The sequence below is a fragment of the Caldisericum sp. genome (genome assembly GCF_049967455.1).
In the GTDB taxonomy this organism is placed as follows: Bacteria; Caldisericota; Caldisericia; order Caldisericales; family Caldisericaceae; genus Caldisericum; species Caldisericum exile_A.
This window is the reverse complement of record NZ_JBMFSR010000002.1, coordinates 56,724-114,041: the sequence shown is the minus strand read 5'-3', so window position 1 is coordinate 114,041 and position 57,318 is coordinate 56,724. Positions and strand designations below refer to the sequence as shown.

The following is a 57,318-nucleotide window of genomic DNA, read 5'->3' as shown; positions in this document are numbered from 1 at the left end:
CACCTTTGGCACAGGTATTGTTCCAGATTCTGAGCTTGAAAGAGTCCTCCTTAAACTTGTGGATCTTTCTCCTCTCGGAATTATAAAACATCTTGATCTCAGACGTCCCATATACCAGAAAACTGCTTCCTACGGGCATTTTGGTCGTGAAGAGCCAGAATTTACCTGGGAGAGAACAGATTTAGTAGATGCAATAAAAACTGAATTGAAGATATAATGAGTAAGTTTGCGGGGGTTGCAATAGAAGATGCGTACTTTCCATTTGATGTGCTCTTCTATGAAGCCCCCGATTTTTTAGATATTGAAGTAGGATCTCGAGTTCTTGTTCCTCTTGGAAAGAATAATAGGCCTAAACTTGCTTATGTTTTAAAAATTGTCGATAAAATTCCTGAAAATTTGTCTAAGGATCAAATAAAAAGTGTAATTTCTGTTGTAGAAAAAAATCTTTTTTCAAAGGAAATTGCAAAACTTTTGTATTTTGTTTCTGAGTCTTTTCTTATCTCAATACATTCACTCATAAACAAAGTTTACGGGACATATGCAGAAGGCGAATTGATTCCAATTGTTAGTGTAGTTGATACAGAATCATTTGCCGATTTTAAAAATTCCTTAAAATCAGAAGATCAAAAGAATATCGCAAATATAATATTTGAGAATTTTCCTATTTCTTTATATAGTTTAAGGAATAAATCTAAAACAAAAATTGAATATTTAAAGCGATTTTTGAGGGAAATTGAGATTAAAAAACTGATCAACATTCAATATAAGCCGCCGTATCCGTCTAATAAGTTGCTTTCAATCAATAATGAGAAACTTTTTGAAGAAATGGTACACAAAAAAGGAATAGCTAAATCTATTAAGGAAGTTCTTATTAGAATAAAGAAAAATAGAGCCTTGCCATATAGAGACGCAATATACAAAATAAGAAACGGATTAGAAATTATAGAAATGCTTTTAAAAGAAGGCGTTATTAAAGAAATTGAGGAAGAAATACCGGAATTAGCAGTAAAAGATGAAAATAAAAGGTTAATTGTAAACGGAGGGAGTTTAAAGGAGAGGGTATTATACATATCAAATATTTTTAAAAGTGCATTGAAAGAAAAAGGAACTGTACTTGTGGTTGCTAACGAAATTGCGCTTATTAAAACACTAAGTGAACTTTATGAAAGCTTTTTCCCAGGAATTGTATTTGGGAACATAGGTAAGGAAAAAAGCGAAATTAGAAGGCAGTTAAAATTAGGCAAACGCATAATTATATCTACTCCATTTTCACTGTTTGTGGACATTCCGAATCTGCAATTTATTATTGTAGAAGATGCATCCTCTAAATATCATTTACCGCATGAATATCTTCCTTTTGATACAAGAATTGTTGCATACAAGAAAAGTGAATATGAAAATGTATCACTTATTTTTTCCACTTATTCGTTGGACGATGTAATTTATTATTTTCAAAAAGAAAAGGGTTTTGAACTTTCTAATATAAAAGATTTAAAAAACCAAAATAAAAGGATCATTGATATGAGAAGAGAGCCAAAATCCGACGCTCTATCTCCAATCTCTTCTTACCTTGAAAGCAAAATTAGGAAGGCATTAGATTCAAATAAAAATGTCGCAATTGTTCTAAACAGAAAACCGTATTCAACTTTTATTGTATGTGGTGAGTGTGGGTATGTTCATAGATGTCCTGTTTGCGGGAGTACTTTATATTTTGATAAAGAAGTGAATTTGCTTATTTGTCCTATTTGTGGGCATACAGAACAGCCAATAGAAAAATGTCCTCGCTGTGGAAGTTTGTCGATTCTTTATTTAGGTTATGGTATCCAGAAATTATCTAACTCTCTTAAAAATGTTTTCAGAAATACAAATCTTGTTATTATTGAAGGTGGAAGTGAAATAATTTATGATTCAAAGAATTTTGAAAAGACCATTTTTCTTGGAACTGAGGCAATCTTTTCTCATTTGAACTTTAAAAATGTAGGTCTTTTAGCTTTTGTAAGTGCGGATACATTTCTTAATGGAAGCGAAATTTATACTACTTTTGAGGCATTCAAGTACCTAAGGCAAGGAGCATTTGAAATCTATCCCAATGACATTTTCGTTGAGACCTATGAGAAGGAGAATTATATAATTGAAAACTTTAAAAAGGATAACGAATTCAACTTTCTGATGGTTGAGTTATCGTTTAGAAAAGAGTTAGGTTATCCTCCTTTTGTTTTTCTTTACGAATTTAAATTGAGCACAAAAAATATTCAACCGATATTTATGAATGACTTGAGTGATGCAAAAATTTATGGTCCGGTTGAAAAATTTAGTGAGGGTTCTAAAGTATATGAACTAAGTATAAGGACGCAAACTTATCCCCAAGATCTTTACAAGCTTTTTACAGATGCCTTTCGTAAAAAAATTATTGGGGCAAGAGTTTTTCCTGCCCCAAGTATTGTAAATGTAAACCCTAAAGATTAACTACTTTGAGCCAAGCACAACCTGAAGGTCCATCATTTTACCATTTCTCGAAACTGTTATTGTTACCCTGTCGTTTGGCGAGTAATTTCTTATTGTTGAAATTAGGTCATCTGCTGTTTTAATTGCTTTTCCGTTTACTGCCGTAATTACATCATATTTTCTAATTCCTCCCATATATGCAGGACTGCCAACTACTACATCGACAACAAACGCTCCCTCAGTATAAGCGATATTATATGAGTTTGCAATTTCTTGTGTCATTGTTGTAACTTGTATGCCAAGATACGGCCATCTTACTTTCCCCGTCTTTAATATACTATCTATAACTTTCTTTGCTGTATTTGAAGATACTGCAAATCCAAGACCTTGTGCATTCTGATAGATCATCGTATTGATTCCTATAACTTCTCCTTTGAGGTTCACTAAGGGTCCACCGCTATTACCTGGATTAATGGCAGCGTCAGTTTGGATTACTCCATACATTGTGTTGTTGCCCGTATCTATGTTTCTTTCTACAGCAGAAATAACTCCAAAAGTTACAGTATGGTCAAGACCATAAGGATTCCCTATTGCTACTACAAACTCACCAACTTTAACTTTTGATGAATCACCTAACGGAGCTGTCGGAAGGTTTGTTGCATTAATTTTTACAAGGGCAAGATCTGAAATTGGATCTGCTCCTAAAACTTCACCTTTATAAGTTTTGCCATTACTTAATGTTACTTCGATTTTTGTAGCATCTGCAATAACATGATTATTTGTTAATATTAAACCATCTTCTCTTATTATTACACCAGAGCCCAATCCTTCCTGTGGAATAACCTGTAGGAAAAATGGAGATATGACTTGGGTTGTAGAGACAATCCTCACAACAGCAGGTGAAACTTTGTTAGCAACTTCTTCTACTTGGTTTTGTATATCAATGAGATTGGTGGGTACTTGAACTTGTGTTTGATTTGTACCAATTTGAGTTTGTGGTGTTTGGCTCAGGATCCAAGGGAAAATGGTTGGGTTTTTAAACACGATAAACGTTCCAAAGATGCCACCCAAAATACTTCCGATAATAATACCTACAACAAGATAGACTATCCAACCTTTTCTTTCGTGATGCTCAAATTCTTCCATAATTCACCTCCAACAAATTAATTTTAAGCATAAATTGTGAAAAAAGTATGAAGGTTTTTTACTCCTCTAACATTTTCTCTTTGATTTCTTTCACTGCCTTGTCAATTTTTATCCTTAAATATCCGAGATTTACTTTTCTACTTGAAACAACTGCAAGGAATCCATTTCCAAGCGATGAAAAAATGATAAAGTCTGTATCTGTTTCAATAAGTACATGTTTTACTTTTCCTGAACCAAGGACCTTTGCTGTGGTTACACTGTTTCTAAAACTTGTTGCACACATACCAGCAACTGCATCTGGATCAAGATCTTGTGGTAGGTTTGCTTCCACTATTAATCCATCAGTACTTACAACTGCAACGCCTCTTACTCCTTCAACCTTTGAAAGTTCACTTAGAATCGTGTCCATTCGACCCTCCTTTTCCCTGCATTATCTCTATGCAATGAGGTATCGCTTCTTTTATTACTGTTAGCGAATCTATTGCACCTTTTGGATTTCCCGGGAGATTAATAATTAATGTATCATTTCTAATCCCTGAGATACCTCTTGAAAGAATAGCAGTTTTTACTGTCTTAAAGCTTTCCATTCTAATTGCTTCAGAAAAACCTGGTAATTCTTTTTGTATAACATCTCTTGTTGCCTCTGGTGTGACATCTCTTTTTGATGGGCCTGTTCCTCCACTTGTAAGAATTAAATCAACTTTTAGAATATCTGCGTAGAAGATCATTTTTTCTTTTAGAAGTTCTCTTTCATCTGGGACAATAGATGCATCTATCAAAACCCAGTTAGACTCTTCAATGAATTTCTTTAACATCGGAATTGTTTCATCTTTGTTTACGCCGGAGCTTCTTGTATCACTTGCAATGATTACTGCAACTTTTAGTTTAACGTTCTCCATATATTAATGATATCAAAAAATTCCAATAATCAAATATAATTTTATATGAAATACTTCAACGAAATAATAACAGTTTTTGAATGCGACTCAACCATGGATCTTGCTAAGAAATTAAAAAATTTCTTTAATCCACCTTTTGTTTTGCAATCAAATATACAACGTTTTGGACGAGGACAATACGGAAGAAGTTGGAATTCTAATTTTGGTGGTTTGTATTTTACCGAGGTATTGTCTTTGGAACAGATTCTTGGTTTTTCTACGTTCCTTTCAATTCCTATAATAAGAGTTCTTAAGCGATATGTAAATAGTGTTAAGGTAAAGTGGCCAAATGATATAGTTGTAGGAAGAAAGAAACTTGGCGGGATTCTCATTGAGAAAAGTGATTATGTTTATGCAGGGATTGGAATAAATGTTTCTAATAAAGTTTCGGAAGAATTTAAAAAGATTTCTGCACGTTTGTCAGACTTTAGTGAAGTTAACGAATTACACTTGTTTTATGAAATTTTGGATGAAGAAGAAAATTTGATTAATGAATTTTTAAGAAACGGCTTTAAAAATTTTGTTAACGAATATAACGAAAATCTTATCTTTTTAAATGATGAGATTGAATTAGAGTCTAATAATATTTATAGAGGAATTGTTGAAGGTGTGGGGATTTATGGTGAACTAATTTTAAAAACAAGGGACAAGGTTGAGAGAATATTTAGTGGAACTGTTCTTAACTTCTATAAGTAATTTTTAAAAAATTTGTTAGAAATTTAACATTTCTTATTGATTTTCATTTAAAATTTGTTATAATTTCAATTTATTTTTTCAAAAATATATGAAGGTAGATATGTCTATTGAAGACAAATTAAAACAACTTGAGGAAAAGAAGAGTAAAACTAAAAATTTGGATCCTCAAGCTGCTGAAAAGCAACATCAAAAAGGTAAGCTGACTGCACGTGAGCGAATTGATTTGCTTATCAATCTTGGCACTTTTGAGGAATTTGACCCATTTGTAAAAACTCGTTCAACCTATTTCGGCCTAGACAAAAAAATTATTCCTGCAGATGGTGTTGTAACAGGAATTGGATTGATAGATGGGAGAAGAGTTGCACTTTATTCTCAGGATTTCACCTCTCTTGGTGGATCTCTTGGGGAGATGCATGCGCTTAAGATCGTTAAAATGCAAGAACTTGCGATGAAACTTGGTATTCCTTTTGTTGCAATGAACGACTCTGGTGGAGCAAGAATACAAGAAGGTGTCGATTCTTTAAGAGGTTATGGTGAGATCTTTTTAAGAAATGTTAGGGCATCCGGTGTAATACCCCAAATCTCTTTGCAGTTAGGACCAACTGCAGGTGGTGCAGTATATTCTCCTGCCTTGATGGATTTTATCATAATGACCGAGCAAGCAACGATGTACATAACAGGTCCTAACGTAGTTGAGGCAGTAACTGGCGAAAAAGTAACTCATGAACAGTTGGGTGGTGGCGTTGTTCATAATGAGAAGAGTGGTGTTGCTCATTTTCTTGCAAAAAATGATGAGGATGCAATAAATATTGCTAAAACTCTTCTTTCATATCTCCCTGATAATTATCTCCAAGATCCACCTAAGATTGCAACACCTGATTCACCAAACCGTGAAACTCCATTGCTTCTTGAAATTGTGCCAGATGAACCAAATTTATCATTTGATGTAAAAGAAGTAATAAACGAGGTTGTTGATGAAAATACTTTTTTTGAAGTTCACGAAGATTTTGCCCGGAATGCAGTCGTTGGATTCGCAAGAATTAATGGAAGAACTGTGGGAATTGTTGCAAATCAACCAGCATATCTTGCGGGAGTTCTTGATATAAATTCATCCGATAAAATTGCACGATTTGTTCGATTTTGTGATGCTTTTAATATCCCACTTGTTACATTTGTCGATACCCCTGGTTATATGCCAGGGACAGCACAAGAACACGGTGGGGTTATAAGACATGGTGCAAAAATTCTGTATGCGTATTCGGAAGCAACAGTTCCAAAGATAACGATCGTCATGAGAAAGGCTTATGGTGGTGCATATATTGCAATGTGCTCAAGACATCTTGGGGCAGATGCTGTATTTGCATTTCCCCAAGCAGAAATTGCAGTAATGGGTGCAGAAGGAGCCGCAAATATTATTTTTGCAAAGGAAATTGAAACAGCAGAAAATAAAGAAGAGATCAGAAAGAAGAAAATTGAGGAATATAGAGAGCAATTTTCAAATCCATATCTTGCAGCAGAACGTGGTTATATAGATGATGTAATCAATCCAAAAGATACGAGAAAAATCATTTCCTATATGCTTGACTTCTTGAGGAGTAAACACGAAGACTCAGTTCCTAAGAAGCATGGAAACATTCCTCTGTAGGAGGGCTTATGAATTCACAAATAATAGAAGGATTCATGATTGGATTATATGGAATGACTATTACGATGTTTATTTTATTTTTATTGGCTTTAGTTATATATCTTTTTAAGTTTCTGAAACTAAGTGCAAAAGAAGATATTAAAAGTTCTCAGGAGGAAGTAAAAGGTGTTTTCGGAGAAACCTACAGGGAGTTAACATCTAAAAAGATGGTTGCTTTGAGTATTGCTCTTGCAAAATATTTTAACGAAAAAGGAGAAGCATCTGAAGTAAGAGTTTTAAGGACAACGCCTAATTATATTAAATCAATAAAGGAGAAGAGGTGGAAAAATGGGTAAGGTTTACAAGATAAGAATAGACTCTGAAGTTTATGAAGTTGAAATAGAAGAAGTTATTAAAGAGAATGTACAAAAGGTTTATAAGGAATATAAAGGAGTGGATAAGACACATCCAAAGGAAGCCATTAAGGAAACAAATTCAAAAGAGCCTGAAGATATAAAAGAAGAAACGAATCATGAGGTAGTGGAAAATAATGCAGAGTATGTTTTAGCACCACTTCCAGGAAAAATCTTAAAAGTGATGGTTAAGCAAGGAGATACCATTAAAAAAGGCGATGTACTTCTTACAATCGAAGCAATGAAGATGGAGAATGAAATTTTTGCAGGTTTTGATGGGAGAGTAGCGGGAGTTTATGTAAAACCTGGGGATAGTGTAAACACAAATAAGAGACTTTTAAAGATAGTGAGGTAGATATGGGTGGACTTTTAAACATATTATCTCTTTCGGGTTTTGCTGCATTAACAATAAAAGAAATAATAATGATTGTTATTGCAATTATACTAATCTACCTTGCAATTTTTAAGGACGCAGAGCCACTTTTAATGCTTCCGATTGGCTTTGGAGTACTTCTTGCTAATCTGCCGCTTTCGGGCATTGCTGATCCTCCAAATGGTTTCTTCTATATTATCTATAAATCACTTGTTGAGACTGAACTTCTTCCAATAATTATTTTTATGGGCATTGGTGCAATGACAGATTTTGGTCCGCTTATTGCAAATCCGTGGACAATGCTTATGGGGGCAGGTGCACAATTTGGTATTTTTATTGCATTACTTTTTTCGCTTCTTCTTGGGTTTAATATAAAAGAAGCTGCATCAATTGGTATTATAGGTGGTGCTGATGGACCTACTGCAATTTATACTACAGTAAAACTTGCACCCCATTTGTTAGGTCCAATTGCTGTAGCTGCTTATACATATATGTCTATGGTTCCGATCATTCAACCACCGATAATGAGACTTCTTACTACTAAGAAAGAGAGAAGTGTCGTAATGGAACAACTTCGTCCTGTTTCAAGATTGGAAAAAATAATTTTCCCCATAGTTGTAACAATTCTTGTAGGTCTTTTGTTTCCACCAATTGTTCCTCTTATCGGTGCGTTGATGCTTGGAAACATTTTTAGGGAATCTGGTGTTGTTGAAAGGCTTACGCATACAGCTGCGAATGAATTGATTAATATTGCAACTATTTTTCTTGCAACCACAGTTGGTTCTACAATGAAAGGAGATACATTCCTAACCTTAAAAACAGTTGAAATTATAGTTCTCGGAGTAGTAGCATTTGGTGGAGGGACAGTTGGAGGACTCCTTATAGGAAAATTATTTTACATTTTTACAGGCGGAAAGGTCAATCCTCTTATTGGTTCTGCTGGTGTGTCTGCTGTGCCTATGTCTGCAAGGGTTTCTCAAAAAGTTGGCCAAGAGGAAAACCCTGGAAACTTTTTACTTATGCATGCAATGGGGCCCAATGTATCAGGTGTTATTGGCACTGCAGTAGTTGCGGGAATTCTCATAACTCTTCTTACGCACTAAAAACTTGAATTGTAGATTTATAAAGCGGAGGAATTACCTCCGCTGATTTTTTTATTTGCAAGTCTAAACTTTAAATTCACGCTGTTTGCATAGCTTATACTTTCGTTGCCTATTTTATTTCTTACTTTATCAATGGCAGTTAATAACTTTTCATTTTTTTCTTCATTGTGGTTAAAAAGTGTGTAAGGTATATGATTCAAATGTGTTGCTGAAACTCCAAGAAGACGAACCTTTTGTCCACTGTAAATTTCGAAAAACAATTTTAATACTTCCTGATAAATTTGAGAATCAAGGTTTGTTTTTTCGATGTTTTTACTATGAGAAAATGTTGAAAAATCCTCATATCTTATTGTAAGAGTGATTCTCTTGGCAAGTAAACTTTTTAATCTTAGCCTATAGCAAATGTTGGAAGATAATCTTCTTAAAACTCCTTTTATAACTTCGATGTCGTCTGTGTCAAAATCTAGAGTTGTTGAATTACCTATAGATTTTTCTTCCTCTTTTTCGAACTCTGCTACAACTTCAGAATTATCTATGCCATGTGCTGCATTATAGATAAAAACACCATAAGTGTGGAAAACTTTAATAAGTTCGTTGATTCCGATTTTCTGTAGCTGTTCTATGGTTTCTACATTGAATTTCTTCTTTAAAACTTCTTCTATTTTTTTACCTACACCAGGTATTTTTGATACTTGAAGTTTTCTAAGAAAAGTATCAGCCTCCTCTTTTGTAATAACAAGTAGGCCATTTGGTTTTGCTTCTTTTGATGCAATTTTTGCAATGAGCTTGTTATAACTTATGCCTATGGTTGATGGAAGCGAAAATTTATCGAAAATTTCCTTTTTGATCTCTAATCCAATAACTCTTGCTTCCTCATAATCTTTTACCTTATATGTAAGATCTAAGAACGCTTCGTCAATTGAGAATCTTTCAACAGTTGGTGCATATCTTATAAGGATTTCGTAAATTTCATCGGAAATTTTTTCATATAAGTTCATATCTCCTTTTACTAAAATAAGATTAGGAAATAATTTTAGTGCTTCTTTAACGGGCATTCCCGATTTAATGCCATAGGTACGTGCTTCATATGAAGCTGTTGCAATAACCGATCTTCCATCAGGGTGATTTGTTATTCCTATTGGTTTCCCTTTAAGCCATGGTCTTCTTGCTTGCTCAATTGATGCGAAAAACGCATCCATGTCTATGTGTGCAATAATTTTCTCCATACATTAAATTATACGAAAAAATTTTCGTATGTCAATTTTGTATCGTTCGTTGCCAAATGAAACAAATTTTTATGAAAATTATTTTATTTTAAAGGAGTGTGTGTTATAATTAAATAAGAAAAATTTTTTTACATAAGGAGGAAACAATGAGCGGATTAGATACTGCAAGTGCAATTTTGAGTTGGCTTTTCTGGATTTTTATCATTATCTCTATTCTTTCTCCTGCGTTTCAACAGAAAAACCTCGAATTGCAAAGACTGGATCTAATAAGGAGATTTGAGCAGAAGAGAAAATCGAGAGTCATTCTTCTTATCCACAGACAAGAAACAATGAGCCTACTTGGAATACCTATAAGCAGATATATAAGTATTGAGGATTCTGAAGCAATTTTGAGAGCAATAAGGCTTACACCACCAGAAATGCCTATTGATATCATTCTTCATACACCTGGTGGGCTTGTGCTTGCTACGGAACAGATTGCTCAAGCTCTTGTCAGGCACAAAGGAAAGGTAACTGTTTTTATCCCTCACTATGCTATGAGTGGTGGTACCATGCTTGCTCTTGCTTCGGATGAGATTGTAATGGACGAAAATGCAGTACTTGGACCAGTTGATCCACAGATCGGTAACTATCCTGCAGCATCAATTATAAAAGTGTTAGAAGAGAAAAATAAAGACAGAATTGATGATGAAACTCTTATTCTTGCTGATGTTTCAAAAAAGGCTATGGTTCAAGTAAAAGAATTTGTGAAAAAATTATTACTTGCAAATGGAAGATCGGAGGATGACGCAGAGAGAATTTCAACAATGCTTACAGAGGGACGTTGGACTCATGATTACCCAATAACATTTGAAGAAGCAAAGGATATTGGATTAAATGTATCCTCTGAAATGCCTCGCGAAATTTACGAATTAATGGATCTATATCCACAAAATCCTTCTATGAGACCATCGGTTCAGTATGTTCCGCTTCCGTATAAAGCACCTGAAAGATCAGTTCCTCAAAAACCTCAAAAATGAGAGACAGAAATATAAATACTATTGAGAGTATTATAAGAGTTGCGCTTGGGGTCTTTATATTCTTTGTTGGGTATGAAATAACGGATTTTGTAGGAAAATATGAGAGTGGGGGTTTTCCCCACTCAAATTTTTATGGCTTTGTATTTAAGTTTCATAATCCTTTGCAGGTACTACTTTTCTTTGTTGGGTTTGTTCTTTTCCTTACAGGGATTACGGGATTTTGCCCTTTCAAGAAATTGTTTTTGAAAAGATAATTCTTATCCCAAAAATTGAAATTGAGCAATATATATGAGACTTTTTAAAGCCTAATTTTGCAAATGCTTTTTGTGAAGAAATATTTTTCTCTTCAATTTCTACGTGTGCAGTATTGTATCCGAGTTCCCTATATTTTTCAATAACATATTTTACTTCGGCATATATAGAAGAGAGTCCCCTAAATTTTTCAAAAGTGAAACAATCGTAAAAGTAAAGTTCTTTCTCCTTCAACTTAAAAAGCGAAAACCTAAAAGGTCTGTCAGCGAAAAAGCAAAAAGATACAAATTCATCATCTATAAATGTTGCAACCATCTTATGTTGCAATGCAAACCTTAATTTTACTGAAATGATTTTATCTTCTCCGAAATGTAAAGAAAGTTTATTTAATATGGTGTCCTTTGCGTCTTCAAAATTTGTGAAAATTGTGTGTTTAAATTTTACTTTCGTTTCAAAAGGTTTTACCTCATTTATATTTAAGGTGTAATGGTAAATCTTTTTAATCTCAAGCACAATTCATTATAATGTAAAAGTGGATGAAATTTTAGAGTTTTTTAGAGATGTAATTGATGAGACATTAGCGGATTTACCGAAAGAACTTAAAGAAAATATACAAAACTTAGAGTTTATTATTTTGGATTATCCCACACAAACTTTTCTTGAAGAGCATAAATTTACTACTCAAACACTTCTTGGGCTTTATGTAGGCGTTCCCTTAAATAAAAGAGGCGCAAATTACAGTTTGGTTTTGCCTGATAGGATTTATATATTTATGCAACCTATAATTTATTTTGCAAATTTAGAGAAAATTCCACTTGAAGAAAAGATAAGAAAGGTTGTACTCCATGAAATTGGTCATTATTTTGGAATGGGCGAAGATGATCTAAGAAATCTTGGTATTTATTAAATATTCTTTTATAATTTGTTTGGCATGAATTGAAAGGTGGTGGGTGATGGAAATAAGAGATCATCCTATCCTTAAATTTAAAAGGATAGGAAGCGTTAAATTTTCATTTGAAGGAAATACAATAGAAGCTTATCAAGATGAAACAATTGCAATGGCTCTTTATCGAAACGGTATCTATGTTTTTTCAGAGAGCCCAAAGTTACACCGTCCTCGGGGTATGTTTTGTGCTATTGGAAAATGTTCTTCATGTCTTATGGAAGTAAATGGTATCCCTAATGTACGAACATGTATAACACTTGCACAAGATGGCATGTTTGTAAGAAGGCAAAATGGTTTTGGAGAATTACCAAAAGATAATAGTCATTTTAAGAATGCTGAAACGCTTTATCCGACTGTCCTCATTGTAGGCTCGGGTCCTGCAGGACTTAATGCTGCGATTACACTTAAAAAAAGGGGCATTGATGTTCTTCTTTTAGAGCAAAATCCTAATTTAGGTGGACAACTTATAAAACAGACTCATAAATTCTTTGGGTCCGAGAAAGAAGGTGCAGGAGTTCGAGGAATAAAAATTGCTGAAGAACTCATTTCAGAATTAAAGAATCTGGAAGTAAGATATTACACTAATTCGACAGTTTTTGCATATTACAAAGAAGAAAACCTATTGCTTGCCTTTAAGGAAAATCAGCTTTTAAAGATATATCCAAGATTTGTAATTTTCGCAACAGGTGCTTCCGAAAAGATGATTCCATTTGAGGGAAACGATCTCCCAAATGTAATGGGCGCAGGGGCAGCACAGACACTTATGAACGTTTATGGGATTAAGATTGGTGAAAATATACTTGTTGTGGGTGCTGGTAATGTGGGCTTGATTGTTTCATATCAGTTATTACAAGCAGGAATGAAAGTGAAAGCAATAATTGAAGCAACTTCTAAAATTGGAGGGTACTTTGTACATGCGGCAAAGGTAAGAAGATTTGGTGTGCCAATTTATACGCAAACAACCATAAAGAAAGCAATTGGGAATGGAAGAGTTGAGAAAGTTGTCCTTGCGAAATTGAACGATAGATTTGAAGAAACAGGAGAAGAATTTGAAATGGACGTTGATGCCGTTCTTCTTGCGGTAGGTCTTCAACCTTCATACCAACTTTTGGCACAAGCAGGTTGTGAGCTGAAATACATCTCCTCTCTTGGAGGGTATGTCCCAATAAGAAATAGCGAAATGGAAACATCAAGACAAAATGTGTATATTGCAGGAGATGTTGCAGGCATCGAAGAAGCCTCAACTGCAATGCTTGAGGGAAAAGTTGCATCGCTTTCAATTCTTAAAAAATTGGGTTTTAGTGTGGAAGAGGAATTAAGTGAGACACAAAAGGATCTTAATCGTCTCAGGAGTAGTCCTTTTTCTTTAAAGGTTATTGAGGGCATTAAGGAGGTAACAAGTGAGTGATTATCTTAAAACAGGTTTTCTTACTAAGGAAGATATCATCGATAATTTTCCAACAGTTGATAAGATATCAAAGCATGCAGTTGCAATAAGCGAATGCGTACAGGAAATACCTTGTAATCCGTGCGTTTCCTCTTGCCCTACAGGAGCAATTTCTATGAATGATATTAAAGATCCACCAAAGATAAATTATGATCTTTGTATTGGGTGTGGAAAATGCGTGATGGTGTGTCCAGGACTTGCTCTTTTTCTTGTTAGAAAAACTGATACTTTGTATGAGGTTTCAATACCCTATGAAATGCTTCCAATTCCTAAAGTAGGCGATGAAGTTTATTTGTTAAATAGGCTTGGAGAAAAAGTGGGAACCGGTAAGGTGACTAAGGTATTAAAGGCCGAAAAAGAAACTCAATCTTCTGTTATTACTGTCTCTTTCTACGAAGAGAAACTAATTTATGAAGTAAGGAATATAGAGGTTATCCATGAATAAGAAAGATATAATCATTTGTAGATGTGAAGATGTGACCTATGAAGATATTCTTGAAGCATACAATGAAGGTTTTAAAGATATAGAATCTCTAAGAAGGCATCTAAAAATTGGGACTGGTCCGTGCCAGGGAAAGACATGCATTCCTCTTCTCCAACGAATTCTTTTTGAACTGAATAAGGAATTTCCAGAAAATATATCGATTCGTCCGCCTGAAACACCAATCCCATTTGGAATTTTTTCAAAGGAGAGCAAAAATGAAAAACTATGATGTTTTAATAGTTGGCGGTGGAATAACGGGCCTTTCTACGGCCTATTATCTTGTGAGAAATGGCGTTAAGAATATTGCAATTGTTGAAAAAAGTTATGTTGGTTCCGGCTCAACAGGTCGATGCGGCACAGGTATTAGGCAACAATTTACAACAAGAGAGCATATTGTTTTGATGCGCGAAGCAGTAAAAATTTGGCAATATTGGGAAGAAAGTTTGCCATTACCAATTCATTTTAGACAGGGAGGATACCTTTGGCTTCTTAGAAGTGAAGAAGCACTTAATGAATATAAAAGTCATGTAAAACTTCAAAATCTTTTTGGAGTGCCAAGTAAAATTATTTCAAAAGAAGAAATTAAAGAAATTGTACCAGATTTAAGTCTTGAAGGTATTGTCGGTGCCTCTTGGTGTCCTACTGATGGCTCCGCATATCCACAGGATGTTCTTGATTCTTTAAGATTATTTTTAAAGGGCAATAGTGTGGAAGTTTTTGATTATGAAGAAGTTAAAGACTTTGAGCTTCAAGGTGGAAAAATAAAGACTGTTATTACAAGCAAAGATAAATACGGAGTTTCTGCAGTTTTATTTGCAACCGGAAATGAAACTAAAAGATTGGCAAGTAAGTTAGGATTCGAAATTCCTATTGAAAATTATAAACATCAAATTGTTGTTTCTGAACCTTTAAAAATATTTCTTTCGCCTATGGTTGTAGATAGTTCTCTTTATTTTACACAAACTTATAGAGGTCGTATTATAGGAGGAACTGATACTAATGAGCCACCACAGAATAATCTTGAAGCTACATATGAATTTCTTGAGAAATTTTCAAATGAACTATTAAGATTAATGCCAAGGCTTGCTTCGGTAAGACTTATGAGGCAGTGGGCTGGTTACTATGTTGTATCTCCTGATAAACATCCGATTATTGGACCAACTCCTATACCAAATCTTTATATAGGAACAGGTTATTCAGGACATGGCTTTATGCTTGGTCCTATTGTTGGCAAATTGCTTGCACACTACATAACTCATGGTATGTTTTTTCTTGAAGAAGCTAACAATCTTACCCTTTCTAGATTTAAAGAAGGTAAACTTATTGTTGAAAAAGCTGTTATAGGATAAAATTTTTTAAAGATTATTTCAAAAATCTTGTATAAATTCAAATTTTTTGTATAATTTGATACCAAAATATTTGAACAATGGATGAAGAAATATTAGAAAGTTATAAAATTGTTGTTAGAGCTCTTAAAGAATTTTTTGGAAAGAATGTTGAAATAGTATTACATTCTCTAATAGATAATAAACCCAAGATTATTGCAATTGAAAATGGTGAAATAACTGGAAGAAAGGTTGGAGATTCTCTCACAGAGGCTGGTAAATATGTGATAGAAAAACTGAAAAACGGGATTGATTACTATGGTCCCTACGAAAGTCTATCTTACACAAGAAAAAAATTACGATCTATTACAATTGGTATTAGAAATAAAAAGGGAGATCTTATAGGGCTTCTTTGTCTTAATATGGATCTTTCCAATCTTGAAACAATGCATAAGTTTATATCATATTTTTTAACTTTTGCGGATTCCCCTAAAGAGGTTCTTAACAAAATTACATCTTTTGAGTATGATGAAGCAATTGAAAAGACATTTGATGAGGTTTATTCCATACTTTCCTCAAAGGTCTCTTCAAAAAGGGTTGATAATTTTTCGATTGTATCTGAATTATACAATAGAAGTTTTTTTAAATTAAAGAATTCTGTGAATTTTGTTGCAAAAAAATTAAATATCTCAATCTACACCGTTTATGCATATATTAGGAAATTAGAGAAGGAGAGGGGTGTGTAATGAATCTTCAAGAGTATCAATCAAGAGAGTTTTTTAAGGAATTTGGTATCCCCGTTGTTGAAGGTGCAGTTGCAAGCAATCGAGAAGAGGCGCTGGAAATTGCAAAGAAAATTGGTTTGCCTGTTGTTTTAAAGGCACAAGTTCTTGTTGGAGGTCGCGGTAAAGCAGGTGGTGTAAAAGTTGCAAAGACTGAAGAAGAAGTTTTAAAACTTGCAGACGAAATTCTCACAATGGAAATAAAAGGTCTAAAGGTAAAAAAATTGCTTGTTGCAAAGGCAGTAAATATATTGAGAGAGTTTTATGTTGGATTCACGGTGGACAGAGTAAGTAAGAGGAACGTTTTGATTGTCTCAAATGCTGGTGGTGTAGATATTGAAGAAGTCGCAAAAAATACACCTGAGAAAATCTTTAAAATTTATATTGATCCCATTATGGGACTTTTTTCTTACGAGGCAAAGAAGGCATCTCAGAGACTTACTGAGGATATGAATATTGCGCCGAAAATAGCAGATATCATTGAGAAATTGTATAAGGTTTATATTTCTCTTGATGGAAACTTAGCCGAAATTAACCCACTTGCGGTAGTTGAAGGAAATAATGTTTTAGCTCTCGATTCAAAAATTGTAATTGATGATAATGCGCTCTTTAGACATCCTGAACTTGAGGCTTTAAGAGAACCAACTGAAGAAGAAAAACTTGAACTTGAAGCTAAATCAAAAGGCTTTACATATATAAAGCTAAACGGAAATATTGGTTGCCTTGTTAATGGAGCGGGTTTGGCTATGGCTACAATGGATCTTATAAAACTTTTTGGGGGAGATCCTGCGAATTTCCTTGATATAGGGGGTTCTTCATCTCCGGAAAAGGTTGCAAGTGCAATTGAAATGATTACAAGAGACAAAAATGTTAAAGCAATCCTTATAAATATTTTTGGTGGTATTACTCGCTGTGATGATGTTGCAAATGGTCTTCTTAAAGCACTTGAAATGACAAAAGTTGATGTTCCAATAGTTGTAAGACTTACAGGTACTAATGAAGATAAGGCAAGAGAAATTCTTAAAGATACACCTCTTATTTATACCGATTCAATGGTTGATGGTGTCACAAAAGTCGTCGAACTTGCAAATGCGAGGTGAGGTATGAGTATATTGGTTGACGAACATACAAGGGTAATAGTACAAGGTATTACTGGACGTGACGGTTCGTTTCATGCAAAGGCAATGCTTGATTATGGTACTAAGGTTGTTGCTGGTGTAACACCCTTTAAAGGTGGAACTGATGTTTATGGCATTCCTGTTTTCAATACAGTTGAAGAAGCAGTTAGAGAGACAAATGCGGATGCAACTGTTATTTTTGTGCCAGCAAAATTTGCAGAGGATGCAATATACGAAGCGGCAAATGCGGGAATTAAACTGATAGTTACAATTACAGAGGGAATCCCTGTTCAAAGCATGGTAAAGGCTGTCGAGTTTATTAAATCAAAAGATGCAAAACTCATCGGCCCTAATTGTCCTGGAGTAATTTCTGTGGGTAAGGCAAAACTTGGTATAATGCCTGGAAATATATTTAAGAAAGGGAAGGTTGGGGTTGTTTCAAGGTCAGGTACGCTTACATATGAAATTGTAAAGCATATTTCGGATATTGGTTTAGGCGAGACAACGGCGGTTGGTATTGGTGGAGATCCAATTATTGGAATGAAATTTATAGATATTTTGAAAGAATTTCAAAGTGATCCTGAAACTGAGGCGGTTGTCCTTGTTGGTGAAATTGGCGGGACTGACGAAGAAGATGCAGCGGACTACATTGAAAAAGAATTTAATAAACCTGTCGTTTCATTTATTGCTGGCAGAGCTTCACCAAAAGGAAAGAGGATGGGTCATGCAGGAGCAATAGTGACTCCTAACACAAGAACTGCAGAAGAGAAAGTGGCATACCTTGAAAGTAAGGGTATAAGGGTCGGAAAAACACCAGTTGAAGTTGCCGCAATTTTAAAGGAGATACTCGAAAATGGCAAAAAATAGAGTAATTATCAATAAAGATTTCTGTAAAGGTTGTGGTATTTGCGTCTCAGTTTGCCCTGCAAAAATTCTTCGAATTGGTGAAGATTTTAAAGTGGAGGTTGTCAATGAAGAAAGGTGTATGGGATGTGGAATGTGTGAAGTCTTTTGTCCTGATTTTGCAATTGTAATAAAAAAGGAAGTGAAAGCGTGAAAGAACTTGTTATTTCAGGAAACGAAGCAATTGCTTATGGTGCAATTTATGCGGGCTGTCGCTTTTTTGCAGGCTATCCAATTACACCGTCAACGGACCTTGCAGAAAGAATGTCATATTTGCTTCCTCTAAATGGTGGCGTTTTTATACAAATGGAAGATGAACTTGGAAGTATAAGTGCAATAATTGGTGCGTCGTTAACGGGCAAGAAATCTATGACTGCAACCTCAGGTCCAGGTTTTTCGCTTATGCAAGAAGGACTTGGTTTTGCGATTTATTCGGAGATACCCATTGTAGTTGCAGACATTGAGAGAGTTGGACCTTCAACAGGGATACCTACCTATCCATCGCAAGGAGATGTAATGCAGGCAAAATGGGGTACCCATGGCTCTCATCCAATTATAGCGCTGTATCCAAGCTCTGTTGAGGAGTCTTATTTTTTGACAGTTGAAGCATTTAACTTGTCTGAAAAATATAGAACTCCTGTTGTTTTCCTTTCTGATGAAGTGATAGGGCATATGAGAGAAAAAGTTGCGTTAGAAGAAAACTTGCCAGTTTTTGAAAGAATAAAGCCGACAGTTCCCAAAGAAGACTATTTACCGTTTGACTCGAAGTATGATGTTCCTCCTTTTGCAAATTTTGGTGAAGGTTTTCATTTTCACATTACTGGTTTGACTCATGATGAAACAGGTTTTCCAACTTCTGATCCGCGAAAAGCTGAGGCTTTAATTGAAAGATTACATCGAAAAATTTACAAAAATATTAGTGATATATTAAAATTTGAAACCTTTTATGTAGATGATTCGGAGTATCTAATTGTGGCTTATGGAGCAACTGCAAGATCTGCAAAAGAGGCAATTGTTGAACTTCGTAAAAAGGGTATTAAAGTAGGTTTATTTAGGCCGATAACACTATGGCCTTCGCCAGAAAAACCTCTTAAGGAAATTGCCGAAGGGAAGAAAGTTTTTGTTTTTGAGATGAATCTCGGACAGTATGTAATGGAAGTTGAGAGAATCTTAAAAAGAGAGGTGGTTTTCTTTGGGAAAGAAAATGGCGAATTAATTACTCCAGAGGAGATGGAATCATGTATACAGAAATCTCTTTAACAAATTTACGTGAAAATAAATTGCCTCATATTTGGTGTGCAGGCTGTGGTAATGGTATTGTGCTTGGAGCCATATTGCGCGCAATAGAACGCTCGAAAATTGATAAGGATAAAATCGTATTTGTTTCAGGTATCGGATGCGCAGGCCGTTCTTCTGGATATGTAAATTTCAATACTCTACATACCCTACATGGCAGACCTCTTGCATTTGCAACCGGTATAAAACTTGCAAACCCAGATCTTCATGTAATAGTTGCAACAGGAGACGGAGATCTTGCAGCAATTGGTGGGAACCATTTTATTCATGCAGCCAAAAGAAATATTGATATGACTGTTATTGTATTTAATAATTTTACTTACGGAATGACAGGGGGGCAAGTTTCACCAACAACTCCTGATAATGCATATACAACTACCACCCCTTTTGGAGAGATTGAAGAACCAATGGATATTTCTTATCTTGCTGTAGCGTCTGGTGCAACGTATGTGGCTCGGGAGACAATTGCAAGCCCTTTTATTCTTGAAAAATACATTCTAAATGGACTTCTTCATAAGGGTTTTTCTCTTATTGAAGCAGTATCTTCTTGTGTGACTGAATTTGGAAGAAGAAATAATCTTGAAGATCCTGCAAGTTATATTAAATGGTTAAGAGAAAAATCTATTTCATATAGTAAAACCAATAGAATATCCGTGAAAGGCGGCATAGTTGTTGGTGAATTTGTGAATTTAGAAGGAGAAGAGTTTACAGATAAATATTATAAATTAATTCAAAAGGTGAGCCATGAGAAAAGAGATTAGAATTGCAGGTTCTGGAGGACAGGGGATAATCTCTGCAAGTATTATCCTTGCGGAAGCAAGTGGTATTTATGATGGCAAAAATGTTGTTCAATCACAAGTTTATGGAGCCGCAGCTCGTGGCGAGATGTCAAAAGCAGATGTAATTGTATCAGATGAAGAAATATACTATCCTGAAGTAAGATCACCCGATGTTTTAATAGCTCTAACCCAAGATGCATATGATGAATTCGCTAAGTCTTTGAAAGAAGATTCTTTAGTGATATCTGATGAATTTTATGTTCGTTATTTGAATAGAGGAATAAAAAATTTTCCTTTTCCTATAACGAAGGTATCTATTGAAGTAACTAAAAAAAGAATTTCTGCTAATATTGTCTCACTAGGCATACTTTCAGGATTAACTGGTATTGTAAGTTTGGAAGCTTTGAAAAAAGCTATTATTGGAAGATTTAAAGAAAAAAGCGATCTAAATTTAAAGGCTCTAGAGGAAGGATATGAATTGGGGATAAAGGAGGCTATGCATGGCAAAACAATCTAAGCTTTCTCAAAGAATTGGTTTTTTTGTCGGTATTTTAGTTTTTGTACTTGTTTTATTGATGAAAACTCCAACTGGTATGGAAGTTGGAGCAAAAATTACAATTGGACTTCTTTTGTGGATGGCAATTTGGTGGGCAACTGAAGCAGTCCCACTTCCTATTACATCACTTCTTCCACTTTTGATATTTCCTTTGTTTAAAGTGATAAGCGCAAAAGATATTGCAAAAAGCTACATGTCTCAGGAAATCATGCTTTTTGTTGGTGGCTTTTTTATTTCCGAAGCACTTGAAGAATCAGGCTTACACGAGAGACTTTCTCTTTTCCTTATTAACAAAATTGGAACTTCTCCTAAGAGAATTATTCTTGCTTTTATGATTGCTGTTGGCTTTATTTCTATGTGGATTTCAAATACAACAGCAACAGTTATGGCTTTGCCAATAGCATTATCAATAATAGAATTTTATAAGGAATTGATAAAGAAAGAAGGTTTAAATGTCGACACCACTCCAGGCGAATTTAAGTTTGCAACAGCGCTTATGCTTGGAGTTGCCTTTGCTGCAAGCATTGGTGGAATGGGAACCCCGATTGGTACTCCGCCAAATATCATATTTTTGAGTATGGCAAAACAAATGTTTCCTAATGCACCAACTTTGAGTTTTCTTGAGTTTAGCAAGTTTGGTATTTTGTTTATCATATTTTTCTTACCTTTTACTTGGTTTATGCTAACTTCAGTTTTCTTTAAGCCAGGTTTTGCTGGACTAAAAGAAAGTAGGGAAATATTTGCAAATGAACTAAAGAAACTCGGAAAAATGTTGATTAAAGAAAAGGTTGTTTTAACAGTCTTTTTAATTACAGTATTCCTTTGGATATTTAGGACTGATATTGACTTTGGAAACTTTACAATTAAAGGTTGGTCAAATATTCTTGGCATCTCAAAATATGTCCATGATTCTACAGTTGCAATCCTTGCAGCTTTGCTTTTGTATATTATACCTGTAGATTTTAAAAAAGGTGAAACTGTTTTAAATGCTGAATCGGTCAAAAAACTTCCTTGGGACATAATTCTTATATTTGGTGGTGGTCTTGCTATAGCAGATGCAATGGTTTCAACAAAAGTAGCAGATTATGTAGGCTCAAAGCTTACCTTTCTCAGTGGAGTTAACCTCTTATGGGTAATTGCTCTTATCGGTGGCACAGGATTCCTTATCGCACAATTCACCTCTCACACCTCTGCAACATCTATCTTTATGCCAATTGCAGGTGCGGTAGCAGTGGCTGCAAAGATACATCCTTATCTTGTAATGCTTCCAACAACTTTTGCAATATCTCTTGCTTTTTCATTGCCTGCTTCAACTCCTCCCAATGTAGTTGTAATGACAGGTGATTATGTTAAGGTTAAAGATATGTTAAAGGCAGGTTTTATAATTGGTTTCCTTGGCCTGATAATTCTTGTTTTTTACATGTATTTTGTAGGTATCCCACTTTTAAATATCGCAAACATGCCTTATTAGTTAGAATTTGCTATTTCAGGGCCTTGATTAAATCAAGGCCTTTTTTATTTTTATTGACTTTTATTTTTTTATTGATAAAATTTGAGGATAGGAGGCATTTATGGGAATGTTTGATGATATTAAAAGAGAGTTTGAAAAAAGAATTGAAGAGGTAAAAAATATTAATGAGCTCAAAGAGATAGAAGTTTTTTTTCTTGGTAAAAAAGGAAAAGTTCAGGAACTTTTTAAACAAATCAAAAATATTCCTGAATCTGATAGAAAAGAATTTGGCGAGAACGTAAATAGGCTAAAGGAGTATATCGAAAAAAATATTGAGGAGAAAGAACAGTTTATTTTAAATATCCAAAGAGAAGAAAAATTAAAGAAAGAAGCAATTGACATAACAGCACCAGGTTTAATTCTTGAAAGAGGTCATGAGCATATTCTGAATAAAGTAATTGAGGAAGTAAAATCTATTTTTATTTCTATGGGCTTTGATGTTTTTTCAGGACCAGATATTGAAACTGATTACTACAATTTTGAAGCACTTAATATTCCTGAGCATCATCCTGCAAGGGATATGCAGGATACATTTTACCTTGCAGAAAAAATACTTTTAAGAACTCAAACTTCGCCCATGCAAGTTAGAACAATGGAAAAGCAAAAACCACCTATAAGAATGATAGCTATTGGAAGATGTTACAGAAGAGATGCACTTGATAGTTCGCATTCCCCACAGTTTCACCAGATCGAAGGGCTTGTTGTTGACAAAAATATCTCTTTTGCAAATCTTAAAGCAACTTTGTCTGAGTTTTCAAAAAGAATGTTTGGTGAGTCAACAAAAGTTAGATTTACTCCTTCATACTTTCCTTTTGTTGAACCAGGAGCAGAAACTTCAATTACTTGCGTTATCTGTGGTGGAAAGGGATGTCCCGTTTGCAAATACACTGGATATCTTGAAATGGGTGGCTCAGGGATGGTCCATCCAAATGTACTAAAAAATGTTGGTATAGATCCAGAGGAATACCAAGGGTTTGCATTTGGTTGGGGTATTGAAAGAATTGCAATGGTGAAATATGGAATACCCGATATTAGGTATTTTTTGCAAAACGATATGAGATTTTTGAAACAGTTTTAAGGAGGGAACATGATCGTCTCTTATAAACTTTTAAAGGAACTTGTTGACTTTCCATATACACCCAGGGAACTTTCAGAAAAGCTGACACATATTGGAATTGAAGTTGAGAAAATCGAAACTGTAGAAAAAAGATTCGAAAATGTTGTTTCGGCAAAGGTTTTGGAAATCTATCCTATTGAGGGAACAAGACTTTTCAAAGCAAAAGTAGATATTGGAGATTCCATTTTTGATGTTATAACCGCCGCAACTAATGTAAAAACGAACGACATAGTACCATATGCAAAAGTAAACTCAAAAATAAGTGACGGAAGAGTAATTAAAGAAAGGGAATTTGAAGGACACATTTCTCAAGGAATGCTTCTTTCATATAGCGAGCTTGGAATTGACTCAGATTCATTAAGCAATGAAGAAAAGAATGGAATTTTTATTTTGCCATATGATACGCCGATTGGAGTTAATTTTGAGAAACTTTTTCCCATTGAGGATACATACCTTGAACTTTCATTACTTCCCGATAGAGCAGATGCATTTTATGTCTTAGGAGTTGCGCGATGGATTGAAATTCTTCTTGCAAGAGACGAAGGCCGTAGAGCAGATTTTGATAAGTTCACATTCGAAGTATTTAATGACGAAAATTTACCTCAAACACCCTTTCCGGTCGAAATTCTTCATAAAGAGCACTGTAGCTTTTATTCAGGAAGGTTAATTAAGAATGTTACTATTAAAAAATCAAGTTATAAATTAAGAAAAAAATTATTCAGTTTAAGAATTCGTCCTATTAATAACATTGTTGATATTACAAACTATGTAGCAAGAATGTACGGGCAACCACTGCATGCTTTTGATTTTGATAAATTAAAAGGGAAAATTGTTGTACGTCTTGCAAGAGATGGTGAAAAAATCAAAACTCTCGATGAAGTTGAGAGGAATCTTACTTCTAAAAATCTTCTTATAACCGATGAAACAGGTCCTATTGCAATTGCAGGAGTAATGGGTGGTCTTGATACCGCTGTGAGTGAGAGTACAAAAAATATTTTTCTTGAAAGCGCATACTTTACTCCATCTACAATTTCGAGAAGTTCAAGGAGCCTTGGCTTAATAACCGATGCTTCTTCTATTTTTGAAAAAGGTGTTGATCCTCAGTTTACACCAACTGCATCTCTTGTTGCTACAAAAATGATTCTTGACGAAGGTGGTGGAAGCGCTTTTAAAGATAGAGTTGCTGATTTTAGAAAGCCTAAAGAAAGCGTTAGATTGCGTGTTAATAAAGCTTCCAATCTTTTAGGTGAAGAAATAACACCCCTTGAAATTAGAAAGTACTTCGATATGGAAGGATTTAAATATTCAGAAAGTGAGGGAGTGTTTTCAGTAATTCCTCCATCATTTAGACAGGATATCTCTATCGAGGAAGATCTTATTGAGGAAATTGTCCGAATGAGAGGATATAACGAATTTGCGGAGAAGCCAATTATAGCACCACTTAGAAGCGGCACATTTGAGCCAATACTCAAATTTAATTCTGAATTAAGAGAAATTCTTTTACGCCTTGGGCTGAATGAAATTTTAACTTCTACTCTTACAAACAAGGAAGCGCTATCAAAATTTGGTTTGTATGAGAGGGATTATATTATAGAACTTTTAAATCCGCTTACAGAAGATATGTCAGTTCTAAGACCAACTCTATTTGTTGGAAGTTACGAAGTTGCAGAAAGAAATTTGAATGTTAACATTGAAAATCTTGCACTTTTTGAAATTGGCAAGGTATTCTTAAAGAATGGCGCTGAATTTACTGAAGAGTATAGGGCATCAATTTTCCTTAGGGGAAATAGGATCTTTAAAAACCCATACGGAAGATCGCTCCCATACGATTATTTCTATTTAAAAGGCCTTATTGAAAGTATATTTAATGAATTCGGAATTGATGTTCAGTTTGAAAAATTTGAGTTACCTTATATGCATCCCTATCAGACGAGTAAGGTAATCGTAAATGATGTTTTCTTTGGTTATCTTGGAAAGATCAATCCAGACATACTGGATGATGCCTACTTTGCAGAATTAAAGATTAACGAACTTTTAAAAGCATCAATTTTAGATAAAAAGTTTAGCCAATTTTCAATTTATCCACCGGTAAAAAGAGATATTGCAATAATCGTAGATAAAGATGTTCAGGAAAGTTTAGTTCGAAGGGCGATAAAAAACTCAAATATTAAAGAGCTGAAATCAATTACTTTGTTTGATATTTATGAAGGAAAACCACTTCCCGAAGGAAAGAAAAATCTTGCTTATTCTCTGGAATTTGTATCATATGAACGAACTCTTCAAGGTTCAGAAGTGGATGAATTTATGAAGAGTATAGAGGAAAGAATAATAAATGAAGTTGGCGGTGTAGTGAGAAAGAATGAATAATTATAAAATTGCAAAGGAACTCCTTGAGATAAAAACCTTGCTTGAAATTTCAGGAAATACGAAAGGTGCGTATGCATTTGAACATTCTGCCTTATCAATTCTTGCCCTTGAAAGCTCTTTAACAAAATATGCAAATTTAAATTTTCTTCCTGAAAGCGTAAAAGAGGAAGTTCTTAATTTAGAAAGCCTTGGTTATTCTCCGCTAAAAGAAACTCTTGAGGCTAAGACGCCGAAAGTTTTAAAACAGATTGCAAGTATTCCTGGTATTCGTGTAAATGATGTCCTTAAAATATATAATTTCCTTAATATAGATTCGCTTTCTGACCTTGAAAAGGCAATAAAAAACGGGAAAGTTAAAAAAATCTTTTCTGATAAATTTGAAGAACATTTAAGAAGAGCTATTTTTTACTATGAAAGTAGCACAAAAGAGTTGAGTCTTTTCTACGCATCTTCATATGCGAATTCAATTGTTTTAGCCTGTGATGGTTTAGGAAATATAGGAATTGTAGGAAGTGTTAGACGTGGAAAAGAAGTAGTAAATAATATTGATTTTGTGTACGATTTCGACGAAGAAACGCTCATTGAAACAATTAATTTGAATTTTGACATTCTAAATTTTGAAAAAAGGGGTAATCTTATTAAGTTTAAAGATGTTGATGGAGTAATTCTTAAATTTTTTAAAATTCCAAAAGACTATTTTTATGCTGGACTTCAGTACTATACGGGCTCTAAGCAGCATAACAAAGAAATTCAAGAAATAGCAAAGACAAAAGGTTTTGATATTTCAAAGAGTGGATATATTCTTATAAAGGCAAATTCTGAGGAAGACTTTTATGAAAAGTTATCTCTTCAATATGTACCACCTGAATTAAGAGAAGGAGAAGAGGAGATTGAACTTTCAATAACACATTCTCTTCCAAAACTAATAACCTTATCCGACATTAAGGGAGATTTGCACGTTCATTCTTCGTTTTCTGATGGTTTATCTACAATTTCAGAACTGCACGAAGAGGCAGGACTTTTAGACTATGAGTACCTTGCTATTACGGATCACTCAAAAGGATTGAAAATTGCAAATGGAGTATCCCAAAAACTCTATCTAAAGGAAAGTGAACTCATAGATCGAATAAATAATGAAAAATATAGCCCATATCTTTTGAAGGGGATTGAAGCAGAGATTAACTTTGATGGATCAGTTGATGTAGATGAAATTATTCTTAATAAGCTTGATTTGGCTTTAGGCGGTCTTCACCAATTTTCTAACACCCGTTTTGAAAATACAGAAAGAGTTAAGAAAGCTATAAAAAGTGGTATAATTAATATCATGGCACATCCTACAAATAGAATAATTTTTGTAAGGAAAAGCATTGATGTTAACATAGAGGAAATATTTAATACCGCATCACAATTTGGAGTAAGTTTAGAAGTTAATGTGTTTCCTAATAGAATGGATTTAAGTACGGGACTTATTAAAGAGGCGAGACGTGCACATGTTAAGTTTTTTTCAATTGGAACTGATGCACATAACAGAGGACATTTGTATTTTATGAAATATGGCATTAAAATTTTAAGAAGGGCATGGGTAAAAAGAGAAGAAGTTTTAAATACATACCGTTTGGAGGAAATTAGAGATCTATTATGCGTGAAGACACATTAAAGTCTCTTGAATACGATAAAATTATAAATAGACTTGAATCACTTGCTTTCACAAAGGGAGGTAAAGAACTTTCAAGAAACCTTTTACCTTATGATTCCTTTGAAGAATCAAATTCTGCTTTGAAGGAAACAACTGATGCAAAAAAGTTTTTAGAGGAGGAAGGTGACTTACCCTTTGTCGAATTTGTTGATGTCGAGCCTCTTTTTGATAAGATAAAAGTACTCTCCCTTTTGACTCCTGAGGAAATTTTAAGAGTTTCAGATGTTCTCTCTACAATTTCTGAAATAAAGGAAATTGGTGAATCATACAGGGATGCCCACCCTGAAGTTTTCAAATATACAATAAGACTTTACAACTTCGAAGATATAGTTAAGGCAATAAGGAAAGTTGTCGGTAATGATGGGAAAATTGTAGACGATGCATCACCTCTTCTTAGCATAATTCGAAGAGAAATTAAAACAACTTACTTACGAATTCAATCGATTTTGCAAGAAATTCTTTACTCAAGAGAGAATGAAGATGCGATCCAAGATAAAATTATCACAAAAAGAAACGACAGGTATGTAATTCCCATAAGACTAAATTCAAAACCAGCTTTTAATTACGTTGTACAGGGTGAATCTGGCAGTAGGCTTACACTTTTTGTTGAGCCTATGGCTGTAGTTGAGTTAAATAATAAGCTCGTGGATCTGTTTTCAAAAGAAAGAAGGGAAGAAGAGCGTATTATTTTGGAGTTAGAAGAGCGTATAAGAAATAAATTTGATGCAGTTTTGGAGTCTTTGAATACCATTTATAGACTTGACTTTATTTTTGCTAAAGCAAGATTATCCATTCAATTAAAAGCTTCTGAACCAATTCTCGTTGACAAACCATATCTTGAATTATATGAAGCAAGAAATCCATTTATTAAAGAAGAAAATGTTGTTCCGATTGATATTGAAGTAGGAAAAAATTTTAAAATGCTTATAATAACAGGTCCGAATACTGGAGGAAAGACTGTTACACTTAAGACAACAGGTCTACTAACTCTCATGGCAAAGGCAGGAATGCACATACCGGCAATTTCCAATTCAACAGTTGGATTTTTTAGAAACGTCTTTGCAGATATTGGGGATGAGCAGAGTATTGAGCAGAATCTTTCAACATTTTCATCACATATGGTAAGAATTATTGAAATTATCAAAAATGCAACAAAAGATGATCTTGTCTTAATTGACGAATTGGGTGCAGGAACTGATCCTGAAGAGGGCGCCTCTCTTGGATTTGCAATTCTTAAAAAACTGCATGAAATTGGTGCATCCTCCATTGTAACAACGCACCACGGAAAAATAAAAGAATTTCCATATAAGTTTAAAGAGGCCCAAAATGCTTCAGTTGGTTTTGACATAAATACGCTTACCCCTACTTACAAGCTCTATGTCGGGATCCCAGGCGAAAGCCATGCGTTAATTATTGCTGAGAGACTCGGAATGCCTGAGGACGTGCTAAATAGTGCAAAAAGTGAACTTTCTTCGGACTTTATTGAAAAAGCACAAATTGTGAGCAAGATGCATGAGGATAATAGGGCAATAGAAATGATGAAATCAGAAACTGAAATAGCAAGAACTGAAGCAATGCGCTTAAAGGAAACATATGAACAAAAGTTGAAAGAGTTAGAGGAGAGAAAGAGGTCAGAAATTAAAAAAGCCTATGAAGAGGCACAGAAAATAATAGACGAAACAAAAGAAAAGATGAATAAAATTCTTGAAAATCTTGATACGTATATAAAAACACAAAAAGAAATCCAAGAAATGAGAAAGATACTTAAAACCGAAGAAACCCAATTAGAAGAGAAACAGGAAAGAACTTTCGAAGAAGAAAAGAAAATTGATTTTTATGAAATAAAAGAAGGGATGCTTGTATATGTGCGAACTTTAAGGGCTCAGGGAATAGTGCTTCAGGTTAAAAACGATGAACAAAGAGCAATTGTTCAGATGGGTGCAATAAGAGCAACGCTTAAATTTTCTGATCTTGAGCCAGTTTTGGAAGAAAAGATTGAAATTAAGAAGGAGAAAAGGGGTGAGTTGAAAGATCTTTTCGAAGAAGAATTACCAATGAAAATAGACTTGCATGGTTATACAGTTGATGAAGCAATTGATATTTTAGATAAATATCTTGACAAGGCTTATTTACATGGACTTCCTTATGTATATATAGTCCACGGCAAGGGCACTGGTACTCTAAGAGAGGCTATTTCACAATATTTGAGGAACAATAAAAGAGTCGCCCGTTTTGAAATCGGAACTCCATCCGAAGGTGGTATAGGTACCACAATTGTATTTTTCAAATGAAGTTTGTCTTTTTTGATCTCGAAACAACAGGACTAAATAGAGATGACGAAGTTATCGAAATAGGTGCAATAAAGGTTGTCGATTTGGAAGTTGTTTCCACTTTTAAAACTCTTGTAAGACCTCGTAAAACTATTTCAAGATTTATAACCAATTTGACAGGTATCACTCAGGAAGACCTAAATAAGGCACAGGATAGAGATAAAATAAAAAGTGATTTTAAGCAATTTATAGAAGATTCAATTCTTGTTGCACACAATGCGTCTTTTGATAAGGAGTTTCTCGAAAGATTTTTAGAAGAACCACTTCAAAATGAAATAATTGACACACTTGAACTTGCACGTCTTATCTATCCAGAATTGAGCTCTCATAGTCTTGAGAAACTTGTTCAAGCACTAAATCTCAAGAAGGAGAAGGCGCATAGAGCATTTAATGATGCTTTAATGCTTTTTGAACTGTTTAAAAAATTGTTGGAGGAAAGCAAAACGTTTGAAGATGCAGATATGAAGCTCCTTAAGGAGATCATTGGTGATTCGAGAAATTTTGGTTTTATCTTCGTTAACCATGTAGATGCTGAAAAAACCTCCATAAAAATACAAAAGATTGGCGAAATACAGACCCTTCCTTTCAATCAAGTAAATAAATCACTTAATAAGGGTGTTTTTTATTATGAAGAATCCTCGCTTGATGATATAGTTAAATTATTGTTGTCATCAGGCAGGTCCCTTATTGTAGTTTATTCAGAGAAACTAGTTGAAAATCTGAAAGATAGGTTAAATAACTTTAGAATCTTAGATGCAACTGATTTTGAAAGTTTTATCTGTATAGAGCGCTTAAACTTTTATCTTGAAAATACAAAAGCAATACCAAATGACCTGCGAGTTGATTTTGCAATTTTTGCGTCATATTTGCTTAAAACTAAGGATTTTGGCCTTAGAAATGCACCCCAACATATCCTTAAAAACAAGATTCTAAGAAATTTATCTCTTTGCAAAAGTGAAAATTGTGATTATTTCGAGGTTTGCCCTCTTAAGGAAAGATTTAGGGAGATTGAGAAAAGTGACTTTGTAATATTAAAATATCCAAACCTATTTTTTGGACTGAAATTTCTTTCCAATTTTAAATTTGATAGCGTTTTCCTTCTTGAAGCCTACAGGATTCCGAAAGTACTATCGAGTTTAAAGATGAACTTTTCAAAGGAAGACATTGAAATGATTTCAAACTTTGATGCCTCAAAAAAATCAAATGAGGTTTTAACCCTCTTCAATAATTTTGAGAATTTACCAAAAAACTTACAAAACAAAATAATCTCAAATATTACAAATTTTGATGAAGAATATTCTTTTAACAGGATTTTTCGAAATGATTCTGAAAGTTTATCGGTTGGATTTTCTAATGCAACACAAATATTTTCGAAGATTTCTTTAATCGGGAATTCTATAAATTTATTAAGCAACTATTTCATTTTTAAGGGAGAAAATTATATTGAAAAATTCACAAGGTTAAAGGGTGATACTTTTACAAAAGATAGCGAAGATAAAGTTATGAATGTAATACCCCTATTCTTACATGCACCAAATGCGGATGAGTTTGCATATGAATTTCTTGACTTATATGCTCAGTTTTCCGACATTAAACCAGTTCTATTTGTTTTCGAAAACAGGATTCAAATGAACAGTATAAAGATGGAATTAAAGAATCGCTATACTTGGATTGAGGAGTCACTTCTAAAGGAAGACGGTTTGATTGATTTTGTACAATATGAATTTCCTATACGAAATAGATATAGATTGATCTTTATAATTAAATTACCAATGAATATTCTAGGATCTGACGAAAATTATGCAATGTATTATCTTAAAAATTTTATTAAAGATAGCATTGCTTATGAAAAGAGTGCTGTCCTTTATTTTGATGGAAGACTCAAAGACAGGAATTTTGTTTCAAGATTTGAAGAAGCCTTTATCACAACGCCAATGCTTTTAGAAAGAAAAGAAAATCTTGTTCAGTTTGTAAAAAAGCACATCAATACTTAAATGAGCTTTTCCCTATAAATTCTCTTAAAATAGATGTAGGTGGCACTTCATCTGATTGAAGCGGCAAGACATGGTTGAGGAAGTTCAACAATCTTAACGCTTCTGCGTATTCTTTTTCTTTGTATTCAATTGCCCTAAGCGGAACTTCAGCAAAGTTTCGAAGAATTGGAAGTTCATATATAAGCGAAGAATTAAACATTACATCAGCATTTTCTTGATAAGGAAAGATATATTTTTCTTCTGCTGAGATTACATCTTTCCAACGTCTTAGATTTTCTATAGCAGGGATTCCTCTAAAATGAACATCTCTTACGATTCTTCTTATAAGCCTTGTATCTCTTGTGGGTATACGGTTGATATTATCAATATTTACCTGAGATAATGCACTAACATAAATTTTATATTTGAATTTTTCTTTTACATCCTTAGTTAAAATTGGATTTAATGCATGAATTCCTTCAACTATTATAATGCCATTTTCGTCAATCTTTACTCTCTTCCCCTTTTCTCGTTTTCCTGTTATGAAATTGTATTTGGGAATATCAACTTCTTCACCTTGTATAAGTTTATTAATGTGCTCCTGAAGGAGTTTGTAATCAGTTGCTTCGATTGAATCATAATCAGGATTTCCATCTGCATTTAAAGGAGTCTTTTCTCTTTCAACAAAATAATTATCTGTTGAGATTACATATGGCTTTAATCCAAGCACTCTCAGGTGGATATCAAGTTTTTTTGCAAAAGTTGTTTTTCCCGATGAGCTCGGTCCTGCAATAAGAATTACTTTTGCTTTTCTTTCCAAAATCTGTGCCGCTATTTCAGAAATTTTCTTTTCGTGAAGAGATTCTTGCATTTTTATTATGTTTGATATTCTACCATTTATAATGCTTTTATTAAGTTCGCCAACTGTTCTTACATCAAGTAAATTCGCCCATTTTTTTCCTTCGTTGAAGGCCTCAAGCAATCTTTCATATTTGGGAAGCGAACTTACAACATTTGGATTGCTTTTGTCGGGCAAAAGGAAAAACAAACCACCATTTACTCTTACGATATCGATAACTTTGAGGATTCCTGTATAAGGAACAAGAGGTCCAGCAAAGTATAAGTAGATACCATCGAGTTCGTAAAGCGAAATAACATCTTTTGCAAGGTATTCAATTGTTTGAATATCTTCAAATCTTTCTTCCTTTTCAAGTTTTCTTATTGCAGTTTCCTTTGTCAGGTCAAATTTTCTTATTTGCTTGTTTTCTTTTATCAATTCAAAAAATTGGTTCCTGAGTTTTTCTACAAGCTCATCGGAACTATTTTCAATTTCTCCATAGAGTGCTTCTCCGATAGAGTGCATTATTGTTAATTTATGTTCTTTTGAAATCTTTTTTAAAGCAACATTTGCAAGAAAAGCAATACTTCTTTCATAGGTTCTTCTTCCCTCTCCTTCGACAACAGAAAGAAGTTCTATACTTCTCACTTCTTCAACTTCGTCAAGAAATCCCATTAATTGGTTATTAACAATAGCGCAAGTGTAAGGGTACTCTACTTTTTCTATTTCGATAACTTTCTTTCCCATAGCAAAGAGATTATATTCAAATTTGCCAAAAATTCAAATTTTATTTATTCTCAACAATATCTTTTAGATTTGTAAATTCACTAATTTTTTTGACAGCTTCTGTTGCTAACTTATTGGTAACATGGGTGTACTTCATTGTTGTATTAAGTGAACTGTGTCCTAAAAGTTCTCCTATTGTGATGGGGCTTATGCCTGATTCAAGGGCAAGTGTCGCAAAGGTGTGTCTTAACTTATGAGGCGTTATCTTTTTTTGAATACCTGCTTCCTTTGCATATCGTTTTACCATAAGTTGAATTGTTAAAGGAGAAAATTTCTTTTGCCGTTTGCTTTCAAAAAGGTATTCTGAATAATGCCTCTCGTTTAGGTGTTGCCTAAGGATATTTGAAAGCTCAAGTGATATAGGAACAAATCTTTCTTTGTCTCCCTTTCCTTTAATTCTTACATAATTTTCATTGAGATTAACATCCTCAATCTTTATATTTATAAGTTCACCAACTCTTACTCCAGTATAAATTAGAAATGCTACAATTGTAAAATCTCTTTTATTCTTCTTTACGACCTCTAAGAATTTTTTAACCTCATCTTTTGTGAGAAATGTTGGCAATGTTTTCGAGGTCTTTGGTGGATCTAATGTTTCAAAATCAATGTGGAGTTCCTTTTTGATGAATTTTGCAAAACTTCTAAGAATTAGCGTTTGAGTTGCTCTTGTGTTTTTTGATATGTTTTTCTTTAAGAAATATTTTTGTATGGATTTTGTGTCAGGTATTTTGAATTCATTCAAGAAATCATTTATTATATATCGGTAGTTTTTAACCGTTAACGGTGAATAACCCTTTAACATCAGGTGCATTGAAAATTCATGAACAATTTTCTCCTTATTAAATTCTATTTCCATATTTTAAATTATACCAGAAAAATTTTTAAGGAACTTATTAAAAACTCTTTTTAATTCCTTGACTTAAATTATTAATGTGATATAAATAATTGTATTATGAAAGAATTTATTGGTATTGATTTAGGCGGAACAAAGATATTTGGCGTAAGAATAAATGATAATTTTGAAATACTATCAAGTAAGAGAGTCTTGACAGGTGATGTAAATAATCTTAAAGCGATAATTGAAAACCTTATAAGCGTTATTAATGAACTAAGAACAGAAAATACAAAAAGTGTAGGTTTTGGTGTTGCAGGTTTCATTGATTTTAAAAATGGTATTATTCACGGTTCTCCAAATATTCCTGCGCTAAAAGAAATAGATTTAAAAAGAATTATTAAGAAAGAAACAGGTTTGGATGCATTTGTCGATAATGATGCAAAAACTGGTGCACTTGCAGAACTATACGTGGGAAGTGGTAAAAATTTAAAAGATTTTTTGTTTATTGCTTTTGGTACTGGAATTGGTTCTGCAATAGTTACTAATGGTTTAATTGTGCGCGGTAAAGATAATCTTGCAGGCGAAATAGGACATATTACTCTTGATCCGAGAGGACCACTGTGTGGTTGCGGAAAATATGGATGCTTTGAAGCATTTGCATCAGGGCCTTCAATAAGAAGAATTTATCTTGAACGTGTTGGTAAAATTAAAAAAACGCCATTATTAGATAGCGTTAATTACGATTTTGATTTGGTAGATACTCCTCTAATTTTTCAATTCAAGGATACAGATCCTGTAGCAAAAGAAGTTCTCTATGAAACAGCAATGCATATTGGACATGGCCTTTCAATTGTTGTAAATCTTTTAAATCCAGAAAAGATAATAATCGGCGGTGGATTAGGCGAGTCTCTGAAGCTTATTTTTGAGGATATTATGGATAGCTTTTATAAGAATACCCTTAAAATTCCAGGCAAGAGTGTCCAGTTTGAATTTTCATCCTTGGGCAATATAGGTGTTGCCTTGGGCAGCGGAATTCTTGCTTCAATTAATATTTAGGAGGTCTTTATGAAAGATACTTTAGACGTTGTGCTACTTTTGGGATTACCTGCATCAGGTAAGTCTGAAATTAGAAAATTTATACGAAGTCTTGATGAAGAAACTCGTATAAGAGAGTTTCATCTTGGAAATGACATTCACATTGATGATTTCCCCTATGTCTTCTTTATGAGAAGAATTGATGAAGAACTTGAGAAGCTTGGCGAAAGAAGAATATTTTATGCATCAAACGAAAGCCCATTTACCGAAGGTAGAGACTGGCTTACTTTAACGGAACTTATAAATCTTGAATTTAAAGATATTGTTGAAAAAAGACAACACAACGAAGATTTTGCTTTTGCAACACTTACAAGAAGAATTGATGAAGCTTCAAAGAAATTTGGAATTCAAGAACGTCTTTCAACACTTTCCCAAAGTGTCTTTAATGCACTTTCCTCGAAATTATCAAAAGAGGCAAGGGATATAATCTCAAATATAAATAAAAGTGCAAAAAGTGATTTAGAAAATTCGACCTTTGTAATTGAGTTTGCTCGGGGTGGTGCTCTTAACTTGACTCCGCCACTTCCTTACCCTTATGGGTATGAACATACTTTAAATGCTCTTGATGAGATGATTCTTAAACTTGGAGTTATTCTTTATGTGTGGGTGACACCTGAGGAATCGAGGAGAAAGAATTTTGAAAGGGCAAATCCAAACGAACCTGGTTCAATTTTACATCATGGAGTTCCGCTTGAAGTAATGCTTAAGGAGTATGGTGTTGATGACATGGAGTATCTAAAAAGTATCTCAACTATGCAAGACCATATTTTCTTGGAAAAGAAAAATTTGTTTGTTCCAGTTTCTTTTTTTGATAATAGAAATGATAAAACAACATTTTTGCGAGATGATGAAAGTAAATGGGATAAAGAAAAGGTATCCATCATATTCAATGATTTGAAAGCTTGTTTTGATAAACTTTATACTTTAAAGAAAGGAGCATAAATATGGAGGATCTTATCATTAAAAAAAGACCGAGGAGATATTATCCTGAAGATTTTTCAGTCGAAAATAGAGAAAATTTTGAAAATGCTTTAAAAAACTTACTAAATGAACCCTTACAAAACAAAGAAGAATTACTCTATTTCCTGGAAAAATGGGGAGAATTATCTGATATTTTGGAAGAAACTTATGCATGGAAGTATATAAACATGACAAGATTTATGAATAAAAAGGAATATCAAGAAGATTTTAATAAGTTTTATTCTGAAGTTGTCAGCGTTGCTATGCAATACGAGTTTAAGCTTAAAAAGAAGTATTATGATTCTCCTGCAAGAAGAGAGTTTACAGAGCCTGAGTTTAAACACCTTGATACAATTATTTCGAATTCAATAGAAATTTTTAGAGAGGAAAATATACCTTTATTCGTTAAAGAACACGAAATTGCGAATAGGTACGGAGAGACAATAGCTAAATTAACTGTTAATTTTAGAGGGGAAGAGAAAACTTTTTCACAGATGAATGTTTTTTTGAAAGACCCTGACAGAGGAACAAGAGAAGAGGCATGGCAAAAGAAATATGAGGCACTTAGTAAGGTTTCAGCTGACCTCGTAAAGGTCTTTGATGAACTTAAGCAGATACGAGCGCTTCAAGCAAAGAATGCTGGTTTTAATAATTACAGAGATTACAAGCACGTTGAAAAAGGAAGATTTTCATATACTGTTCAAGATGTTCTCAATTTTCATGAAGTTGTAAAGAAAGTTGTTGTACCGTTCCTTAAGGAACGTAATGAAATAAAAAGACAAAAACTCGGTCTTGATTCATTACGTCCATGGGATACATCGATTGATGTTGATAACAGGGTTTTAAAGCCATTTCAAACAATAGATGAATTTGTTGAGAAGGCAATTAAAGTGTTGGGTCATGTGGATGATGAATTTGGATTAAATTTATTGAGAATGAAGGCTTCTAATTTCCTTGATCTTGAAAATAGAGTTGGTAAAGCACCCGGTGGTTATAATATGGGTCTTCCAGAGCACGGATCTTCTTTTATTTTTATGAATGCAGTAGGACTTAATTCCGATGTGAGGACTCTTTTGCACGAGTCAGGGCATTCTCTTCATAGCAAATATACGGCAGATATTCTTATACATCCATTCAAAGAGTATCCAATGGAAGTTGCAGAACTTGCCTCAATGAGTATGGAGATGTTTACTGTTGATTACTTATTTGAATACTACGACAAACCTGAGGATCTTAAGAAAGCTAAAAGAGAACAAATTGAAGGTGCTCTTGCATTTTTACCATGGTGCATTGCAGTTGATGGTTTCCAGCATTACGTTTACACTAATGATGCAGACGAAAAAGAACGTGAAGAATATTTTGTGAATTTAATGAGAGATCTTGCAGCAGGTGTTGATTGGTCAGGCCTTGAAGAAAGGTTAAAAATTTTGTGGATGCAGCAGCTACACATTTTTGAAGTGCCATTCTACTATATTGAGTATGGTTTTGCACAACTTGGGGCACTTGCGATGTATAAAAACTATAAAGAAAATAGAGAAAAGACAATTAAAAACTATAAGGAATTTTTGAGTTTAGGTTATAAAAGGCCAGTTCCCGAACTCTATAAAGCGGCAGGAATAGAATTCAAATTTAGTGAGGAATATGTAAAGGATCTTGTTGATTTTGTAAAAGAGGAGTTAAAGTTGCTTGATTAAAACCTCTTGACTTATTTTTAAAAATCATTATCCTATATAGGAATTGAATTTAAGAATTTACGGAGGTAAATAAATGCCTATATTAAAAGCGTCAAAAAAGTCAGTTAGAAAAGATGAAAAAAGAAGAGAAAGAAACGAATACTATAGAGTTGCTTTAAAAAGGGCACTTGACTTTGCAAAAAAGAGTGGATACGCCGAAGAAAAGGTAAGAGAGGCAATTAAGATTATTGACAAACTTGAGGCAAAAGGAATACTTCATGCTAATACAGCAGCCAGAAAAAAGTCAAGATTAATGGCAAAGTTTAATCAGGCAAAGAACCAAGAGGCAACCGCATAACTCAAGACACTCTTGATAGAATATAATTTCGTAAAGAAAGGGGAAGGTCAATTTCCCCTCTTTTTGATTTTACGTCAAACTCAACAAAGGCACTGTATTGTTTTAAGATGTTTTCAATGTTTGCTACTTCAAGGTTTTTTATGATTTCCTCAAGAGTCTTAGTTCTAAGATAAGTTCCAAAAATTGAAGCAATATATTCATTAATTGCCCTAAGATTTAGTCCTTCTTTATTTTTAAGATCGTTTACAATAAGGTAAATTGACAGAGTTTTCAATACTTGTGAAAGGATAAGATTTTCTTGTCCTTGGTCTTTTAGAAAGTGATCGAGCATTCTTAATACATCGTTTCTCCTCGAGAACATTATTGCGTTAACGAATTCAAAGATATCTTCTTCTCCTAATTCCTTTACAATTTCCGAAACGGTCTCTTTTCGTATTTCTTTTCTATCTCCAACATAAAAAGCAAGTTTTTTAATTTCTGTTGATAAAGCATAGAAATTTGTATCAAGCCTTCTTATCAATTCCTTTATTGCATCCTTTGTAATTGTTTTTCCATATTCTTTTGCTTTCTTTTCAATCCAAATTTCAATCTGATTAAGAGGAGCAGTATAGTCTTTTACAATAATGAAATTTCCTTTGGGTATGCTTACGTCTTTTTGATTTATAATGAGTATCACCTTTGTAAAATCTGGAATTGATGCGCTTGTGAGTTTCTGTAAGTTCTGTTTCGGGATTTGTTCCCCATCTTTTACAAGCACAAATTTTAAAGAAAAAAACGGGGGTGAAGTTATAACATTTATAAATTCTTGGTATGTCAAACTTCCCCCTGTTAGTTTTACAAAGTCAAGATTATTTGAATTATTTCCAAAAATTCTATCTACGTATTTTTTTACAATTTGATCTTTAAGATAATGGTCTTCTCCTAAAAGGATTATTAAAGACTCCTTTGGAAGTTCATTGTCAAGTTCTTTTAGAAGTTCAATTGCAGAAATTTCCCTCATGGATAAATTTTCTCAAGCATTCGTGGGAATGGTATTGTCTCTCTTACATGTGTGAGTTTTGCAATCCAAGCAAGAGTTCTTTCAAGTCCTATACCAAATCCACTGTGAGGGACTGTTCCGTATTTTCTCAAGTCAAGGTACCATTTATAGTTTTCAATTGGAAGATTATTCTCTTGCATTCTCTGTAAAAGTAAATCGTAATCGTGAATTCTTTGACTTCCGCCAATGATTTCACCATATCCTTCAGGTGCAAGTAGATCTGCTGCAAGAACTGTTTCTGGATCATCTGGGTCTGGTTGCATATAGAATGCCTTTATCTCTTTTGGGAAATGGTGTATGAATACAGGTTTATCAAATTCGTTTGATAGTGCAGTTTCTTCATCTCCGCCAAAGTCATCCCCAAATTTAACATTAAACCCCTTTTTGTTTAGTAGTTCAATTGCATCTCTGTAATGTAACCTTGGAAAAGGCGGCACTACTTTTTCAAGAGGTTTTGTGTCTCTTTCAATAATTTCTAATTCCGTTTTGCAGTTTTTCAAAACTTCTTGCACGACATATGAGAGCATATCTTCTTGAAGTTTGAGATTTTCTTCAAATGTTAAATACGCAACTTCTGGTTCAAGCATCCAAAATTCCATAAGATGTCTTCTTGTTTTTGATTTTTCTGCTCTAAATGCGGGACCAAAGCAATAAACCTTTCCAAATGCCATTGCTGCTGCTTCCATGTAAAGTTGACCGCTTTGCGAAAGGTATGCCTTTTCTCCGAAATAATCTGTTTCAAACAACGTCGTTGTACCTTCACATGCAGCTGGCGTTAAGATGGGTGCATCAATAAGCGTAAAACCTCTTGAGTCAAAAAAATCTCTAAGTGATTTTGCGATTCTATGCCTGATGCGTAAAATTGCCCATTGTCTTTTAGAGCGAAGCCATAGATGTCTGTGCTCCATTAGGAATCCAATGCCATGTTCTTTAGGTGTTATGGGATAATCCTGGGTAAGTTGTACAATTTCGAGTTCCTTTAGGTCGAGTTCATAACCAAAAGGTGCTCGTTTCTCTTCCCTTACCGTACCTCTTACTATAATTGAGGACTCTTGTGTAAGTCTCTTAGCTTTTTCAAAGGTCTCATCAGTTACATCGTTTTTTGAAACAACACATTGCATTATGCCAGTACCATCACGCACGAGTACGAAAACAATTTTTCCACTTGTACGCATGTTGTAAACCCAACCTTTTATCTCAACAAATTTTCCTACATTATCTTTAGCCTCATTAATATACATAGATTTTTTTATTCCTGGAAAATTTCCCAGGGCTGAGGTATTTTTTACCGCCTTTTAATCTTGCCCATCCTCAGCGGGCGGAATTTGGGCTATTAGTTTTTATTATACTCAAATTTCTTCAGTTTTTGATAAACACTTAGGACATTTTGGATAAGGTGGAATAAACTCAAGGATATTATCTCTAACAATCTCAAAGGTATCAAGATAGCTAGCTTTGTAAGTAAATTCGCTTAACTCTTCTATTGGACGTTCCTCTTTTTTATTCTCGACAAGAGTTTCTGGAATATAAGTTTCATCGACTTCAATTTTTAATTTCTCATCAAATTCTTCAAGACAAACTACACAAGTTAATCTAAGTGTTGCAAAAATCTCTCCTGTAACTCGAATTTCTCTTTGACCAAGATTTTCGAAGTTGAGATGCACTTTTACAGGTCCAATTATTTTTACTGGCATCTCAATGTCAGTAAAATCTATTTCCTCAATTATTTCTAGATTTCCTTCATCAATAATTCTATCTATTTGTAATTTCATTTGAAATTTCCTCCTTGCTTTCTTTTATTGTAGAAAGCGCCTTCTCAAGAACCCCTTCTATTTTTGAAAGTACATCGTTTGCAAATTGTAAGGCGTCTTTTTTAATGTGTTCTGCCTCTGCCTTTGCGTTATTGATTATCTCTTCTTTTTCTCTTTTTGCCTCTGCAATAATGTTAGATTCACTAACTTTCTTTTTGAATTCGACTTCCGCTTCTTTCAAGATACGCTCTTTTTCTTCATAAGCATCCTGCAGAATCATATCTCTTTGTTTGGTGATATTAACTGCTTGCTTTACCTCATCTGGGAGCATCGCCTCAATTCTTATAAGTATTCCTAAAATTTCGTCTCTATCTATTGTTATGTACTTAGAGAAGGGAACTTTTTTTGCATTTTCTACAATTTTTTTAAGGTTTTCTATTTCATCAATTATACTTTTACCCATAGATCATCTCCTTAATTTTTCGCTTAATCTCTTTTGTACTTCTTTTGGGACAAACTGTGATATATCGCCACCATTGAAGGCAATTTCCTTGATAAGGCTTGAACTTATAAAGGCCGTATGTGGTGCTGCTATTATAAAAATTGTTTCAATGCCTTTTAGCATTATTGTATTTGCTTCAAACATTTCTCTTTCATATTCAAAATCTTTGTTTGAGCGAAGCCCTCGCAATACTAAGTTTATTTTATGTTCCCTAAGGTAATCCACAAGTAATTTTTCGAGTTTGTCTACCTTTACGTTTGTGATGTCAGAAACACATCTTTTTACAATGTCGACTCTTTCTTCTAAAGAAAATAGTGTATTTTTTTCGTCTCTTTTTGCAACAAGCACAATGACTTCATCAAAAATTTTACTTGCTCTTTTAATTATTTCAAGATGCCCATTTGTAAGGGGATCAAATGTCCCTGGGTATACAACAACCTTCTTCATACTTTAAGTATAGATAAAAGAAAAAATCTTGCAAATTCTTTATAAAAATCGTAAAATAATTATATGAAAAATGCAACTTTTAAGGTATTAGTTCTTTTGATTGTTGTTTTATTATTTGTAGGGTGTGGGCAATATAATGCAGAAGTTGTCAGTGTCCCAAATTTTGTTGGGATGAAAGCCTCAGAGGCGCAAAATCTTGCAAAAAATAGTGGTATTATCCTCCAAGTTGTTGCTACGCAACCAAGCGAAACTTATCCTATTGATACAATAATCTCGCAAGATCCAAACCCAGGAACGGAAGTTAAAAAAGGTGGCATTGTTAAAATTATTTTAAGCTCAGGGTTTTCAACAATTACAGTCCCAGAAGCTGTAAATAAAGATTTTAAAGACGCAAGGGAACTTATAATCAATGCAGGTCTAACTTTGGGTGAGATAAAAGAAGTTGAAGTTGATGCTCCTGTTGGAACAGTTATTGCTCAATCACCGGATCCAAACACGGTCGTACAACCAGGCACTAAAGTTGATTTAACAGTAAGTATTGGCACTTTTGTTGTTGTTCCAAATGTTATTGGAAAAAGTGTTGATGAAGCAAAGACAATTTTAGAAAATGCAGGGCTTGTGCTGTATAAAGTGGATTCATTTGATAAGCCGGTTCCAAATGCACCGCCAAAAACGGTTCTTTACCAATATCCAATGCCCAATGCAAAAGTGCAAAAAGGCACTCAGGTACTATTGAGGGTATCGAAATGAAATTTATAATCTCGCCTTCAATTATTTCAGCAGACTTTACAAGCATTAAGGAGGAATTAAAAAAGGTTGAATATTTTGGAAATAGTTTTCTTCATCTTGATATTATGGATGGTAATTTTGTTCCTAATATTACCTTTGGTCCGTTTATAGGAGAACAATTACGGAAGATAACCAATCTTCCGTTTGATACTCACCTTATGATAAACCACCCAGAGGAGTTTATAGAAAAATTTGCAATGTTTTCAGATTATATCACCTTTCATATTGAAGAAACAAGGTTTCCTTTTAGGCTTGTTAATGCTATAAAAAATTTAAACAGAAAATGTGGTATTTCACTTAATCCTTCAACACCAATTGAACAAGTGTTTGATGTTTTGCCATATGTTGATTTAGTTCTCATTATGAGCGTTGAACCAGGTTTTTCTGGGCAGAAGTTTATACGAGAAACTCTTCCAAAAATTATAAAAGTTCGAGAATTTAGGGATAAAAATAGTTTAGAACTCTTAATTTCAGTTGATGGTGGGATTAACGAAGAAACAATACCTTTAGTTCTTGAAGCAGGAGCAGATGTCCTTGTAATGGGAAACTTTTTCTTTAAGAATGACTTTGAGTTCGTAAGAAGTATTATTGAAAAATACGGATAATAAAAAAATGGCTCCCAAATGGGAGCCTAAACATTTAATTGGGTAATAAATATCTTTTTAGTTTTTCTATTATGACTCTCTTTGGAACTGCGCCAACTATCTGATCTACCATCAAGCCGTTTACAAATATACCAAGCGTCGGAATGCTCATAATTCCATATTCAACTGCAAGGTTTTGGTTTTCATCTACGTTTACTCTAACAACTTTTAATTTTCCTGCATATTCTCTTTCCAGCTCTAAAATAATGGGCTCAATCATTTTGCATGGGACACACCATTCAGCCCAAAAATCCACAAGTACAGGTATGGGAGAATTTAGAACTTCTTCCCTAAAATTTGTTTCGTTTACTTCCATCTTTTCACCTCACTCTTTAAGTAGTGAATCAATTTCTTTTGATAGAACGTCTTCCATGTTGGGATCGTATCCAATAATCATTTTAGCAATTTTTCCATTTTTATCAATAATAAAGAATCTTGGGATACTATTAACTCCATAGAGTCCTGCAACTTGGCTGTTGGGATCCGTCACAACAAGGTATTTCATTCCCTGTTCTTTGATAAATTGTTGTACTTTACTTAAATCGCCTTGATCAAGGTTAATGCCAATAACAACAACGCCTTTATCTTTATACTTTTCATAGATTGCCTCAACATGTGGAATTGTCATTCGGCACGGACCACACCATGTTGCCCAGAAATCAAGAAGCACAACTTTCCCTTTGAGGTCTGATAGTTTTACTACATTGCCGTTGTTATCTTTCCAGGAAAAATCAGGTGCAGTTTCTCTATCACTTGTTTGAGAGCAGCCGGTAAGAAGCCCTGCAACAAGTAAAATTACTGCTATAAAAACGATTATTTTCTTCATCTCTTCACCTTCCTTGTAGGAATTATAATTGAAAAAGGTGAATCTGTCAATGATCTTTTTTGACTTTCATTTCTTTAATCTCTTTATTGATCTTATCTTTTAAATCGTATTTCTTACCAAACCTGTATTCGTAGTATAAATTAAGTAGTTTGCCAAATTCTTTATCTTTTCCTTTTCGTTTTGCAAATTCTAAGATTGTCTCTGTTTTAGTTCTGTCGTTTCCTAACAAATTTATTATTTTCCTTGTTATGGTATCAATTTGTTCAACTCTTCTTGTTCTTAAAAATAAGAAGGTTATTAAAAGTAGCAGGGGGCCAAATATTAAGACATAATAAGTTTTTTGTCTTAAAATCTCGATTAAGTTAATGGTAGTTTTTCCAAAGTTCGTAAAGGTACTCTGCACGCTTGAAAAAAGTTGCAATTGAGAATCAACGCTATATGTTACAAAGTTTTTATACCAGAACATTCTTATTGAATCTATAAATAAACTTAGTTTATTAGCTTCTATTTGTGAAGGAGGGGTTGGATCAACTCTTATCCAAGAGTTGTTTAAATAAACTTCAGCCCATGTATGTGCATCTTTTGCCCTTACAATGTAATATTTAAGAGCGTCATTCCATTCCGTTGTAACAAAGCCAGAGACAAGACGCACTGGGATATTTGAGGCTCTTCCAAGTATCACGAATGCTGTTGCAAAATGTTCACAATAACCACTTGAATGGTTCAAAATAAAATCATCGATGTTTTTTGCAGTTGGATTCAAGGAATATTCATTATTCGTCCGTAGATAATTAATAATTAAATTAATTTTCTCGGTTTGATTATGGGCGTTTTGAGTTATCGATTTAGCGAGTTCTATTATCTGTGGATTTATACCCCTTATATCGAGATACCTTTTTAAATCATCTTTTGACAGTATCTCTTTTGGTGGTGAGTTCTCAAAAAATGAGTCATACTTTACTGTTCTGAAAAATGGTGCATCAAAGAATAGATTTTTATTGTCATCCATATACAGGAAATTGAAGTTCCCAAATATTCCTGCTGGATAATCAACTTGAAAAACTACATTTGTATTATTTGGGTCAAGGTAAATTGTAGCCTTGTTCACAGCCCTTTTAAGGAAAATGCCAAAAAGGTCGGGATAAACTTTTTCTTTTGGCTCAATTTTGTACCATTTGCCATTTAAGAATGTTGCGTATCTCAATCCTGATATGTAAAGAGGTGCGTTCTGCTTCTCCTTTTCAACTCTCATAACAATTGTGTAGTCAAGCGTAATTGGGTTTGAGTCTATTGAAACTTCTTCAGAGAAATTTGAAGTTGCTCTTGCACCAATCGGATTTCCATGAATTACACCAAGTGTAAAACGCGGAAGTATGAAGAAAAGAAGGAATGAAAATAAAATCGATACACCAATAAAAGTAATTATATCATTCCACTCTGGCAAAGATTTTCCTAAAGGCAATGAGTTTTTAAAATGTGTTTGTGTAAGAAAGAGAAAAGACGATACAAGAAATAAAATAGAAATAAAGCCGAACCCAAATGATATTGTTCCGATTGATGAAAGAAGTGAGAGCATTAGTCCTACTACAAAGATTTCAAAATAGTCTCTTGAATCGCTTGAGATTGCAAATTTAGCACTCATTGAGGTTACAAGTAGAGATGACACAACTATAAAAAGATCACTACGAATAGAAAGAAGAGTAAGGAACACAAGAAGAGGGAATATTTCGAATCCTTTTTTAAAGTCTTTTGGTATCTGTGTTTTCTTTAAAGCACATGCAAGAATAGGAAATACAATAAGCAAAATGAGAGCATTGTATATAAGCACAACAAAAGCGATAGAAGAAATTGAAAATAATAAGAAAAAAATACACAGGCTATCAAATTTAGATAAATTCGATATTTTCATGTGTAATTCCTTTTGTTTTTGTAATTGGTTCGTTATCTTCAAGGTTTACTTCCGATAAATATCGCATTATTTTTAAGTAATCTTCATAACTTGCGCATTTTAGTTTGATTTTGTGGCTTATAAACATAAAATTTATACGATCGTGAAATAGTTTGTATGTTAAAGATGCGGTTTTCTTCACGGCAATTTCAAAATGGTCTTCATCAAACATTTTCTTGGAGTTGTTGAATATAACAACAAAATCTGTTCCTTCTGAATTTGCAAGTGTGATTACCTTTTCTTCACCTAACTTAGCAGAGATTTTCCAGGAAATCTTTCTTGCATCCAATCCTTCTTTATAATCATCAATTGAGTAAAAATCTCCGTCATTGTCCTGTTTTAGCGTGTTTGATTGGAACGAATTTTTTTGTGTTATAAATACATTCCTTATTTCTGGAAATACATAGAATGTCTCATTTATTATTCTTTCTTTTTCTCTTGTAAAGAAACCAAAAGGATACGAAGAACTTATTGAAACCTTTTTTATTTCATATTTTCCTCGTCTAACAAAAGTAAAATTCTCATTTTTCTTTGCCTGTTTTTCTAACAAGTCAAAATGAAATACTTTTCCCAAAAGTTCAACTTCAATTACAAATTTTTTTCTTTTCTCGAGATTGACGAGGAAAACCGAAATAAAAGTTTCTTTGTTTGCATAAATTTCTTGAGGAAATTCAACTTTAATTTCTATATTAAAGAGATTCTTTACTGCAAGATAGGATGAAACTCCCATTAAAGACAGTGCAATTGCAAAAATAAGATAAATCATGTTATTACCGGAATTAAAAGCTGCAAATCCAAGGATTATTAGTACCAATATGTAAAATGTCCCTTGCCTTGTTATTTTTATTTTGCTATATGGGAACTTGTGTTTCGAAAACAATGTTCTCAATAATTTCATCTTTAAACTTCTCTTCATATTCATTGAATATAAGTCTATGCTTAAGGACAGGTTTTGCAAGTTTTTTAACATCTTCAGGAATTACAAAATTTCTATTCATAATTTTTGCATAAGCTTTAACTGCTTTCACAAAATCTATTGCACCTCTTGTACTCAATCCAAGTCTTATAAATTTAGATGTGCGAGTTTTTTTGACAATTTCGTAAAGGTAATTTAAAACACTTCCTTCTATAAATACTTCTTTTGCTTCATTAATTATTTGAGTTAGTTCATTTAGATGTAAAACTGTGCCTAAATCTTTTGCTTCAAGTTTGTTTCCATTTTGTAAAATTTTTATTTCAGTTTCTGGTTCAGGATAACCTACCTCAAGAGAAATCATGAATCTATCAAGTTCGCTTTCGGGTAATGGATAAGTACCAGCAAATTCAACTGGGTTTTCCGTTGCAATAACCATAAAAGGATTCGGAAGTAGGTATCTTTTGTTTTCTACTGAAACTGTTCTTTCGCTCATACCTTCAAGTAAAGCAGATTGAGTTTTTGGTGGTGCTCTGTTTATTTCATCTCCAATAACAATATTTGCAAAAATAGGGCCTTTTCTAAATTCAAATGTATTAGTCTCTTTATTAAAAATTGTAATTCCTATAATATCTGTTGGCAAAAGATCTGCTGTAAATTGTATTCTTGATGTTTGAGCATCGATTGACCTTGCAATTGATTCTCCAAGAGTAGTCTTACCTACCCCTGGTATATCAATGTAAATAAGATGGCCTTCTGCAATAAGTGGCACGAGTGACAGAAGAATTGTTTCTCTTTTTCCCAAAATAACTTTTTCAACGTTTTCAACTATCTTTTTTATCCTTGGATCTACTTCCATTCAAATTCCTCCTTGTGGTCTAAAAGGTACTTAATTTCGTCATTTTTGTTCTTTATTTCTCCTTTTAATCTTAATATGGTTAGTAAATCAAAGATTTTTCTATATTGCGGTCCTTCTTTTAATCCGAGTTCTTTCAAATCGGAGCCTTTGAGTTCATTTTTTATGAATCTCAGTTTTTCAAGATAATCTTTCAAAAATTTCTTAATTATCCCTTTTGCTTTATAGTAGTATGCTTGAACATAAATTAATTCAAGCCTGTTTAGTTTAAGGACAACAGAAGCTAAATCCTCTTTCTTAAAGGTTCTTCTAATATTTTTAAAAGTCTCCATTGCTTCTTTCATTTTGAGAATCTCATTCTTTTTGATACCGAATATTCTATTTACTTCTTCCTCATTTATATTTCCCTTTGAAAGGTATGTGAGGAATATGAAAGCATAAAGCCTTTTTATAGCATTTTTTTCGATTTTGTAGAATAATTTTATTGCGTTGATTGTTGATTTTGTAATGTTGTTAATTCTGAACAATTCTTTTATAATCCCATAGTTTGTAAATAGTTGAATAACTCTATCTATTTCGTCCTTTACGATCAGCTCTCTAAGTTCTTCCTGAACTCTCTCTGATTTGCTTGAGAATAGGGCCCCAATTTCAACTGCTTTTTTAAGAAGAATTTCTGTTTCTTTTGATAACTTAAATCCAAGTTCGATCATATATTTTATTGCTCTAAAAATTCTTGAAGGATCTTCAATGAAAGATAGTGGTTTTAAAACTCTTATAATGCCTTTAAGAAGATCGTCGTATCCGTTAAAATAATCAAAGAGTATACCAAAGTTTTTCTCTCTGATGTCAACTGCCATTGCATTAATAGTAAAGTCCCTTCTTGCAAGATCCTCCTTTAAGGTAGCCTTCTCAATAACTGGTACAAGAGATTTATCTATGTAGTATTCTCTTCTTGCTGTAACAAAATCAAAATTGACGTTGTTGAAAACAAAGTGAACTGTTTGAGTTTCCTCAAATATCTCTATGGTGCCATTAAATTTTTCCTTCAGCTTTTTTCCAAGGCTTACTGCATCGCTTGTGACAAAATCAAAATCAACCATTTTTTTACCAAGAAGTGCATCTCTTACAGCGCCACCAACAAGGTAAATTTCTATGTTTAGACTGCTTGCAATTTTCCCAAATTCTTTTAGGAGCTTTAGTGTGTCTTTGCTCGTTGCGTTTTCGATTACTTTTGCGATATATTTTTTGTCTGGAACTTGTGAAGTTTTAATACTTCTTGGTATTTCTTTCATCATATCTTCAAATTTATACGCTTTGAGAAGATCACTTCTTGAGATTATTCCTACAATTCGTCCGTTGTGTTCTACAAGTACTCGTCCGACATCTTCGTTTACCATTTTATCTTCAATATCTCTAAGATTATCAAATGCTTTAACCAAGACTATCTTTGGGGAGAAAAATTGTTTTACGGAACTATTTCTCTTTCCAAAAAGATATGCCTTTTCAACATTTTTCTTCTCTATAATACCTATTATTTCTCCATTTTCTTCGACTGGTAAACCAGAATAACCCATCTTTACCATTATTTCAAGGGCGTCTTTTATTGTTGCATTTGAACGGATTGTCTTAACTGGCGAACTCATTATGTCTCTTGCTTTTAATGAGTAGAAATTTGCAAGGTTAACAGCTTCGAGTATCTTTTCTGTAACCTTGTCAATTGACTCACCCTTTAATATACCCGAAACTGCTGTTGGATGTCCTCCGCCATTAAAGGTATCTGCGATCTCTGTCAAGTTGAAAGATTCATTTACGCTTCTTCCAATTATATGTACAGTGTCTAAAATTTTAACAAGAACGAAGATAACATCAAGGTCAATCATTTCAAGAATTTTATGAGCAAGGATTGATACTCCAGGTATATATTTTTCTAAGTCTGCATAAGTTATCCCAATTTTGTGTCCATTTAAGTTGTATTCTTTGAGTTTTTCAAGGAGAGTTTTCAGAAGATTCAACTGTTCCTCTTGAAGAAATGGTGAAGTAAATCTGTGGATGAGTTTCATATCGACTCCAAAAGAAAAGAGGAATTCGAGCGCCTTGAAGTCATCGCTTGTAACGGATGGAAATGATAGTGAGCCTGTATCTTCGTAAATCCCTAATGCGAGTATTGTTGCTTCTATTGGAGTAAGGCGGACTTTTTTTAACCTGAGAAGATTCACAAGAATAGTCGTATTTGCTCCAACGTTTTTATTGATTACAATTGCGTTTTCTATATCTGTTTCGCCTGGATGATGATCAATAACAACAATTTGGACATTCTCCTTTTTGAGAAGTTCAACACCGTTTCCAATTCTGTTTTTCAATCTTGTATCTACAACAATGATCCTTGATATGTTTTCAAAAAAATCTTTTGGAAGGTCTCTCATTTTCTTGAAATTGAGAATATCGGAAAATAGGGAGATTATTTTTTGAGCATTAATATCTGTTGAACCAGGATGAATTACAACTGATCCTGGATATAGCTTTGAGGCTGCAAATGCAGATGCGATTGCGTCAAAATCTGCTCCTGCATGGGTTAAAATTACAGTATTATTGCTCATTAAAATAGTTTATCAATACCTTCGTCTGATACTCTGTAATAAATAAGTGGAGGTGGTTTAATAGGTGTGTCTTTTACTTCGATAAGGGAATTAAATCTGCTTAATGCTTCTTCCAGTTTTGCTTCATTATTTGAAAGAATCGTTCCTATTACTTGTCCTTTTTCAATATAGTCTCCCAATTTAACAGGAAACCATATACCACATGATAGGTCTATTACGTCTTCTTTCTTTTCTCTTCCTGCACCTAAAAATTGTGCAAGCCTTCCTAAACCTTTTGTATCAATTTTTGAAACATACCCTGTTTTTTCTGAAATTATGTCCTTTTTGAACTTTGCCTGTGGGAGAAGGCTAAAGTCGTTTATAACTTCCTTGTTTCCTCCTTGTGCCTCAATAATTTCTGATAGTTTTTGAAGAGCTTTTCCACTTGTTATTGTCTCTCTTATAAGTTCTTTACCTAAAGTTATTTCAGAGACTTTTCCACCCAATACAAGCATTTCGCTTCCAAGAGTTTCTATTACTTCAAACAATCTTTTACTTCCTTTTCCTTTAAGGATACTTATTGCCTCTTCTACTTCAATGGAGTTTCCTATGGCATCTCCAAGCGGTTCGTTCATATCGGTAATATACGCAACTGTTCTTCTTCCCAAAGAATTTCCGATTCTAACCATTGCTTCGGCAAGTTTGAGTGCGTCATCGAGGTCTTCCATGAATGCTCCATTACCAACTTTAACATCAAGTACTATTGCATCTGTTCCAGATGCAATTTTCTTACTCATTATGCTTGATGCGATAAGGGGGATGCTATCAACAGTTCCTGTGACATCCCTTAGTGCATAGATCTTTTTATCTGCAGGAACCAATTCTCCACTTTGAGAGATAATTGCACCACCTACACGGTTTACGATGTTTATAAATTCTTCAATTGGAACTTCTACTCGAAATCCTGGGATAGATTCAAGTTTATCTATCGTTCCGCCTGTATGACCTAAACCTCTTCCCGACATTTTTGCAACAGGAACACCCAATGATGCAACAATTGGGACAAGCGGTATTGTAACTGTATCTGCTACACCACCGGAGCTGTGTTTATCAACCTTGGTACCATTGATTTTTGATAGGTCTATAGTTTTTCCACTGTGAATCATTACATCAGTTAGAGTCGAAAGTTCTTTCTCATCCATTCCTCTGAACCAAACGGCCATAAGAAACGCAGCCATTTGATAATCCGGAACAGTGCCATCAACATAACCCATTACAATTTCTTTTATTTCGTTATCTTCAAGGTGTTTTCCATATTTCTTTTTTTCAATGATTTCAACAATACTCATTTTTTAAACCTCCTCAAGAAACTCACTTAAAATTAGGGAGATTTTTTCACCACATTCTTTTGCTATTTGAACGACTTTCTCGTGCTGTACTTTCCCTTCTTCAAATGCATTATCGGTAATGCAAGAAAGTCCAACAACTTTCATTCCATAAAAGCGCGCCATTATTACTTCTGGTACGGTTGACATTCCTACAGCATCTATTCCAAGACGTTCCATCAAAAGTAATTCTGCAATTGTTTCAAAGCTTGGCCCCATAACTGCACAATAAACGCCTTCCTTGATAGGTATGTTGTGCTTGTATGCAATTGTTTTTATTATCCTTCTATATTCTTCGTCATACACATTTGTCATGTTTACAAATTTTTCATTGCCTGGTTCTCCTCTTAGAGGATTATCAGCAAATATAAAGTTAACATGGTCTCTTATAAGCATTAGATCTCCCGCTTTAAGTGTTGGGTTTACAGCGCCTGAGGCGTTTGATACAATAAGATTTTTAATTGATAGTGCATTTGCAGTTCTTACTGTCATTGTGACTTCCTTCATTGAATAGCCTTCGTAGTAATGGAATCTTCCGTTGAAAAATACGACATTATGTTTCCCTAATTTTGCAAATACAAGTTCAGATGCGTGCCCTATTACCGTTGAGATTGGGAAGTTTGGTATTTCTTTGTAGGGCACTTTTTCATAGATTTCTGCCTTCTCAAGCATACTTCCAAGTCCTGTCCCTGTGATTATTGCAAAGTCAGGGTTGTATTTTTCTTTAAATCTTTCAAAAAATTTGTTAAGTTCTTCCATCTTCTTCCTCCTATTCGATTGAAGCTAAATAATAATAAAAGGGTTGTCCACCATAAACAAGGTCAAACTCAAACTCAGGAAAAGTTTCCTGAAGCTTTGAAAGGAGAACTTTTGCATTGTTTTCGTCGGTATCCTTGCCATAATAAATTGAGATAAACTCGGAGCCTTCAATTTTATCTTTCACATCATTCAGTAATTTAATAAAAGTTTCTTCAGGATTTTTGCCTGTTGTTGTGAGATTATCATCAAAAAATCCAATTATATCGTTTTCCTTTATTTGAAGTCCATTAAAGCTTGTGTCTCTTACCGAATAAGTGATTTCTACAACATGTATATGGTTTAAAACTTCATTTGCTATCTTTAAGTTCTCTTCAATTGTACCTTCCGAGTTGAAAGAGAGTATTATGGGAACTCCCTGTGCGGGATTTTTTGTAGGTACTACTTCAACTTTTTTGTTTGTTGATAGTTTTTTTGCTTCTTGTGCAGCAAGTATAACGTTGGGATTATTTGGAAGGACAAAAACCGTATCTTTTGAGCATTCGTTAACTGCATTAAGAATGTCCTGAATAGATGGATTCATTGTTTGTCCGCCTTCAACAACTTTTTCTACACCAAGGCTCTCAAATAGTTTTTTAAATCCTTCGCCCTGTGCGATTGACACGATGGAAAATGAAAATCTACTTTCAACTTTCTTTGTTTTTTCTTCTTTTATTTGAGCGAAGGCGTCAGTTTGAATTTGCATATTTTCAATATGAGCCTCTTTTATGTCACCCTTGTCAAGAACATATGCAATTACCTTGTATGGTTCATTTGAATGAATATGAATTTTAGTAAGGTCTTCTGCATCCGCGACTACTATGCTATCCCCAAATTGTTCGAGGTCTTTTCTTATTAAGTCTCTTGGATAATTGCCAAGATAACAGAGAAGCACAGTATCAAACTTATATTCAAGCGATTCTGAAGCAACGTGTGCTTCGCTTATCATTTCTTCAATTCCTTTTGATTTGGTTAACTCACCCTTAAGCGCTTTATATCCGCCTTCAAATATATAAATTAGTCCTTGGCCGCCTGCATCTATGACACCTGCCTCTTTAAGAACAGGAAGCATCTCTGGGGTTCTCTTAAGTGTTCTTTTACCTTCTTCAATAATATAAGAGAGAAGATTGAGTATATCGTCTTTGTTTGCGAATTCAATAGAGGCCTGTGCCATTGTTCTTATTATTGTGAGTATTGTGCCTTCAACGGGTTTTATTACTGCTTGATAAGCAACTTTTGTTGCGTTTTGTAGAGCCCTTGAAAAAAGGAATCCGTCGATATACTCCACATTGTCTACTGGTTCAAAAAATCCTTTGAGTATCTGTGAGAGAATTACTCCTGAGTTTCCTCTTCCACCGATTAGTGCACCTTCGCATAGAGCTTTTCCAAAATCCCTGATATTTTTAGGATTTTTCTTATCAACATTTTCTAACGCAGTTTTAAGTGTAAGGTACATGTTAGTGCCTGTATCACCATCTGGAACAGGAAATACATTTAGTTTGTTTACTTCTTCTCTTTTCTCTCCAAGGTATTGGAGAGAACCCCTAAAAAAGTTATCGAGGTCATTAAGCATTATATATTTCATTATTCTTCTCCTTTAATTCCCCTTATTATTACATCAACATCTACGTTTTTAATTTTTGTCAGTTGCTTTACTTTATAGGATACTTGTGAAATTATTGTATTTGCGATTTCTAATACATTTGCGCCGCCTTGGAGTATTACATATAATGTGATCTTAACGGTATCATTGTCTTTAATGTCAACATCTACTCCTGCTTCATATTCTTCAATTTTAAGAGTTCTGAGTAGTTTATCGTAAAATGTTTTAGGTGCAAGGCCAACAACACCATAGCATTCTATTGTTGCATATGCTGCTATTTTTTTAATTGCATTTTCGCTTATTATTATCTTCGCCATTTTAACCTCCAAAGTTTTATAAATTATAACATAATTGGGGATTTTTGAAAATTTTTGTCTATTTTCTAATCTACTTGCAAATATTAACAAAATCTATAAAATATATAGGTAATTTTTGAAAAATATTTACAAAGTTTGGAGGTAAGATATGGCAAATAGATGTGAAATTTGTGGAAAGGGTCCGATAACGGGTAATAGAGTAAGCCACTCTAACAGAAAAACTAAGAGAAGATTTCTTCCAAATCTTCATAAGGCAAAAGTTATGATAAATGGTGAGATAAAAGTTTTAAGAGTTTGTTCGGATTGTCTCAATAAATACAAAATATAGTTAAGCTATGGAAATCCGTTCTCTTTATTTTGATGGAAGTATTCTTCACATTTTAGATCAGAGGTATCTTCCTTTTGAAGTTATTGACGTGGAGTGCAGAAGTGCTTCTGATGTATGGGAAGCAATTAATAAGATGAAGATTAGAGGCGCACCTGCAATTGGTGTTGCTGCCGCATATGGGATGTATCTCGGTCTTAGGGATTTTGAAGGAACTAAGGAAGAATTCATTAAGAAAGCAACAGAGTTAAAAAGTTATCTTGATAGTGCAAGACCTACAGCGGTGAACCTTGCATGGGCTACTAAAAGAATTCTTGATAGAATCCTTTTAAACAAGGAAAAAAGTGTTGAGGAACTGAAAGAAATTGTCCTTGAGGAAGCAAAGAATATAGAAAAAGAAGATGTAGAAAGGAACTTTAAAATTGGTGAATATGGTTCTGAGCTATTCTCTGATAATGATACCATAATGACAATATGCAATACAGGTGAATTGGCTACAGTAAAACATGGAACTGCATTCTCCGTAATTAAAAGAGCTTTTGAGAAGTATAAAAATATTTCTGTAATTGCTCTTGAAACTCGTCCATATTTGCAAGGTGCTCGCCTTACAGCATTTGAGTTAAAAGAGGCAGGCATTCCATTTAAGCTTATAACCGACAACATGGCAGCGTTTATCATGCAAAAAGGGCTTGTCACAGGAATAATTACAGGTGCAGACAGAATTGCATCAAATGGTGATACCGCAAATAAGGTTGGTACATATATGCTCGCAGTTTTGGCACACTTCCATAAAATTCCTTTCTACGTTGCGGCACCTCTTTCAACAATTGATCTCAATATAGAAAGTGGTAAAGAGATTCCAATTGAAGAGAGAAATCCTGACGAAGTAACTCACTGCATGGAAAAGAGAGTTGCTCCTCTTGGTGTGGAAGTTTATAATTTTTCCTTTGATATCACTCCTCATGAGTTAATTACAGGCATAATTACAGATAAAGGTGTAGCATACCCACCTTTCAAGAAAACTATCAAGAAGTTATTCGAATCTTAAAGAAGCTTTTACTGCTTCTATATCACTTGCAATGAGGGTTTTAAAACCCTCATTTTTTGCTTTATATGCTATCAAGGCTGTATAAATTGGTATGAATTCTCTTCTTCCATCAAAATGCTCTAAAATGTATTCTTCTTCTATAATAAGGGTTGATCCTGTTTTCCCATCAAGAAAATCTTTGACATTAGTAATTTCTTTTAAATCCCCATCTTTCAAAATTGGGATATCAATTTCTTTTTTTAATTCCTCTATAAAATAGAGATCAGATTCATTTTTTATACCCTTAACATATATCCCATTTGCGCCAAATTCTGAAAGTCTATAAGAAAAAATCCTGTAGTTCTCTTGATTTACTTCTTCATTGTTTGAAATTCTTAACTTGTTTAAGTCAAGCAATCCCAATATTTCCATATTATGCCTCCTTTACAAGTTCTAATATCTTATTAAATAGAAATCTTCTGTACGCTATTATAAGAAAGTGGTCGCTCAAAAGGTTTATGAGTTCAGAAGTTGTAATTGCTCTTTTCAGCGCAAGTGTAGATTCCTTTGGAAAAATTTCATCAAAAATAGCACGAACAATTATAACTTTTCTCCCATTAATTAGAGGCGCAAAGGTTAGGGGATCAAATAAAAAGCATCCCTTTTTAAACTCTATTTTATCAATATCATTAGTAGTTTTTATTTTCTTAAGAATTTCCCAATAATCCTTATGGAGTTCTTTACATTTTTCGTAAGTGCAACCGTATGTTTCATAATCTGTTTCTGTTTCATACTTTTTTCGTATGATTCGAGTTGCAAGACTTTTCCAAGTGATATATTCGAAATCGCCACCCGTTGCAACAAGCATTCCATTTCTAATTCTTTTTTCAATTCCCATTAAAATTGTGCCAATCATGCCTCCAAAACTAAATCCAACAAGGGTATAACCATTTTTCGCTAATCCTTTTCTGTCAAGGTAGTTTAAATTTATCCTTATATCTACAATTGCCTGTCTGTAATTTCTGATTGAAGCTTCTATATCATCAGTAAGGAACTTCTCACCATCTTTATATCCCGTGATCTTCCTTTCACTATGGAATGGAAGTATAGGCATAATAAGTGGAATTCCAATTTTTGCAAATCTATGTCCAAAGTATTCAAGGTGT

58 protein-coding genes and 1 pseudogene (2 of these 59 running past the window's edge) are annotated in these 57,318 nt (G+C 33.8%); 35 read left to right on the top strand and 24 right to left on the bottom strand.

Features of this window, described 5'->3' with window-relative positions:
• Positions 1-217, top strand: partial view of a methionine adenosyltransferase gene (metK, locus tag ACP5SP_RS01450; protein ID WP_424586384.1) — the 3' portion only. It extends 971 nt beyond the left edge of the window; 217 of the gene's 1,188 nt are visible here — the last part of the coding sequence; its start codon lies beyond the left edge, outside the window; the stop codon is at positions 215-217.
• Complete coding sequence (locus ACP5SP_RS01445; RefSeq protein ID WP_428075908.1) at positions 217-2,466, top strand: hypothetical protein; 2,250 nt, start codon at positions 217-219, stop codon at positions 2,464-2,466. Before metK ends, ACP5SP_RS01445 begins: the two co-directional genes overlap by 1 nt.
• Here the strand turns inward: ACP5SP_RS01445 and ACP5SP_RS01440 are convergent, their stop codons facing one another.
• The 3 genes from ACP5SP_RS01440 to ACP5SP_RS01430 are packed head-to-tail and all read right to left on the bottom strand — an operon-like array spanning position 2,467 to position 4,490.
• Positions 2,467-3,591 (bottom strand): S1C family serine protease, encoded by a 1,125-nt coding sequence (locus ACP5SP_RS01440; RefSeq protein ID WP_416084829.1) that lies wholly within the window; start codon positions 3,589-3,591, stop codon positions 2,467-2,469. It lies immediately after the preceding gene.
• A 58-nt stretch (positions 3,592-3,649) separates the two neighbouring features.
• Positions 3,650-4,000, bottom strand: coding sequence for a roadblock/LC7 domain-containing protein (locus ACP5SP_RS01435; protein ID WP_416084828.1), 351 nt, complete (start codon positions 3,998-4,000; stop codon positions 3,650-3,652).
• Positions 3,981-4,490 carry a MogA/MoaB family molybdenum cofactor biosynthesis protein gene (locus ACP5SP_RS01430; RefSeq protein ID WP_424596566.1) on the bottom strand — a complete coding sequence of 170 codons (510 nt, stop codon included), beginning with the start codon at positions 4,488-4,490 and terminating at the stop codon, positions 3,981-3,983. Before ACP5SP_RS01430 ends, ACP5SP_RS01435 begins: the two co-directional genes overlap by 20 nt.
• A 45-nt stretch (positions 4,491-4,535) precedes the next feature.
• Here ACP5SP_RS01430 and ACP5SP_RS01425 point away from each other — a divergent pair, with 45 nt between their 5' ends.
• The 5 genes from ACP5SP_RS01425 to ACP5SP_RS01405 all read left to right on the top strand — a co-directional run bounded on the left by ACP5SP_RS01425 (position 4,536) and on the right by ACP5SP_RS01405 (position 8,738).
• Positions 4,536-5,225: a biotin--[acetyl-CoA-carboxylase] ligase gene (locus ACP5SP_RS01425; RefSeq protein ID WP_424606581.1), complete on the top strand. Its 690-nt coding sequence runs from the start codon at positions 4,536-4,538 to the stop codon at positions 5,223-5,225.
• Positions 5,226-5,325: 100 nt separating this feature from the next.
• On the top strand, positions 5,326-6,870 hold the full coding sequence (locus tag ACP5SP_RS01420; protein ID WP_428075904.1) for an acyl-CoA carboxylase subunit beta: 1,545 nt from the start codon (positions 5,326-5,328) through the stop codon (positions 6,868-6,870).
• 8 nt (positions 6,871-6,878) lie between these two features.
• Entirely contained in the window at positions 6,879-7,205 is a 327-nt protein-coding gene (locus ACP5SP_RS01415; RefSeq protein WP_416084824.1) for an OadG family protein, read from the top strand.
• Complete coding sequence (locus ACP5SP_RS01410; protein ID WP_428066413.1) at positions 7,198-7,617, top strand: acetyl-CoA carboxylase biotin carboxyl carrier protein subunit; 420 nt, start codon at positions 7,198-7,200, stop codon at positions 7,615-7,617. Before ACP5SP_RS01415 ends, ACP5SP_RS01410 begins: the two co-directional genes overlap by 8 nt.
• 2 nt (positions 7,618-7,619) lie before the next feature.
• Positions 7,620-8,738, top strand: coding sequence for a sodium ion-translocating decarboxylase subunit beta (locus ACP5SP_RS01405; protein ID WP_424586378.1), 1,119 nt, complete (start codon positions 7,620-7,622; stop codon positions 8,736-8,738).
• A 17-nt stretch (positions 8,739-8,755) separates the two neighbouring features.
• Here the strand turns inward: ACP5SP_RS01405 and dinB are convergent, their stop codons facing one another.
• On the bottom strand, positions 8,756-9,964 hold the full coding sequence (dinB, locus tag ACP5SP_RS01400; protein WP_428075902.1) for a DNA polymerase IV: 1,209 nt from the start codon (positions 9,962-9,964) through the stop codon (positions 8,756-8,758).
• A gap of 146 nt (positions 9,965-10,110) precedes the next feature.
• On the opposite strand from dinB, the gene ACP5SP_RS01395 reads away from it, so the two are divergent.
• Positions 10,111-10,983: an SDH family Clp fold serine proteinase gene (locus ACP5SP_RS01395; RefSeq protein ID WP_416084820.1), complete on the top strand. Its 873-nt coding sequence runs from the start codon at positions 10,111-10,113 to the stop codon at positions 10,981-10,983.
• Positions 10,980-11,237: a YgaP family membrane protein gene (locus ACP5SP_RS01390; RefSeq protein WP_416084819.1), complete on the top strand. Its 258-nt coding sequence runs from the start codon at positions 10,980-10,982 to the stop codon at positions 11,235-11,237. Before ACP5SP_RS01395 ends, ACP5SP_RS01390 begins: the two co-directional genes overlap by 4 nt.
• Here ACP5SP_RS01390 and ACP5SP_RS01385 read toward each other — a convergent pair.
• A complete protein-coding gene (locus tag ACP5SP_RS01385; RefSeq protein ID WP_424586376.1) occupies positions 11,212-11,748 on the bottom strand; it encodes a GNAT family N-acetyltransferase in 537 nt (178 codons plus the stop codon). The genes ACP5SP_RS01390 and ACP5SP_RS01385 overlap by 26 nt on opposite strands.
• A gap of 19 nt (positions 11,749-11,767) precedes the next feature.
• Between ACP5SP_RS01385 and ACP5SP_RS01380 the strand changes: the two genes are divergently transcribed.
• From ACP5SP_RS01380 to ACP5SP_RS01295, 18 genes are all read left to right on the top strand, one after another.
• Positions 11,768-12,142 (top strand): metallopeptidase family protein, encoded by a 375-nt coding sequence (locus ACP5SP_RS01380; protein ID WP_428075900.1) that lies wholly within the window; start codon positions 11,768-11,770, stop codon positions 12,140-12,142.
• 46 nt (positions 12,143-12,188) lie between these two features.
• Positions 12,189-13,589 carry an FAD-dependent oxidoreductase gene (locus tag ACP5SP_RS01375; RefSeq protein ID WP_424586374.1) on the top strand — a complete coding sequence of 467 codons (1,401 nt, stop codon included), beginning with the start codon at positions 12,189-12,191 and terminating at the stop codon, positions 13,587-13,589.
• Complete coding sequence (locus ACP5SP_RS01370; protein ID WP_416084815.1) at positions 13,582-14,073, top strand: 4Fe-4S binding protein; 492 nt, start codon at positions 13,582-13,584, stop codon at positions 14,071-14,073. The genes ACP5SP_RS01375 and ACP5SP_RS01370 overlap by 8 nt, the downstream gene beginning before the upstream one ends.
• Entirely contained in the window at positions 14,066-14,341 is a 276-nt protein-coding gene (locus ACP5SP_RS01365; protein ID WP_416084814.1) for a (2Fe-2S)-binding protein, read from the top strand. Before ACP5SP_RS01370 ends, ACP5SP_RS01365 begins: the two co-directional genes overlap by 8 nt.
• Complete coding sequence (locus ACP5SP_RS01360; RefSeq protein ID WP_428075898.1) at positions 14,328-15,461, top strand: NAD(P)/FAD-dependent oxidoreductase; 1,134 nt, start codon at positions 14,328-14,330, stop codon at positions 15,459-15,461. Before ACP5SP_RS01365 ends, ACP5SP_RS01360 begins: the two co-directional genes overlap by 14 nt.
• Positions 15,462-15,538: 77 nt before the next feature.
• Positions 15,539-16,183: a helix-turn-helix transcriptional regulator gene (locus tag ACP5SP_RS01355; protein WP_416084812.1), complete on the top strand. Its 645-nt coding sequence runs from the start codon at positions 15,539-15,541 to the stop codon at positions 16,181-16,183.
• Positions 16,183-17,319 carry an ADP-forming succinate--CoA ligase subunit beta gene (gene sucC / locus ACP5SP_RS01350; protein WP_424586373.1) on the top strand — a complete coding sequence of 379 codons (1,137 nt, stop codon included), beginning with the start codon at positions 16,183-16,185 and terminating at the stop codon, positions 17,317-17,319. The genes ACP5SP_RS01355 and sucC overlap by 1 nt, the downstream gene beginning before the upstream one ends.
• Before the next feature lie 3 nt (positions 17,320-17,322).
• Complete coding sequence (sucD, locus tag ACP5SP_RS01345; RefSeq protein ID WP_424586372.1) at positions 17,323-18,204, top strand: succinate--CoA ligase subunit alpha; 882 nt, start codon at positions 17,323-17,325, stop codon at positions 18,202-18,204.
• A complete protein-coding gene (locus ACP5SP_RS01340) occupies positions 18,191-18,394 on the top strand; it encodes a 4Fe-4S binding protein (RefSeq protein ID WP_416084809.1) in 204 nt (67 codons plus the stop codon). Before sucD ends, ACP5SP_RS01340 begins: the two co-directional genes overlap by 14 nt.
• On the top strand, positions 18,391-19,500 hold the full coding sequence (locus ACP5SP_RS01335; protein ID WP_416084808.1) for a 2-oxoacid:acceptor oxidoreductase subunit alpha: 1,110 nt from the start codon (positions 18,391-18,393) through the stop codon (positions 19,498-19,500). Before ACP5SP_RS01340 ends, ACP5SP_RS01335 begins: the two co-directional genes overlap by 4 nt.
• A complete protein-coding gene (locus tag ACP5SP_RS01330; protein ID WP_416084807.1) occupies positions 19,479-20,297 on the top strand; it encodes a thiamine pyrophosphate-dependent enzyme in 819 nt (272 codons plus the stop codon). The genes ACP5SP_RS01335 and ACP5SP_RS01330 overlap by 22 nt, the downstream gene beginning before the upstream one ends.
• The gene (locus ACP5SP_RS01325; RefSeq protein WP_416084806.1) at positions 20,281-20,832 is read left to right on the top strand and encodes a 2-oxoacid:acceptor oxidoreductase family protein; all 552 of its coding nucleotides are present in this window, start codon (positions 20,281-20,283) and stop codon (positions 20,830-20,832) included. The genes ACP5SP_RS01330 and ACP5SP_RS01325 overlap by 17 nt, the downstream gene beginning before the upstream one ends.
• Positions 20,816-22,342 (top strand): SLC13 family permease, encoded by a 1,527-nt coding sequence (locus tag ACP5SP_RS01320; RefSeq protein WP_416084805.1) that lies wholly within the window; start codon positions 20,816-20,818, stop codon positions 22,340-22,342. Before ACP5SP_RS01325 ends, ACP5SP_RS01320 begins: the two co-directional genes overlap by 17 nt.
• 100 nt (positions 22,343-22,442) lie before the next feature.
• Positions 22,443-23,459 carry a phenylalanine--tRNA ligase subunit alpha gene (gene pheS, locus ACP5SP_RS01315; RefSeq protein WP_416084804.1) on the top strand — a complete coding sequence of 339 codons (1,017 nt, stop codon included), beginning with the start codon at positions 22,443-22,445 and terminating at the stop codon, positions 23,457-23,459.
• A 9-nt stretch (positions 23,460-23,468) separates the two neighbouring features.
• Complete coding sequence (gene pheT / locus ACP5SP_RS01310) at positions 23,469-25,865, top strand: phenylalanine--tRNA ligase subunit beta (protein ID WP_424586371.1); 2,397 nt, start codon at positions 23,469-23,471, stop codon at positions 25,863-25,865.
• Positions 25,858-27,522 carry a PHP domain-containing protein gene (locus ACP5SP_RS01305; protein ID WP_424586370.1) on the top strand — a complete coding sequence of 555 codons (1,665 nt, stop codon included), beginning with the start codon at positions 25,858-25,860 and terminating at the stop codon, positions 27,520-27,522. Before pheT ends, ACP5SP_RS01305 begins: the two co-directional genes overlap by 8 nt.
• Positions 27,504-29,852, top strand: coding sequence for an endonuclease MutS2 (locus ACP5SP_RS01300; protein ID WP_416084801.1), 2,349 nt, complete (start codon positions 27,504-27,506; stop codon positions 29,850-29,852). Before ACP5SP_RS01305 ends, ACP5SP_RS01300 begins: the two co-directional genes overlap by 19 nt.
• The gene (locus ACP5SP_RS01295; RefSeq protein ID WP_416084800.1) at positions 29,849-31,885 is read left to right on the top strand and encodes a 3'-5' exonuclease; all 2,037 of its coding nucleotides are present in this window, start codon (positions 29,849-29,851) and stop codon (positions 31,883-31,885) included. Before ACP5SP_RS01300 ends, ACP5SP_RS01295 begins: the two co-directional genes overlap by 4 nt.
• Here the strand turns inward: ACP5SP_RS01295 and ACP5SP_RS01290 are convergent.
• Positions 31,875-32,654: pseudogene (locus ACP5SP_RS01290) on the bottom strand (uridine kinase family protein); the annotation flags it as partial. The gene ACP5SP_RS01295 and the pseudogene ACP5SP_RS01290 overlap by 11 nt on opposite strands.
• A gap of 835 nt (positions 32,655-33,489) precedes the next feature.
• A complete protein-coding gene (xerA, locus tag ACP5SP_RS01285; protein WP_416084798.1) occupies positions 33,490-34,344 on the bottom strand; it encodes a site-specific tyrosine recombinase/integron integrase in 855 nt (284 codons plus the stop codon).
• Positions 34,345-34,440: 96 nt separating this feature from the next.
• Between xerA and ACP5SP_RS01280 the strand changes: the two genes are divergently transcribed.
• From ACP5SP_RS01280 to rpsT, 4 genes are all read left to right on the top strand, one after another.
• Entirely contained in the window at positions 34,441-35,379 is a 939-nt protein-coding gene (locus tag ACP5SP_RS01280; protein ID WP_424586369.1) for an ROK family protein, read from the top strand.
• A 9-nt stretch (positions 35,380-35,388) separates the two neighbouring features.
• A complete protein-coding gene (locus ACP5SP_RS01275) occupies positions 35,389-36,360 on the top strand; it encodes a hypothetical protein (RefSeq protein ID WP_424586368.1) in 972 nt (323 codons plus the stop codon).
• Between the two features lie 2 nt (positions 36,361-36,362).
• The gene (locus tag ACP5SP_RS01270; protein WP_424586367.1) at positions 36,363-38,072 is read left to right on the top strand and encodes a M3 family oligoendopeptidase; all 1,710 of its coding nucleotides are present in this window, start codon (positions 36,363-36,365) and stop codon (positions 38,070-38,072) included.
• A gap of 73 nt (positions 38,073-38,145) precedes the next feature.
• The gene (gene rpsT / locus ACP5SP_RS01265) at positions 38,146-38,409 is read left to right on the top strand and encodes a 30S ribosomal protein S20 (protein ID WP_416084794.1); all 264 of its coding nucleotides are present in this window, start codon (positions 38,146-38,148) and stop codon (positions 38,407-38,409) included.
• A 1-nt stretch (position 38,410) separates the two neighbouring features.
• Here the strand turns inward: rpsT and holA are convergent, their stop codons facing one another.
• The 5 genes from holA to coaD all read right to left on the bottom strand — a co-directional run bounded on the left by holA (position 38,411) and on the right by coaD (position 42,148).
• Entirely contained in the window at positions 38,411-39,409 is a 999-nt protein-coding gene (holA, locus tag ACP5SP_RS01260) for a DNA polymerase III subunit delta (RefSeq protein ID WP_416084793.1), read from the bottom strand.
• Entirely contained in the window at positions 39,406-40,689 is a 1,284-nt protein-coding gene (gene asnS / locus ACP5SP_RS01255) for an asparagine--tRNA ligase (protein ID WP_416084792.1), read from the bottom strand. Before asnS ends, holA begins: the two co-directional genes overlap by 4 nt.
• A 108-nt stretch (positions 40,690-40,797) precedes the next feature.
• Positions 40,798-41,220 (bottom strand): YceD family protein, encoded by a 423-nt coding sequence (locus ACP5SP_RS01250; RefSeq protein ID WP_416084791.1) that lies wholly within the window; start codon positions 41,218-41,220, stop codon positions 40,798-40,800.
• Positions 41,201-41,662, bottom strand: a complete 462-nt coding sequence (locus ACP5SP_RS01245) for a hypothetical protein (RefSeq protein WP_416084790.1) — start codon at positions 41,660-41,662, stop codon at positions 41,201-41,203. The genes ACP5SP_RS01250 and ACP5SP_RS01245 overlap by 20 nt, the downstream gene beginning before the upstream one ends.
• A 3-nt stretch (positions 41,663-41,665) precedes the next feature.
• Positions 41,666-42,148 carry a pantetheine-phosphate adenylyltransferase gene (coaD, locus tag ACP5SP_RS01240; protein WP_416084789.1) on the bottom strand — a complete coding sequence of 161 codons (483 nt, stop codon included), beginning with the start codon at positions 42,146-42,148 and terminating at the stop codon, positions 41,666-41,668.
• Positions 42,149-42,211: 63 nt separating this feature from the next.
• On the opposite strand from coaD, the gene ACP5SP_RS01235 reads away from it, so the two are divergent.
• Together ACP5SP_RS01235 and rpe are read left to right on the top strand one after the other, a co-directional pair.
• The gene (locus ACP5SP_RS01235; protein ID WP_416084788.1) at positions 42,212-42,898 is read left to right on the top strand and encodes a PASTA domain-containing protein; all 687 of its coding nucleotides are present in this window, start codon (positions 42,212-42,214) and stop codon (positions 42,896-42,898) included.
• Entirely contained in the window at positions 42,895-43,542 is a 648-nt protein-coding gene (gene rpe, locus ACP5SP_RS01230; protein WP_424596587.1) for a ribulose-phosphate 3-epimerase, read from the top strand. Before ACP5SP_RS01235 ends, rpe begins: the two co-directional genes overlap by 4 nt.
• Before the next feature lie 34 nt (positions 43,543-43,576).
• On the opposite strand, the gene trxA is transcribed toward rpe, so the two are convergent.
• The 10 genes from trxA to ACP5SP_RS01180 form a co-directional block, all read right to left on the bottom strand.
• On the bottom strand, positions 43,577-43,897 hold the full coding sequence (gene trxA / locus ACP5SP_RS01225) for a thioredoxin (RefSeq protein WP_416084786.1): 321 nt from the start codon (positions 43,895-43,897) through the stop codon (positions 43,577-43,579).
• Between the two features lie 9 nt (positions 43,898-43,906).
• Positions 43,907-44,407 carry a TlpA family protein disulfide reductase gene (locus ACP5SP_RS01220; RefSeq protein ID WP_428075895.1) on the bottom strand — a complete coding sequence of 167 codons (501 nt, stop codon included), beginning with the start codon at positions 44,405-44,407 and terminating at the stop codon, positions 43,907-43,909.
• Between the two features lie 46 nt (positions 44,408-44,453).
• Positions 44,454-46,211, bottom strand: coding sequence for a transglutaminaseTgpA domain-containing protein (locus ACP5SP_RS01215; RefSeq protein ID WP_428075893.1), 1,758 nt, complete (start codon positions 46,209-46,211; stop codon positions 44,454-44,456).
• An 82-nt stretch (positions 46,212-46,293) separates the two neighbouring features.
• Positions 46,294-47,253 carry a DUF58 domain-containing protein gene (locus ACP5SP_RS01210; RefSeq protein ID WP_428066439.1) on the bottom strand — a complete coding sequence of 320 codons (960 nt, stop codon included), beginning with the start codon at positions 47,251-47,253 and terminating at the stop codon, positions 46,294-46,296.
• On the bottom strand, positions 47,207-48,127 hold the full coding sequence (locus ACP5SP_RS01205) for an AAA family ATPase (RefSeq protein WP_428075891.1): 921 nt from the start codon (positions 48,125-48,127) through the stop codon (positions 47,207-47,209). The genes ACP5SP_RS01210 and ACP5SP_RS01205 overlap by 47 nt, the downstream gene beginning before the upstream one ends.
• Positions 48,118-50,721 carry a CBS domain-containing protein gene (locus ACP5SP_RS01200; RefSeq protein WP_428075889.1) on the bottom strand — a complete coding sequence of 868 codons (2,604 nt, stop codon included), beginning with the start codon at positions 50,719-50,721 and terminating at the stop codon, positions 48,118-48,120. Before ACP5SP_RS01200 ends, ACP5SP_RS01205 begins: the two co-directional genes overlap by 10 nt.
• Positions 50,721-52,049 carry a pyrimidine-nucleoside phosphorylase gene (locus ACP5SP_RS01195; protein WP_424586359.1) on the bottom strand — a complete coding sequence of 443 codons (1,329 nt, stop codon included), beginning with the start codon at positions 52,047-52,049 and terminating at the stop codon, positions 50,721-50,723. The genes ACP5SP_RS01200 and ACP5SP_RS01195 overlap by 1 nt, the downstream gene beginning before the upstream one ends.
• A 3-nt stretch (positions 52,050-52,052) precedes the next feature.
• Positions 52,053-52,844, bottom strand: a complete 792-nt coding sequence (locus ACP5SP_RS01190; protein WP_428075887.1) for a purine-nucleoside phosphorylase — start codon at positions 52,842-52,844, stop codon at positions 52,053-52,055.
• A gap of 10 nt (positions 52,845-52,854) precedes the next feature.
• The gene (locus tag ACP5SP_RS01185; RefSeq protein ID WP_416084778.1) at positions 52,855-54,465 is read right to left on the bottom strand and encodes a DAK2 domain-containing protein; all 1,611 of its coding nucleotides are present in this window, start codon (positions 54,463-54,465) and stop codon (positions 52,855-52,857) included.
• Complete coding sequence (locus tag ACP5SP_RS01180) at positions 54,465-54,800, bottom strand: Asp23/Gls24 family envelope stress response protein (protein WP_416084777.1); 336 nt, start codon at positions 54,798-54,800, stop codon at positions 54,465-54,467. Before ACP5SP_RS01180 ends, ACP5SP_RS01185 begins: the two co-directional genes overlap by 1 nt.
• Before the next feature lie 148 nt (positions 54,801-54,948).
• Here ACP5SP_RS01180 and rpmB point away from each other — a divergent pair, with 148 nt between their 5' ends.
• Together rpmB and mtnA are read left to right on the top strand one after the other, a co-directional pair.
• Positions 54,949-55,128, top strand: a complete 180-nt coding sequence (gene rpmB, locus ACP5SP_RS01175) for a 50S ribosomal protein L28 (RefSeq protein WP_416084776.1) — start codon at positions 54,949-54,951, stop codon at positions 55,126-55,128.
• Positions 55,129-55,135: 7 nt separating this feature from the next.
• Complete coding sequence (gene mtnA, locus ACP5SP_RS01170) at positions 55,136-56,173, top strand: S-methyl-5-thioribose-1-phosphate isomerase (RefSeq protein WP_424586357.1); 1,038 nt, start codon at positions 55,136-55,138, stop codon at positions 56,171-56,173.
• Here the strand turns inward: mtnA and ACP5SP_RS01165 are convergent.
• Together ACP5SP_RS01165 and ACP5SP_RS01160 are read right to left on the bottom strand one after the other, a co-directional pair.
• On the bottom strand, positions 56,159-56,584 hold the full coding sequence (locus ACP5SP_RS01165; protein ID WP_424586356.1) for a hypothetical protein: 426 nt from the start codon (positions 56,582-56,584) through the stop codon (positions 56,159-56,161). The two genes, mtnA and ACP5SP_RS01165, sit on opposite strands and share 15 nt — an antisense overlap.
• 1 nt (position 56,585) lies before the next feature.
• On the bottom strand, positions 56,586-57,318 hold the 3' portion of the coding sequence (locus ACP5SP_RS01160; protein ID WP_428075885.1) for a hypothetical protein. It continues 215 nt past the right edge of the window; 733 of the gene's 948 nt are visible here — the last part of the coding sequence; its start codon lies off the right edge, out of view — the gene reads right to left on this strand; its stop codon occupies positions 56,586-56,588.

Excerpts from the sequence above, each read along its gene's own strand:
- ACP5SP_RS01280 (WP_424586369.1), top strand. The coding sequence starts at position 34,441 with ATGAAAGAATTTATTGGTATTGATTTAGGCGGAACAAAGATATTTGGC.
- rpsT (WP_416084794.1), top strand. The coding sequence starts at position 38,146 with ATGCCTATATTAAAAGCGTCAAAAAAGTCAGTTAGAAAAGATGAAAAA.
- ACP5SP_RS01445 (WP_428075908.1), top strand. The coding sequence starts at position 217 with ATGAGTAAGTTTGCGGGGGTTGCAATAGAAGATGCGTACTTTCCATTT.
- ACP5SP_RS01300 (WP_416084801.1), top strand. The coding sequence starts at position 27,504 with ATGCGTGAAGACACATTAAAGTCTCTTGAATACGATAAAATTATAAAT.
- ACP5SP_RS01305 (WP_424586370.1), top strand. The coding sequence starts at position 25,858 with ATGAATAATTATAAAATTGCAAAGGAACTCCTTGAGATAAAAACCTTG.
- pheT (WP_424586371.1), top strand. The coding sequence starts at position 23,469 with ATGATCGTCTCTTATAAACTTTTAAAGGAACTTGTTGACTTTCCATAT.
- ACP5SP_RS01210 (WP_428066439.1), bottom strand. The coding sequence starts at position 47,253 with ATGAAATTATTGAGAACATTGTTTTCGAAACACAAGTTCCCATATAGC.
- sucD (WP_424586372.1), top strand. The coding sequence starts at position 17,323 with ATGAGTATATTGGTTGACGAACATACAAGGGTAATAGTACAAGGTATT.
- ACP5SP_RS01395 (WP_416084820.1), top strand. The coding sequence starts at position 10,111 with ATGAGCGGATTAGATACTGCAAGTGCAATTTTGAGTTGGCTTTTCTGG.
- ACP5SP_RS01220 (WP_428075895.1), bottom strand. The coding sequence starts at position 44,407 with ATGAAGAAAATAATCGTTTTTATAGCAGTAATTTTACTTGTTGCAGGG.
- ACP5SP_RS01425 (WP_424606581.1), top strand. The coding sequence starts at position 4,536 with ATGAAATACTTCAACGAAATAATAACAGTTTTTGAATGCGACTCAACC.
- ACP5SP_RS01195 (WP_424586359.1), bottom strand. The coding sequence starts at position 52,049 with ATGAGTATTGTTGAAATCATTGAAAAAAAGAAATATGGAAAACACCTT.
- ACP5SP_RS01435 (WP_416084828.1), bottom strand. The coding sequence starts at position 4,000 with ATGGACACGATTCTAAGTGAACTTTCAAAGGTTGAAGGAGTAAGAGGC.
- ACP5SP_RS01320 (WP_416084805.1), top strand. The coding sequence starts at position 20,816 with ATGGCAAAACAATCTAAGCTTTCTCAAAGAATTGGTTTTTTTGTCGGT.
- ACP5SP_RS01430 (WP_424596566.1), bottom strand. The coding sequence starts at position 4,490 with ATGGAGAACGTTAAACTAAAAGTTGCAGTAATCATTGCAAGTGATACA.
- pheS (WP_416084804.1), top strand. The coding sequence starts at position 22,443 with ATGGGAATGTTTGATGATATTAAAAGAGAGTTTGAAAAAAGAATTGAA.
- ACP5SP_RS01375 (WP_424586374.1), top strand. The coding sequence starts at position 12,189 with ATGGAAATAAGAGATCATCCTATCCTTAAATTTAAAAGGATAGGAAGC.
- ACP5SP_RS01185 (WP_416084778.1), bottom strand. The coding sequence starts at position 54,465 with ATGAAATATATAATGCTTAATGACCTCGATAACTTTTTTAGGGGTTCT.
- trxA (WP_416084786.1), bottom strand. The coding sequence starts at position 43,897 with ATGGAAGTAAACGAAACAAATTTTAGGGAAGAAGTTCTAAATTCTCCC.
- holA (WP_416084793.1), bottom strand. The coding sequence starts at position 39,409 with ATGAGGGAAATTTCTGCAATTGAACTTCTAAAAGAACTTGACAATGAA.
- ACP5SP_RS01200 (WP_428075889.1), bottom strand. The coding sequence starts at position 50,721 with ATGAGCAATAATACTGTAATTTTAACCCATGCAGGAGCAGATTTTGAC.
- rpe (WP_424596587.1), top strand. The coding sequence starts at position 42,895 with ATGAAATTTATAATCTCGCCTTCAATTATTTCAGCAGACTTTACAAGC.
- ACP5SP_RS01270 (WP_424586367.1), top strand. The coding sequence starts at position 36,363 with ATGGAGGATCTTATCATTAAAAAAAGACCGAGGAGATATTATCCTGAA.
- mtnA (WP_424586357.1), top strand. The coding sequence starts at position 55,136 with ATGGAAATCCGTTCTCTTTATTTTGATGGAAGTATTCTTCACATTTTA.
- ACP5SP_RS01365 (WP_416084814.1), top strand. The coding sequence starts at position 14,066 with ATGAATAAGAAAGATATAATCATTTGTAGATGTGAAGATGTGACCTAT.
- ACP5SP_RS01250 (WP_416084791.1), bottom strand. The coding sequence starts at position 41,220 with ATGAAATTACAAATAGATAGAATTATTGATGAAGGAAATCTAGAAATA.
- ACP5SP_RS01330 (WP_416084807.1), top strand. The coding sequence starts at position 19,479 with ATGTATACAGAAATCTCTTTAACAAATTTACGTGAAAATAAATTGCCT.
- ACP5SP_RS01180 (WP_416084777.1), bottom strand. The coding sequence starts at position 54,800 with ATGGCGAAGATAATAATAAGCGAAAATGCAATTAAAAAAATAGCAGCA.
- sucC (WP_424586373.1), top strand. The coding sequence starts at position 16,183 with ATGAATCTTCAAGAGTATCAATCAAGAGAGTTTTTTAAGGAATTTGGT.
- ACP5SP_RS01245 (WP_416084790.1), bottom strand. The coding sequence starts at position 41,662 with ATGGGTAAAAGTATAATTGATGAAATAGAAAACCTTAAAAAAATTGTA.
- ACP5SP_RS01410 (WP_428066413.1), top strand. The coding sequence starts at position 7,198 with ATGGGTAAGGTTTACAAGATAAGAATAGACTCTGAAGTTTATGAAGTT.
- ACP5SP_RS01355 (WP_416084812.1), top strand. The coding sequence starts at position 15,539 with ATGGATGAAGAAATATTAGAAAGTTATAAAATTGTTGTTAGAGCTCTT.
- ACP5SP_RS01405 (WP_424586378.1), top strand. The coding sequence starts at position 7,620 with ATGGGTGGACTTTTAAACATATTATCTCTTTCGGGTTTTGCTGCATTA.
- ACP5SP_RS01275 (WP_424586368.1), top strand. The coding sequence starts at position 35,389 with ATGAAAGATACTTTAGACGTTGTGCTACTTTTGGGATTACCTGCATCA.
- ACP5SP_RS01165 (WP_424586356.1), bottom strand. The coding sequence starts at position 56,584 with ATGGAAATATTGGGATTGCTTGACTTAAACAAGTTAAGAATTTCAAAC.
- ACP5SP_RS01360 (WP_428075898.1), top strand. The coding sequence starts at position 14,328 with ATGAAAAACTATGATGTTTTAATAGTTGGCGGTGGAATAACGGGCCTT.
- ACP5SP_RS01420 (WP_428075904.1), top strand. The coding sequence starts at position 5,326 with ATGTCTATTGAAGACAAATTAAAACAACTTGAGGAAAAGAAGAGTAAA.
- ACP5SP_RS01190 (WP_428075887.1), bottom strand. The coding sequence starts at position 52,844 with ATGGAAGAACTTAACAAATTTTTTGAAAGATTTAAAGAAAAATACAAC.
- ACP5SP_RS01325 (WP_416084806.1), top strand. The coding sequence starts at position 20,281 with ATGAGAAAAGAGATTAGAATTGCAGGTTCTGGAGGACAGGGGATAATC.
- ACP5SP_RS01390 (WP_416084819.1), top strand. The coding sequence starts at position 10,980 with ATGAGAGACAGAAATATAAATACTATTGAGAGTATTATAAGAGTTGCG.
- ACP5SP_RS01235 (WP_416084788.1), top strand. The coding sequence starts at position 42,212 with ATGAAAAATGCAACTTTTAAGGTATTAGTTCTTTTGATTGTTGTTTTA.
- xerA (WP_416084798.1), bottom strand. The coding sequence starts at position 34,344 with ATGGAAATAGAATTTAATAAGGAGAAAATTGTTCATGAATTTTCAATG.
- ACP5SP_RS01415 (WP_416084824.1), top strand. The coding sequence starts at position 6,879 with ATGAATTCACAAATAATAGAAGGATTCATGATTGGATTATATGGAATG.
- ACP5SP_RS01440 (WP_416084829.1), bottom strand. The coding sequence starts at position 3,591 with ATGGAAGAATTTGAGCATCACGAAAGAAAAGGTTGGATAGTCTATCTT.
- coaD (WP_416084789.1), bottom strand. The coding sequence starts at position 42,148 with ATGAAGAAGGTTGTTGTATACCCAGGGACATTTGATCCCCTTACAAAT.
- asnS (WP_416084792.1), bottom strand. The coding sequence starts at position 40,689 with ATGTATATTAATGAGGCTAAAGATAATGTAGGAAAATTTGTTGAGATA.
- ACP5SP_RS01340 (WP_416084809.1), top strand. The coding sequence starts at position 18,191 with ATGGCAAAAAATAGAGTAATTATCAATAAAGATTTCTGTAAAGGTTGT.
- rpmB (WP_416084776.1), top strand. The coding sequence starts at position 54,949 with ATGGCAAATAGATGTGAAATTTGTGGAAAGGGTCCGATAACGGGTAAT.
- ACP5SP_RS01295 (WP_416084800.1), top strand. The coding sequence starts at position 29,849 with ATGAAGTTTGTCTTTTTTGATCTCGAAACAACAGGACTAAATAGAGAT.
- ACP5SP_RS01205 (WP_428075891.1), bottom strand. The coding sequence starts at position 48,127 with ATGGAAGTAGATCCAAGGATAAAAAAGATAGTTGAAAACGTTGAAAAA.
- dinB (WP_428075902.1), bottom strand. The coding sequence starts at position 9,964 with ATGGAGAAAATTATTGCACACATAGACATGGATGCGTTTTTCGCATCA.